Annotated in this window: 47 protein-coding genes, 3 tRNA genes and 1 riboswitch (2 of these 51 cut by a window edge); of the genes, 25 read left to right on the forward strand and 25 right to left on the reverse strand. The window is 40.4% G+C overall.

Features of this window, described 5'->3' with window-relative positions:
- The 3 genes from glnD to P3L44_RS15990 all read left to right on the forward strand — a co-directional run.
- A protein-coding gene (gene glnD / locus P3L44_RS15980) for a bifunctional uridylyltransferase/uridylyl-removing protein GlnD (RefSeq protein WP_144141030.1) crosses the window boundary here: on the forward strand, positions 1 to 293 show its 3' end. It extends 2,344 nt beyond the left edge of the window; the window shows 293 of its 2,637 coding nt (coding positions 2,345-2,637); its start codon lies off the left edge, out of view; it ends in the stop codon at positions 291 to 293.
- A 63-nt stretch (positions 294 to 356) separates the two neighbouring features.
- Entirely contained in the window at positions 357 to 1,184 is an 828-nt protein-coding gene (gene dapD / locus P3L44_RS15985) for a 2,3,4,5-tetrahydropyridine-2,6-dicarboxylate N-succinyltransferase (RefSeq protein ID WP_004257518.1), read from the forward strand.
- 419 nt (positions 1,185 to 1,603) lie between these two features.
- The gene (locus P3L44_RS15990; protein WP_004908747.1) at positions 1,604 to 1,984 is read left to right on the forward strand and encodes a DUF3461 family protein; all 381 of its coding nucleotides are present in this window, start codon (positions 1,604 to 1,606) and stop codon (positions 1,982 to 1,984) included.
- A gap of 83 nt (positions 1,985 to 2,067) precedes the next feature.
- On the opposite strand, the gene P3L44_RS15995 is transcribed toward P3L44_RS15990, so the two are convergent.
- From P3L44_RS15995 to P3L44_RS16005, 3 genes are read right to left on the reverse strand one after another with little or no spacing between them, the layout of a single operon-like run.
- Positions 2,068 to 2,520, reverse strand: coding sequence for a flavodoxin (locus tag P3L44_RS15995; protein WP_004257522.1), 453 nt, complete (start codon positions 2,518 to 2,520; stop codon positions 2,068 to 2,070).
- A 21-nt stretch (positions 2,521 to 2,541) separates the two neighbouring features.
- Complete coding sequence (truC, locus tag P3L44_RS16000; protein WP_140171670.1) at positions 2,542 to 3,300, reverse strand: tRNA pseudouridine(65) synthase TruC; 759 nt, start codon at positions 3,298 to 3,300, stop codon at positions 2,542 to 2,544.
- Between the two features lie 7 nt (positions 3,301 to 3,307).
- A complete protein-coding gene (locus P3L44_RS16005) occupies positions 3,308 to 3,643 on the reverse strand; it encodes a YqcC family protein (protein ID WP_004257526.1) in 336 nt (111 codons plus the stop codon).
- A gap of 255 nt (positions 3,644 to 3,898) precedes the next feature.
- Here P3L44_RS16005 and P3L44_RS16010 point away from each other — a divergent pair, with 255 nt between their 5' ends.
- Positions 3,899 to 4,795: a DUF535 family protein gene (locus tag P3L44_RS16010; protein ID WP_272661629.1), complete on the forward strand. Its 897-nt coding sequence runs from the start codon at positions 3,899 to 3,901 to the stop codon at positions 4,793 to 4,795.
- Between the two features lie 467 nt (positions 4,796 to 5,262).
- Here P3L44_RS16010 and syd read toward each other — a convergent pair whose 3' ends face one another.
- Positions 5,263 to 5,823 carry a SecY-interacting protein gene (gene syd / locus P3L44_RS16015; RefSeq protein ID WP_004257535.1) on the reverse strand — a complete coding sequence of 187 codons (561 nt, stop codon included), beginning with the start codon at positions 5,821 to 5,823 and terminating at the stop codon, positions 5,263 to 5,265.
- A 145-nt stretch (positions 5,824 to 5,968) separates the two neighbouring features.
- Here syd and queF point away from each other — a divergent pair, with 145 nt between their 5' ends.
- The 3 genes from queF (at position 5,969) to xni (ending at position 9,041) form a co-directional block, all read left to right on the forward strand.
- Positions 5,969 to 6,814, forward strand: a complete 846-nt coding sequence (queF, locus tag P3L44_RS16020) for an NADPH-dependent 7-cyano-7-deazaguanine reductase QueF (RefSeq protein ID WP_096864085.1) — start codon at positions 5,969 to 5,971, stop codon at positions 6,812 to 6,814.
- An 85-nt stretch (positions 6,815 to 6,899) separates the two neighbouring features.
- Positions 6,900 to 8,267, forward strand: coding sequence for a nucleotide 5'-monophosphate nucleosidase PpnN (gene ppnN, locus P3L44_RS16025; protein WP_140171603.1), 1,368 nt, complete (start codon positions 6,900 to 6,902; stop codon positions 8,265 to 8,267).
- A gap of 18 nt (positions 8,268 to 8,285) precedes the next feature.
- Positions 8,286 to 9,041, forward strand: coding sequence for a flap endonuclease Xni (gene xni / locus P3L44_RS16030; RefSeq protein WP_140171602.1), 756 nt, complete (start codon positions 8,286 to 8,288; stop codon positions 9,039 to 9,041).
- 59 nt (positions 9,042 to 9,100) lie between these two features.
- Here xni and rlmM read toward each other — a convergent pair whose 3' ends face one another.
- The 3 genes from rlmM to P3L44_RS16045 are packed head-to-tail and all read right to left on the reverse strand — an operon-like array spanning position 9,101 to position 11,561.
- On the reverse strand, positions 9,101 to 10,204 hold the full coding sequence (rlmM, locus tag P3L44_RS16035; protein WP_272661628.1) for a 23S rRNA (cytidine(2498)-2'-O)-methyltransferase RlmM: 1,104 nt from the start codon (positions 10,202 to 10,204) through the stop codon (positions 9,101 to 9,103).
- The gene (locus tag P3L44_RS16040; protein ID WP_004908716.1) at positions 10,197 to 10,592 is read right to left on the reverse strand and encodes a DUF423 domain-containing protein; all 396 of its coding nucleotides are present in this window, start codon (positions 10,590 to 10,592) and stop codon (positions 10,197 to 10,199) included. The genes rlmM and P3L44_RS16040 overlap by 8 nt, the downstream gene beginning before the upstream one ends.
- A gap of 27 nt (positions 10,593 to 10,619) precedes the next feature.
- A complete protein-coding gene (locus P3L44_RS16045) occupies positions 10,620 to 11,561 on the reverse strand; it encodes a transcriptional regulator GcvA (RefSeq protein WP_004257564.1) in 942 nt (313 codons plus the stop codon).
- Between the two features lie 699 nt (positions 11,562 to 12,260).
- On the opposite strand from P3L44_RS16045, the gene csdA reads away from it, so the two are divergent.
- Both csdA and csdE read left to right on the forward strand, forming a co-directional pair.
- On the forward strand, positions 12,261 to 13,466 hold the full coding sequence (csdA, locus tag P3L44_RS16050) for a cysteine desulfurase CsdA (protein ID WP_272661627.1): 1,206 nt from the start codon (positions 12,261 to 12,263) through the stop codon (positions 13,464 to 13,466).
- An 18-nt stretch (positions 13,467 to 13,484) separates the two neighbouring features.
- Positions 13,485 to 13,943, forward strand: coding sequence for a cysteine desulfurase sulfur acceptor subunit CsdE (gene csdE, locus P3L44_RS16055; protein WP_004257574.1), 459 nt, complete (start codon positions 13,485 to 13,487; stop codon positions 13,941 to 13,943).
- Positions 13,944 to 13,984: 41 nt separating this feature from the next.
- On the opposite strand, the gene tcdA is transcribed toward csdE, so the two are convergent.
- Together tcdA and mltA are read right to left on the reverse strand one after the other, a co-directional pair.
- Positions 13,985 to 14,800 (reverse strand): tRNA cyclic N6-threonylcarbamoyladenosine(37) synthase TcdA, encoded by an 816-nt coding sequence (gene tcdA, locus P3L44_RS16060; RefSeq protein WP_004257579.1) that lies wholly within the window; start codon positions 14,798 to 14,800, stop codon positions 13,985 to 13,987.
- A 30-nt stretch (positions 14,801 to 14,830) separates the two neighbouring features.
- Complete coding sequence (gene mltA / locus P3L44_RS16065) at positions 14,831 to 15,952, reverse strand: murein transglycosylase A (RefSeq protein ID WP_140171599.1); 1,122 nt, start codon at positions 15,950 to 15,952, stop codon at positions 14,831 to 14,833.
- A 232-nt stretch (positions 15,953 to 16,184) separates the two neighbouring features.
- Between mltA and P3L44_RS16070 the strand changes: the two genes are divergently transcribed.
- From P3L44_RS16070 to P3L44_RS16080, 3 genes are all read left to right on the forward strand, one after another.
- Positions 16,185 to 16,261: transfer RNA gene (locus P3L44_RS16070), tRNA-Met, on the forward strand.
- A gap of 61 nt (positions 16,262 to 16,322) precedes the next feature.
- Positions 16,323 to 16,399: transfer RNA gene (locus tag P3L44_RS16075), tRNA-Met, on the forward strand.
- 18 nt (positions 16,400 to 16,417) lie between these two features.
- A tRNA-Met gene (locus P3L44_RS16080) sits at positions 16,418 to 16,494 on the forward strand.
- Positions 16,495 to 16,635: 141 nt separating this feature from the next.
- Here P3L44_RS16080 and amiC read toward each other — a convergent pair.
- The gene (amiC, locus tag P3L44_RS16085) at positions 16,636 to 17,886 is read right to left on the reverse strand and encodes an N-acetylmuramoyl-L-alanine amidase AmiC (RefSeq protein ID WP_004257585.1); all 1,251 of its coding nucleotides are present in this window, start codon (positions 17,884 to 17,886) and stop codon (positions 16,636 to 16,638) included.
- A 362-nt stretch (positions 17,887 to 18,248) separates the two neighbouring features.
- Between amiC and argA the strand changes: the two genes are divergently transcribed.
- The gene (gene argA, locus P3L44_RS16090) at positions 18,249 to 19,592 is read left to right on the forward strand and encodes an amino-acid N-acetyltransferase (protein WP_036957996.1); all 1,344 of its coding nucleotides are present in this window, start codon (positions 18,249 to 18,251) and stop codon (positions 19,590 to 19,592) included.
- A 104-nt stretch (positions 19,593 to 19,696) separates the two neighbouring features.
- Here the strand turns inward: argA and P3L44_RS16095 are convergent, their stop codons facing one another.
- The 13 genes from P3L44_RS16095 to rppH form a co-directional block, all read right to left on the reverse strand.
- Positions 19,697 to 20,266 carry a hypothetical protein gene (locus P3L44_RS16095; RefSeq protein WP_140171598.1) on the reverse strand — a complete coding sequence of 190 codons (570 nt, stop codon included), beginning with the start codon at positions 20,264 to 20,266 and terminating at the stop codon, positions 19,697 to 19,699.
- A 53-nt stretch (positions 20,267 to 20,319) separates the two neighbouring features.
- Positions 20,320 to 22,167, reverse strand: a complete 1,848-nt coding sequence (gene recD / locus P3L44_RS16100; protein WP_272661626.1) for an exodeoxyribonuclease V subunit alpha — start codon at positions 22,165 to 22,167, stop codon at positions 20,320 to 20,322.
- Positions 22,167 to 25,775, reverse strand: a complete 3,609-nt coding sequence (gene recB / locus P3L44_RS16105; protein WP_272661625.1) for an exodeoxyribonuclease V subunit beta — start codon at positions 25,773 to 25,775, stop codon at positions 22,167 to 22,169. The genes recD and recB overlap by 1 nt, the downstream gene beginning before the upstream one ends.
- Positions 25,772 to 28,669: a pitrilysin gene (gene ptrA / locus P3L44_RS16110; protein ID WP_272661624.1), complete on the reverse strand. Its 2,898-nt coding sequence runs from the start codon at positions 28,667 to 28,669 to the stop codon at positions 25,772 to 25,774. The genes recB and ptrA overlap by 4 nt, the downstream gene beginning before the upstream one ends.
- 17 nt (positions 28,670 to 28,686) lie before the next feature.
- On the reverse strand, positions 28,687 to 32,061 hold the full coding sequence (gene recC, locus P3L44_RS16115) for an exodeoxyribonuclease V subunit gamma (protein WP_272661623.1): 3,375 nt from the start codon (positions 32,059 to 32,061) through the stop codon (positions 28,687 to 28,689).
- Entirely contained in the window at positions 32,039 to 32,425 is a 387-nt protein-coding gene (locus tag P3L44_RS16120; RefSeq protein ID WP_140171593.1) for a prepilin-type N-terminal cleavage/methylation domain-containing protein, read from the reverse strand. The genes recC and P3L44_RS16120 overlap by 23 nt, the downstream gene beginning before the upstream one ends.
- The gene (locus P3L44_RS16125) at positions 32,425 to 32,865 is read right to left on the reverse strand and encodes a DUF2509 family protein (RefSeq protein ID WP_004257609.1); all 441 of its coding nucleotides are present in this window, start codon (positions 32,863 to 32,865) and stop codon (positions 32,425 to 32,427) included. The genes P3L44_RS16120 and P3L44_RS16125 overlap by 1 nt, the downstream gene beginning before the upstream one ends.
- Positions 32,862 to 33,467, reverse strand: a complete 606-nt coding sequence (locus tag P3L44_RS16130; protein WP_272661622.1) for a prepilin peptidase-dependent protein — start codon at positions 33,465 to 33,467, stop codon at positions 32,862 to 32,864. The genes P3L44_RS16125 and P3L44_RS16130 overlap by 4 nt, the downstream gene beginning before the upstream one ends.
- Positions 33,461 to 33,946 carry a prepilin-type N-terminal cleavage/methylation domain-containing protein gene (locus P3L44_RS16135; RefSeq protein WP_272661621.1) on the reverse strand — a complete coding sequence of 162 codons (486 nt, stop codon included), beginning with the start codon at positions 33,944 to 33,946 and terminating at the stop codon, positions 33,461 to 33,463. The genes P3L44_RS16130 and P3L44_RS16135 overlap by 7 nt, the downstream gene beginning before the upstream one ends.
- Before the next feature lie 317 nt (positions 33,947 to 34,263).
- The gene (locus P3L44_RS16140) at positions 34,264 to 35,115 is read right to left on the reverse strand and encodes a thymidylate synthase (RefSeq protein ID WP_140171590.1); all 852 of its coding nucleotides are present in this window, start codon (positions 35,113 to 35,115) and stop codon (positions 34,264 to 34,266) included.
- A 119-nt stretch (positions 35,116 to 35,234) separates the two neighbouring features.
- A complete protein-coding gene (lgt, locus tag P3L44_RS16145) occupies positions 35,235 to 36,131 on the reverse strand; it encodes a prolipoprotein diacylglyceryl transferase (protein WP_272661620.1) in 897 nt (298 codons plus the stop codon).
- Positions 36,132 to 36,293: 162 nt separating this feature from the next.
- Positions 36,294 to 38,540 carry a phosphoenolpyruvate--protein phosphotransferase gene (gene ptsP / locus P3L44_RS16150; protein ID WP_272661619.1) on the reverse strand — a complete coding sequence of 749 codons (2,247 nt, stop codon included), beginning with the start codon at positions 38,538 to 38,540 and terminating at the stop codon, positions 36,294 to 36,296.
- A 3-nt stretch (positions 38,541 to 38,543) separates the two neighbouring features.
- Complete coding sequence (gene rppH / locus P3L44_RS16155) at positions 38,544 to 39,077, reverse strand: RNA pyrophosphohydrolase (RefSeq protein WP_004257639.1); 534 nt, start codon at positions 39,075 to 39,077, stop codon at positions 38,544 to 38,546.
- A 112-nt stretch (positions 39,078 to 39,189) separates the two neighbouring features.
- Positions 39,190 to 39,287: riboswitch (TPP riboswitch) on the forward strand.
- Between the two features lie 58 nt (positions 39,288 to 39,345).
- Between rppH and thiB the strand changes: the two genes are divergently transcribed.
- The 6 genes from thiB (at position 39,346) to rluA (ending at position 49,129) form a co-directional block, all read left to right on the forward strand.
- A complete protein-coding gene (gene thiB, locus P3L44_RS16160; RefSeq protein ID WP_272661618.1) occupies positions 39,346 to 40,350 on the forward strand; it encodes a thiamine ABC transporter substrate binding subunit in 1,005 nt (334 codons plus the stop codon).
- Positions 40,326 to 41,930: a thiamine/thiamine pyrophosphate ABC transporter permease ThiP gene (gene thiP, locus P3L44_RS16165; protein WP_272661617.1), complete on the forward strand. Its 1,605-nt coding sequence runs from the start codon at positions 40,326 to 40,328 to the stop codon at positions 41,928 to 41,930. The genes thiB and thiP overlap by 25 nt, the downstream gene beginning before the upstream one ends.
- Positions 41,923 to 42,633, forward strand: coding sequence for a thiamine ABC transporter ATP-binding protein ThiQ (gene thiQ / locus P3L44_RS16170; RefSeq protein WP_272661616.1), 711 nt, complete (start codon positions 41,923 to 41,925; stop codon positions 42,631 to 42,633). The genes thiP and thiQ overlap by 8 nt, the downstream gene beginning before the upstream one ends.
- A 62-nt stretch (positions 42,634 to 42,695) precedes the next feature.
- The gene (locus P3L44_RS16175) at positions 42,696 to 45,047 is read left to right on the forward strand and encodes a DNA polymerase II (protein WP_272661615.1); all 2,352 of its coding nucleotides are present in this window, start codon (positions 42,696 to 42,698) and stop codon (positions 45,045 to 45,047) included.
- Positions 45,048 to 45,424: 377 nt separating this feature from the next.
- A complete protein-coding gene (gene rapA, locus P3L44_RS16180) occupies positions 45,425 to 48,331 on the forward strand; it encodes an RNA polymerase-associated protein RapA (protein ID WP_110591267.1) in 2,907 nt (968 codons plus the stop codon).
- 144 nt (positions 48,332 to 48,475) lie between these two features.
- Positions 48,476 to 49,129: a bifunctional tRNA pseudouridine(32) synthase/23S rRNA pseudouridine(746) synthase RluA gene (gene rluA / locus P3L44_RS16185; RefSeq protein WP_272661614.1), complete on the forward strand. Its 654-nt coding sequence runs from the start codon at positions 48,476 to 48,478 to the stop codon at positions 49,127 to 49,129.
- A gap of 312 nt (positions 49,130 to 49,441) precedes the next feature.
- Here rluA and djlA read toward each other — a convergent pair whose 3' ends face one another.
- On the reverse strand, positions 49,442 to 50,257 hold the full coding sequence (djlA, locus tag P3L44_RS16190; protein ID WP_004908636.1) for a co-chaperone DjlA: 816 nt from the start codon (positions 50,255 to 50,257) through the stop codon (positions 49,442 to 49,444).
- A gap of 181 nt (positions 50,258 to 50,438) precedes the next feature.
- On the opposite strand from djlA, the gene lptD reads away from it, so the two are divergent.
- From lptD to apaH, 6 genes are all read left to right on the forward strand, one after another.
- The gene (gene lptD, locus P3L44_RS16195; protein ID WP_272661646.1) at positions 50,439 to 52,811 is read left to right on the forward strand and encodes an LPS assembly protein LptD; all 2,373 of its coding nucleotides are present in this window, start codon (positions 50,439 to 50,441) and stop codon (positions 52,809 to 52,811) included.
- Between the two features lie 192 nt (positions 52,812 to 53,003).
- On the forward strand, positions 53,004 to 54,323 hold the full coding sequence (gene surA, locus P3L44_RS16200; RefSeq protein ID WP_094961104.1) for a peptidylprolyl isomerase SurA: 1,320 nt from the start codon (positions 53,004 to 53,006) through the stop codon (positions 54,321 to 54,323).
- Positions 54,307 to 55,299 carry a 4-hydroxythreonine-4-phosphate dehydrogenase PdxA gene (gene pdxA / locus P3L44_RS16205; protein WP_272661645.1) on the forward strand — a complete coding sequence of 331 codons (993 nt, stop codon included), beginning with the start codon at positions 54,307 to 54,309 and terminating at the stop codon, positions 55,297 to 55,299. The genes surA and pdxA overlap by 17 nt, the downstream gene beginning before the upstream one ends.
- Positions 55,296 to 56,105 carry a 16S rRNA (adenine(1518)-N(6)/adenine(1519)-N(6))-dimethyltransferase RsmA gene (gene rsmA / locus P3L44_RS16210; RefSeq protein WP_140171581.1) on the forward strand — a complete coding sequence of 270 codons (810 nt, stop codon included), beginning with the start codon at positions 55,296 to 55,298 and terminating at the stop codon, positions 56,103 to 56,105. Before pdxA ends, rsmA begins: the two co-directional genes overlap by 4 nt.
- A gap of 18 nt (positions 56,106 to 56,123) precedes the next feature.
- Complete coding sequence (apaG, locus tag P3L44_RS16215) at positions 56,124 to 56,501, forward strand: Co2+/Mg2+ efflux protein ApaG (protein ID WP_004257676.1); 378 nt, start codon at positions 56,124 to 56,126, stop codon at positions 56,499 to 56,501.
- Between the two features lie 2 nt (positions 56,502 to 56,503).
- On the forward strand, positions 56,504 to 57,331 hold the full coding sequence (gene apaH, locus P3L44_RS16220) for a bis(5'-nucleosyl)-tetraphosphatase (symmetrical) ApaH (protein WP_140171580.1): 828 nt from the start codon (positions 56,504 to 56,506) through the stop codon (positions 57,329 to 57,331).
- A 73-nt stretch (positions 57,332 to 57,404) separates the two neighbouring features.
- Here the strand turns inward: apaH and folA are convergent, their stop codons facing one another.
- Positions 57,405 to 57,671 carry the 3' portion of a type 3 dihydrofolate reductase gene (folA, locus tag P3L44_RS16225; RefSeq protein ID WP_140171579.1) on the reverse strand. Its footprint extends 228 nt past the window's final position, so 267 of the gene's 495 nt are visible here — the last part of the coding sequence; its start codon lies off the right edge, out of view; its stop codon occupies positions 57,405 to 57,407.

Below are 57,671 nucleotides of genomic sequence, written 5' to 3' on the forward strand. Positions count from 1 at the left end.
AATTACGTCACTTTACCGTGCCAACAAAAGTCAATTTTCTACATTCCACCAACGACCGTCGCACCTATATGGAACTGTTCGCCTTAGATCAACCAGGTTTATTGGCTCGCATCGGTCATATTTTTGCTCAAATGGAAATTTCTCTATATGGCGCACGCATCACGACAATTGGCGAAAAAGTGGAAGATTTCTTTGTTTTAGCTGATAAGGAACACAAAGCGTTGACTAAAAATATGCAACAAGAGTTATCAGAAAGGTTGACAGAGGCCCTAAAATCGAAGGATAAAATATAGCGTCCATCACATCTTTATGGTGAACGTTCACTTTTTATAACATTCAAGAGGAAAATACAATCAATGCAGCATTTACAAGCGATCATTGAACAAGCGTTCGAAGAGCGAGCCAGTATCACACCAAATACGGTATCAAACTCAGTAAAACAAGCCGTGTTAGATACCATTGCATTACTCGATAGCGGAGAATTACGTGTAGCTGAGAAAATTGCCGGTGTTTGGGTTACCCATCAATGGCTGAAAAAAGCTGTTTTGTTATCATTTCGCATTCAAGATAACCAAGTGATTGACGGTGCAGAAAGCCGTTATTTCGATAAAGTTCCAATGAAATTTGCGGATTATGACCAAGCTCGCTTCGAAAAAGAAGGCTTCCGAGTCGTTCCTCCTGCCGCTGTTCGTAAAGGCGCTTATATCGCTAAAAATAGCGTATTAATGCCGTCATATGTCAATATTGGTGCTTACGTCGATGAAGGCACAATGGTAGATACATGGGCAACCGTTGGTTCATGTGCACAGATTGGTAAAAACGTGCATTTATCTGGTGGTGTAGGGATCGGTGGCGTATTAGAGCCATTGCAAGCTAACCCAACAATTATTGAAGACAACTGCTTTATTGGTGCTCGTTCTGAAGTGGTCGAAGGGGTGATTGTTGAAGAGGGCTCCGTCATTTCAATGGGGGTTTATCTGGGGCAAAGCACAAAAATCTATGACCGTGAAACAGGTGAAATTCATTACGGCCGAGTCCCTGCTGGCTCCGTAGTTGTTTCAGGTAATTTGCCATCTAAAGATGGTCGCTACAGCCTGTATTGCGCCGTCATTGTAAAAAAAGTTGATGAGAAAACTCGCGGTAAAGTGGGTATTAATGAATTATTAAGAACGATTGATGAGTAATTAAACGCCTAAAATCTCACGCCAAACCTGTTACTGGTTTTTATAATAAACTTTTATAGTGAGCCACTGTAATTAGGTTAAAAAACTAAAGCTATCCCGAATCGCATACCTCCGTATGCAACTCGGGTGGCCATATCAGTGTTACTTTTTAATATTAGCGCATTAATTGCAAAGAGAAGTTTGTCAATTTCTACAAATCGCGCATAATATGTCCGTGGCTTTTGCCGTTTACCTCTAATAAAACTGTATTATTTTATTTTTCATTATAATGATGCTGTTTGTGTAATAACATCATTCAATCTATCACCCAAACGAATGGGATAGATAGCTTATTAACGAGAAATAGACCGATATTGTTACGGCCTGCTCACACTATCACTTTGTTCACCGACTCTGTCTCTACAGTAAAGCGAGCTAACATGTACGATAATTTGAAAAGTTTAGGCATCAGTAACCCTCAAGATATTGACCGCTACACCTTACGCCAAGAAGCGAATAATGACATTTTAAAAATTTATTTTCGCAAAGATAAAGGGGAGTTTTTCGCTAAAAGCGTAAAATTTAAATACCCACGCCAGCGTAAAACTATTGCGGATGGTAATAATAATTTCAAAGAAATTAATGAAATTAACACTAACCTACGTTACGCCATTGAAGAACTAGATCAAATTTGCCAAACAGATCAAACTGACATTGATTTAAAACACAAAATTCTCGATGACTTACGCCATCTTGAACATGTGGTTTCAAATAAGATCGCAGAAATTGAAGCAGATCTAGAAAAATTGACCCGTAAATAATTTACAGGTGAAATGATTAATTTACTGCGCCGTAGCACTGCCAATATTTATCATTAATATAGGTAATACTACGGTGCAGACATTTAAAGCAGCTCCGCCCATGCTTCAACCCAAGGCTTAGCAAACTCCTCAGGAACATCCACCTCAATTGCATCAATAAATAAAATATCGCCAATACGGGTCGCTGATTGTTCAGCTAACAGTTCATCGAAACGAATACCTGCGCCACAAAAACTTTCATAACTGCTATCACCTAAAGCAATTATTCCGTAACGTAAATCAGGTTGATAACCGACAACATCTTTGATTTCACTATATAACGGAGCGATGGTGTCAGGTATATCCCCTTGCCCTGTAGACGAAGTCACAATAAGTGCAATTTCATTACCTGAATTATAAAGTTGCCAATCGCTCAAGGTGGGCTCATCAAAAACAACCACTTCATGCCCTTGCTGCTCTAAAATTTCTTGTGCCGTTTCAGCAACAGCTAAAGAGTTACCATAGACAGTTCCAACAAAAATGCCTATTTTTGACATAACATTCCCTCTATTTCATAGTTAACTTGATGAGTTAATAACGTTTATCCCTAATTTTGCAACTGTATCTGACCATCCAAATTGCTCAATTAATGATAACCATTGTGTATCCCATGTGGCAACCAACGATATATTTTCTTTTGTTATTGGATGGTTTAAATTTAATACGCTGGCATGTAACATCAAGCGCGATACTGAAAAATGCGTATTCACGCCTCTATTTTGGCGTAAGTCGCCATGCTTGCTATCTCCAATAATAGGATGGCGAAGGTGAGACATATGCCTTCTCAATTGATGTTTACGACCAGTTTCAGGTTTTAATTCAACCAAACTAAATCTTGATGTTTCATATCGCCCAATCGCAATGGGACATTCAACTGTTGCTATCGGTTTACAGTGGGTAACACACTCCTGCAAAACAGGCTCACGTGATGCATGCTTATCCGCAATTTTATCTAACTCTTCTAACAACGGATAATCGATGGTTTGCTCTTCAGTTAAATAGCCACGAACAATGGCATGATACACTTTTTCTAACTGATGGTTTTCAAATTGAGCCGACAACAGCCTTGCAACCTCACTCGATAATGCAAAAAGTAATATACCTGAGGTTGGCCTATCTAAGCGATGAATGGGGTAAACATACTGGCCAATTTGGTCACGTAGTGTCTGCATCACAAATACGGTTTCTTTACTGTCCAGCCAACTGCGATGCACTAACATACCAGCAGGCTTATTAACCGCTACCATATATTCATCGTGATAAATAATTTCCAGCATCAATAAATTACCCGCAGGTCTTAGTGGAGAAAAAACCATCTAACTCACGCAAATAATTGATAAGTAACGTGTATTGTTCTTCTTCATCATGCTTATACGCTTCTTCAAAATAAGGAGCGACCGCAAAATTAGTTGGCAGCGTAGCCCCTTGTTCAATTAACATTTGTAGACGAGGTATTAAAATCCACTGCAGCCACTCTATAGCCTCCATCGTATCAATACAAAAAGGCTCTACACTGTTAAAAGCCTCGGGTGAAGGTGGCTGTTCATTCCAAAGAGATTTTAATTTCATTTCCTCTTCTAAGTGACGAAGTTTCTCAATAATACGTTGTTCAATATTCATACTTAAACTCATTTAGTGATGGCTGCAGCAAATATACGGTATTTTCTATCATAATTCTGTCGGATACATGGGGTTAAGCCTCAGCAAATACAAGTTTATTTATTTTGCATATCGATAATAATTATTATCGTAGCTATTAATCGAACAATTCATTTAATAAGATTCGTTTATATTTTGTTGCAGATAGCACATGTAAGATTAAATGTTTTATCAATTTAGTACTTACAGAATAATTAACAACAAAATGGTTTATCTATGGGACGACTAAAACAGTGGCGCAAGGAAAATAAAGTCTGGAAAACTTTAAACTCTAACTATATTGAATTAAAAAGAAAAATACGTATTTCAAAGCTGCCTTCGTCACAATATCAGCATTATCAAGTTATGTGCCAAAACTACCGTAGTGCGCAATTTTCTTCAGTTATTGAAGGCGTTCCTCATTTTATCGAACGCCCTATAAATAAGTATCTACATAAAAGCTGGAGCGGAAAACAAAAACTATCAACCGCCAGCTACACGCTCAATTTAATTGAAAGTACATTCAAGCCCGAAGCTATTGAAGCTATGTTTTCTGCTAAGCGAGAAGGGCTTCTCGTGGCAAACATTGAATTAAAATCAGGAGAGTTCGCTCAATTAACATTGATTTACTCTCAATACCCTCGAGAAGGCGACCTCACTTTACACTTGAGAAATGAGACCGGTGACGATATTTATTTAATGAGTTTTTCCTTCGGCCCAGAAGGACAATTGTACGTGTGCTCTTTGCAAGGCCCTTCCACTGAACAAAGTGTCGATCAAGTTAGGTTGATAACTAAGCAAATGCACGGTATGAGGCCCAAAAATTTATTAATGTCAGCGGTTTATGCAGTAGCAGCCTTCTTTGATGTAAAATCAATATTAGGAATTTCAAACCAGTGTCATATTAAGAGCCAGCATTTGAAATCAAGCTATGATACGTTTTGGCAAGAATGCGGTGCCACGAAAACACCTGATGGTTGGTTCCAATTACCTATTCAAGAACCCGTACGAGATATAGAGTCAGTGAAAAGCCAGCGTCGTGCTGAATTTCGCCGCCGAGAAGCGCTCCGAGATTCCATGACCCAAGATATTATTGCTTCGCTAACTAAAAATTCAATTAGATTAGAACATTGATTTAAATAAATTAAAGTATCTTTAATTTTTTCACATCACTCCGCTACAATAGGTATTAACTAAAAAAGCCAGTCAACCGAAGCTGACTGGCTCATACTTTAAAATTTACGCATCCTGCTAATGACTTCCCGTCATTCAACATCCTGTTGATTAAAACAAATTTATAGATTTATCACCTAATCGCGTTCCATCGCCTTGTTTTAAACAATTTTTACACCTCACATGAAGGTATAAAAAGCTAAACGAGTTTACCCTGTCCAGCGCGATAAGAATGCATTAAATCTATTAATGAAACAACCTAGCAAAATAAACAATAACACGGTAAAAATACGCAAAAAGTACAAACCAGATAGTAACGCCATGAAATTAAAAGTTAAATAATTATCATTACAATATAAAGAACATTTTTTAAGAAATTACTTAGCTTAATTGTAGGCATTTACTCACACAAACCCGCTTAAAAACACTTACCCCTGAGGCTCAACAACAACCACTAGCTCATCGAGAAAACTTGTTAAATTCGAAGAAAGTACACGCCTTTCCTGACTACCAAATTTTTCTAATATAATTTCCCCCGTGAGATTACACATTGATATCATTTCAATCTCTGATTCCAACGTTGCAATGAATAGCGTGGGTGATAGTTTTAAACGCTTTTGAGTCACTAAATGACCAATTAAATTTTCTTGCAAACGGATGAAATCATCTTCATTCCACACCTGTACTAAACTCAACGTAATATCACGAAATGTGGCTTTCATATCGCCAGCAAGCTGTGCAGTATAAAAAGCATGGATATCACCTTGTAAATTAATCTCCAATGCTGTCGCAACTTTATCTAAGCTCGCATCCTTTATTGGAAATGGTTGAGGTTCCCAGTAAACCCAGTTTTCACCTGTGCGGACAATACATGGCGATGGAATACCATATAAGTCTGTTGAGGCGGGAGGTAACCCCGTTTGTTGGTGCCATTGTGAAACATATTTCTGAGTAAAATTATGTAGTGCGGCAGAATGTGAAGTATTCATAATTATGTGTTTTTTGTCGTCAATTTAAAGAGAAAGGCGTCAATGTTGTCGATAAATGGTATTATGACAGAAGTTCACAGACGAAGAAAATATCCCAATTTTACCTATTAGCCTCATTTTCAGTTTATGAAGTATAAGGACCTATATGTCACACTACCAGAATAATCCCGCACTTAATAATTTAACTCTTGGAAAGAAAACGGATTATCATGATCAGTATGATGCCACATTATTACAAGCTGTCCCTCGTAGCTTAAATCGTGATCCTTTAGCCATTCACGCTAAAGCACTTCCATTTCACGGTGCTGACATTTGGACAATGTATGAGCTTTCATGGCTAAATCAGCGCGGTGTTCCCCAAGTAGCAATCGGCTCGATTAGTGTTGATGCAAATAGCGAAAACTTAATTGAATCTAAGAGCTTTAAGCTTTACCTAAATAGTTTTAACCAAACACGTTTTGAAACTTGGGAAAATGTGCGAAGCGCTTTGCAAAATGATTTATGCCGCTGTGCTAATGGCCAAGTAAGCGTTACACTTCATAAATTAGAGCACTTTGCTCATCAACCTATCCAGCCATTACTTGGCGAATGTATTGATGAACAAGAGATTGATATTGATAATTATGAGTTTAATCGAGATTATTTGGCGAATAGCACCCAACAACAGGTTGTTGACGAAACGTTGGTGAGCCATTTATTAAAATCAAACTGTTTAATTACCAACCAACCTGACTGGGGCTCTGTGCAGATCCACTATTGTGGACCCAAAATTGATCGTGAAGCCTTATTACGCTACTTGGTCTCATTTCGCCATCATAATGAGTTTCACGAACAATGCGTTGAACGCATTTTCACTGATATTATGCAATTGTGTAAACCTGAAAAATTAAGTGTTTATGCACGCTATACTCGCCGTGGAGGGCTTGATATAAACCCATGGCGTAGTAATGAAGAATTTACGCCAGAACTAGGTCGTTTATCACGACAATAAGTATATATAGTTGAAAAGTAAGTGTAATTAATACATTTGCAGTACAATTCACATATCAAGAACCCATGGGGTAAAGGAGTACTACTTGATTACTCATATCAGTCCATTAGGATCTATGGATCTACTCTCTCAACTTGAAGTTGATATGCTAAAACGCACGGCCAGTAGCGATTTGTACCAATTATTTCGAAATTGTTCTTTAGCCGTTTTGCATTCAGGCAGCTTAACTGATAGCAGTAAAGAGCTATTAGAAAAAAGTAAAGATTTTGATATCAATGTATTACGCCGTGAGCGTGGCGTTAAGCTTGAACTTATCGACCCACCAGAAAAAGCTTTTGTTGATGGTAAAATTATTCGCACCTTACAAGCAAACCTATTTGCCGTATTGCGTGACATTCTATTCGTCCATGCGCAAATTACGCATGCCAAAGAACAATTTAATTTAGACCTCGAAAATGGCACACATATTACCAATATGATTTTCTCTATCTTGCGTAATGCCCGTGCCCTGCATATCGATGAAGACCCGAGTATGATTGTTTGCTGGGGGGGCCACTCAATTAATGAAATTGAATACCAATATGGCCGTAAGGTAGGTAATGAGCTTGGCTTGCGTGAACTCAATATCTGTACTGGTTGTGGCCCGGGAGCGATGGAAGCACCAATGAAAGGTGCCGCTGTTGGTCATGCCCAACAACAATACAAAAATAGCCGTTTTATCGGTTTAACTGAACCTTCAATTATCGCTGCTGAGCCACCAAACCCATTAGTGAACGAGCTCATCATTATGCCTGATATCGAAAAACGTTTAGAGGCATTCGTTCGATTAGGTCATGGGATTATTATCTTCCCTGGTGGTGTTGGTACCGCTGAAGAGTTGCTTTATTTACTTGGTATCTTGATGGACCCAGCCAACAGTGAACAAGTTCTACCATTGATTTTAACGGGTCCAAAAGAAAGTGCAGAATACTTTGAAGTGTTAGACGATTTTATTCGTCACACTTTAGGTGATGAAGCCAGTAAGCATTACCAAATTATTATTGACGATGCACCAGAAGTCGCTCGTGTAATGAAACGTAGCATGCCACAAGTTAAAGAAAATCGCCGTAGCACAGGTGATGCCTATAGCTTCAACTGGTCAATTAAAATTGCTCACGATTTACAACATCCATTCGAACCAACGCATGAAAATATGGCATCACTGAACCTCCACCCAGGGCAAGCACCTGAGAAACTGGCTTCAGATTTACGCCGCGCTTTCTCCGGTATTGTGGCTGGTAACGTGAAGGAATTTGGTATGAAAGCCATCGAAAAACATGGGCCATTCAAAATTCACGGCGATAGTGAGCTAATGAAGCGTATGGATGTGTTATTACAAGGCTTCGTTGAGCAACATCGTATGAAATTACCGGGTGGTACGGCATACGAACCTTGCTATGAAATCGTGAAATAAGTAAATGTTGACGTATTTATGATCCACTTATTAATTATTGATGCATTAAACTTAATACGCCGTATCCATGCGGTGCAAGGAAGCCCGTGTGGAGAAACTTGTTTATCTGCAATATCGCAGTTGATCGCTCATACTGATGCCACGCACATTGTTGCAGTGTTTGATGAAGAAGGACGTCACCAAAGCTGGCGCCATGAAAAACTCCCCGATTATAAAGCGGGCCGACAACCTATGCCTGAAGATTTGCATGCTGAACTCCCCACTCTAATAGCCTTATTTAAAGAAAAAGGGGTTCACTGCTGGCAGTCTGAAGGGGATGAAGCCGATGATTTAGCCGCTACCTTAGCAACACGCATTGCGGGATCGGGGCACACAGTTACCATCGTATCCACAGACAAAGGTTACTGCCAACTACTTTCCCCTAACTTAAGAATTCGCGATTATTTTCAAAAGCGCTGGCTAGATATCCCTTTTATCGAAAAGGAATTTGGCGTTTCTCCTAATCAACTTCCTGATTATTGGGGGCTTGTAGGGATCAGTAGTAGTAAAGTTCCCGGTGTTGCAGGGATTGGTCCTAAAAGTGCCACGACACTATTGCAACAATATCACTCTATTGAAAATATATTTGCCAATTTAGATAACCTTGAAGAGAAATGGCAGAAAAAGCTCATCAATCAGCAGGGAATTGCATTGATTTGCCGAGATATTGCGACTTTAAGAACCGATATCCCGATACGAGGGAATCTGAATCAGTTGCGTTATGCACCCAACTAATAGAAAACAGAAAAGCCACTTAATGATGAAGTGGCTTTTTTATTAACTGATTCTATAAATTAATAATACTCACGTGCCATTGGATTTGCCGACCATATCCTCATCACATGTACAGTTACTTCTTCGCGGTCATGATAAAGCTGTTTAGCTTGAATCAACACATTAACACCTTGCTCTTTAAGCTGTGTTTTCATCTTTTCTAAGATATGTGAAACTTCTTCATAGCGCTTTTTCATCGGCAATTTTAAGTTAAAAATGGCCTCTCGGCACCAACCTTGAGCAAGCCAATCAGTCATTAGCGCAGCAACTTTAGCTGGTTTTTCAACCATATCGCAGACTAACCAAGTAATATTATGGGAAGTAGGCTTAAATTTAAAACCATCTTCACGGTGATGCTTAACTTGCCCTGTATCCATAAGGCTTTCCGCCATTGGGCCGTTATCTACAGCATCCACCATCATACTGCGTTTCACTAATTGATAAGTCCATCCCCCTGGGCATGCACCAAGATCGACAGCTTTCATCCCACTAGCTAGACGTTCTTCCCATTCTTCATAAGGAATGAAGACGTGGAAAGCTTCCTCAAGTTTTAAGGTTGAACGGCTCGGTGCATCTGATGGGAATTTTAACCTTGGGATTCCCATATAGAAATTTGAACTATTATTGGTATACGAATACCCGGTATAGCAGCAACCAGGGGCAATAAAGAATACATGAATAACGGGCCGCTTAAAGTTTTCGAGTGGCAATAAGATTTTTTCTTTACGTAATGCATTACGCAAAGGTACCGTAAACTTGCGGCAAAACTTCAAGAGTTCTTTCGATTCATTGGTATCAGCAACTTCAACACGGAGATCTCCTGCCCGCACAACTTGCTGACTCAATGCATTTACAATCGGGGTAATACGGTCTTCAGACGGTAAATCCTTAAGTAAATCCCCTATTACAATCATTTGACGAGCAAAAATTAATTCTCGAAAAGGCAACGTTCGTGCGAGTTTGTCCGCATCTTCTGCTTGGTAGCACTCAAAAATAACATAACCACTGTTTTCTTTTACGCGGGCAAAACCATAAATTTCTTTTTGCCCTGCTTTATCTGTAATTTCTGCTGCACATTCTTTTTCAAAGCCTGGACGGCAATATAGTGCAATTTTATTACTCATTGCGTGACGCCGATTTCCTTAGACGCATAGCGCCAATAACCACTAACAGCCAACCAATTAGGAAACATACACCACCTATTGGCGTAAAATAAGAGAAGTATTTTACCTGCAATAGTGCCATACAATAAAGGCTACCGCTAAAAAGAAGTATCCCAACAGAGAAAAACACACCTGACCAATAGAACCACAGAATTATTTTACGTAATAAAATTGCCCCTAGCACCATTAGTGCAACAGTATGCAACATTTGATAACGTAGCCCTATTTCAATCCAGTCCATTTGATGGACACTCATAATTGACGATAACGCATGTGAACCAATAGCTCCAAAAGCAACAGTAAAGAAGCCACTAATTCCTGCAAAAATTAACATCAAACGACTATTCACAGTAACACCTTTTATTTAAATACTTGATTACTGAATAAGCGCCACATCTTGGTCACCCGTAATAAAACCTAATTTCTCTTGTTCACTTGCCGCCTGCCCAAGAATCCATTGGCGAAATGCAGCTATTTTGCCTAAATCTGCCTGATTTTCTTGGCAAACTAAGTAGAATGCATTTTTACTAACTAACACCTCACTAAAGGGACAAACTAAGCGCCCTGCGTCAATTTCATTTTTAGCCATAACATTATTCGTCAGTGCAACTCCCTGACCATGAACAGCAGCTTGAATAACCATCGCACTATGACTAAAAATGGGACCTTGCTGTACATTAACGACATTTTGTAACTCTAGTTGCTTAACATACGCTTGCCAGTCTCTTCGTGAAGAATCGTGAAGTAACGTATGTTTTGCTAAATCTTCAGGAATTTTTAGTTGGCTATCTCCAGTTAATAAAGATGGTGAACATACCGGCATTAAATATTCAGCATAAAGCCTATCTGTTCTTAGCCCTGGCCAATTACCTTTACCGTAGAAAATAGCGACATCAACGTCATCTGCCAATTTATCTTCTTCTCTATCTACAGCTTGGATCCGCACATCAATTCCTGGATAGGCCTGGTTAAAGCCTGAAAGCCTTGGCACCAGCCACTGAATCGCAAAACTTGGGGATAAACTAACCGTTAATGCCCCTTTTGCACTTCTGGCTTGCAACTTACGCGTCGCCTCGTTTAAAGAAGAGAAAATCTCTTTAATATCAAGGTAATAACTTTGACCTTCTTCTGTCAATAACAATGATCGGTTGCGCCGACGGAATAATTTCAGCCCAAGGAAATCTTCCAAACTTTTCATTTGGTGGCTAACGGCTGCTTGAGTTACAAATAATTCTTCTGCTGCCTTAGTAAAACTTAAATGACGAGCAGCAGCATCAAAGACTCTCAGTGCATTTAGGGGCGGTAATCTTTTAGACATAATCACTTCTACTTGGCATCTTATTATGCATTAGTTTTTTTCATCCGAAGCATTATAATTTGTCCCTTGAGGATACGCTAGTAAATACCTATAGTATGCACACTTCCTAAGCCGGAACGAAAAGTTACAGAGTTTAGTTACTTTGAAACTTTTGGCTTTGTGGTTGTGATGTTGTGTTTGCAAGTTGTCTGGTTGAACCAGACCTTTGTAGCTTTAGCTACTGTTTTTTCACTTCCTGTACATTTACCCTGTCTGTCCATAGTGATTTTATATAGTGCACCGCCAACGCGCGGTGCTTTTTTTTACTCTTTTTTTAATGCTATTTCGGTATTTACTTAAGCAATTTAACTTAATAAATACAAATAACTATAGATAATTGTAAGTGTACCGAAAAAACTTTCAGTAAGATATTTAAGATAAATCTTGAAAATTATTTACTAAGTACTTAAAAAAATAAATTTATAAACAAAAGGCATTGCATTGCAACGCAAAACACTGAATCATCTTGAAACCACATCTAGAAGAATTGCTAACAATTAATACCAAACGTAACAAAATATTTCAATGGCTAGATTAAAAAATGATAAGTTTAAATTAATCAGAAAGTAACTATAAATGTACTAATAAATGTACAATCAACTAATACCGCACTCAGTAAAATCAAAACACATTGAAATTTTGACTAAAAAGAAAATACTCATGGATCATTTTAACGCCACCACATTTCGCCTCGCCTTCCCAGCGATAGACTCATCAACACTATTTTTTGATAGTGCGGCAACGGCATTAAAGCCTATCGCCATGATCAATGTATCTAATGACTATTATCGCTTGTCGGGCAGTTCGGTATATCGAGGGCAGTCATCTGAATCATTGAAATTAACACGTGATTATGAGCAGGGGCGAATCCGTGCTGCAAAATATATTCATGCTTCCAGTGAAAAAAATATTATTTGGACACGCGGAACAACTGAGTCAATTAATTTAATTACACAAGGTTATTTTCGCTCAACATTAAAACCTGACGATGAAATTATTGTCAGTGAAATAGAACACCATTCAAATTTATTACCTTGGATTATGCTTTCACAGCAAACTGGCGCAAAAATTATAAAATGGCCGGTTGAAAAGAACCTGACATTGAGTCTTGATGTACTCCAATCTAAATTATCTGAAAAAACGAAAGTCATCGCTATCACTCAAATGTCCAATGTAACTGGCTATCAACCCGATATACAAACGGTGACTCAGCTCGCTCACCAAGTAGGAGCTTTAGTCGTTGTTGATGGCGCACAAGGTGTCGTTCATAGCCCGATTAATGTCAGTGAGCTGAATATTGATTTCTATGCATTTTCAGCACATAAGTTATATGGGCCAACTGGGCTTGGAGTTTGCTACGCCAAAACAGAACTTTTAGAGCAAATGACCCCTTGGCATGGTGGAGGGAAAATGTTGACCCACGTCACATTTGACGATTTCACTCTTGCACCTATTCCACAACGATTCGAAGCCGGAACACCGAATATTGCAGGGGTAATTGCCTTTTCTGCTACCCTAGAGTGGCTGGAAGGAATAAATTTAACACTAGCAGAAACATATACTTGCTCACTAATCGAATATGCCACTAAAAAACTATCGGCACTTCCCGGCTTTATTCGCTATAGTGTGCCTGATTCTCCTTTGCTATCATTTAACTTCAAAGATATTCACCATAGTGATCTAGGTGCCCTCTTGACCGAACAAAATATTGCATTACGCTATGGTCAACATTGCACCCAACCATTAATGGATGCATTAAATATCAGTGGCTGCTTGCGTATCTCAATGATGCCGTACAACAACCGGGAAGACGTCGATAAATTTATCGATGCAGTCACCGTTTCACTTTCTATACTCAATGAATAAATCAATAAAGGAAGCCTAATGACTTCGACTAACCATGAACTTGCTCCGCACCCATTCGGTACAGAGATTAAAATTCAAGAAATAGTTGAACAGTTTTCCACACATAAAGCATGGGAAGATAAATACCGTTTATTAATTCAATTTGCGAGAAAATTGCCGGCGCTGTCTGATGATGAAAAGCTGCAAACTCAAGAGGTTAAAGGCTGTGAAAACCGAGTTTGGATTGGAGCACTTCTCAATGATGATGAAACATTTCATTTTTATGGGGATAGTGAAGGCCGAGTGGTGAAAGGGTTATTTACCATTTTGTTAGCGGCAATAGAGCAAAAAACAGCGAAAGAAATCATGGAAATTGATTTTAATAACTTATTAGCTCAAACCGGCTTACCTAGCCAGCTCAGCGAATCCCGCCAAAATGGTATTCAATCACTCATTACGGCAATTCAAAATATTGCCAATGAAATGACACCTGCGTAATTCATTGAATGAGGCTATCTATCGCAATAGCCTCATTCACTTTACTGCTGTTCCATTTCCCGTTGTGATTTTGCTATCATCTTTTTAAGTGCATGTGAGACAGCAATAAACCCAAAACTGGCTGTAACCATAGTCACCGCACCAAAGCCTGAAGCGCAGTCCATACGCTTAGAGCCATCCGCAGTGCTTTTTGCCGCACACACAGTGCCATCACTTTGCGGATAAACAAGCTGTTCAGTAGAAAAAACACAGTCAATCCCGAGCTTTCCTTTGCCATTTTTAACAACGTTAAAATCGGATTTTAAGCGTTCGCGCAACTTAGCGGCTAAAGGGTCTTGAACCGTTTTAGCTAGGTCTGTCACTTGAATCTGTGTTGGATCGATTTGTCCACCAGCCCCACCTGTGGTGATAATGGGTATTTTAAAGCGTCTACAATACGCTAACAACGCTGCTTTAGGCCTTACACTATCAATGGCATCAATGACATAATCAAACCCCGTGCTAAGGTAGTGAGCGACATTATCAACAGTAATAAAATCATCAATAACATTCACTACACATTCGGGGTTAATTTCTAAAATACGATTTTTCATCACATCAACTTTTGGTTGCCCAACTGTCGACTTGATGGCATGTAATTGGCGATTGGTATTAGTCACACAAATATCATCCATATCAATTAATGTGATATGCCCAATACCTGAACGAGCAAGCGCCTCCGCGGCCCACACGCCTACCCCACCAATGCCAATGACACAAATGTGGGAACGTGCAAAAAGATGAAGAGCATGTTGCCCATATAAACGCCCGATCCCAGCAAAACGCTGCATCCAAGCATCAGAAAGCTTAGCTTGCATAATAACGAACAACCTCAGTTAAAACTGTAACTACATTGAACCAAATAGCGGCTGGCTTTTTTTCAGCACCCAAACTCGCCCGTAATGGTTATAAAAACCGGCCATTTTTCCGGCTTCATGGCCTATACCGTGGTAAATATCAAAATGATGCCCTTTAATCGCACCACCAACATCCAAGGCTATCATCATACGCATTTCGTACTGCCCCGTAAATTTCCCATTATTATCTAACACAGGGATCTCCGCGAGTAAGGCTGTTCCCGGTGGAATGAGGGTTTTATCTGATGCAACAGATGCTTTAGCAATTAAAGGAACCGCACTTGCGCCTCTAACGGGGACAAATGATTGCGGTTTAAAAAATACAAATGACGGATTTTCTTCTAATAGCTGGCGAACTTCTTGCTCGCTATGCTGATTCGTCCAATCATGGATAGCTTGTAATGACATTTGGCTCAAAGGAACTTCACCGCGGTCTACCAGCACTTTTCCGATACTTTTATAGGCGTGACCATTTTTACCTGCATAACCAAAGAAATTCAGTGGGCTGCCATCCCCAAAATCAACATAACCACTTCCCTGAACTTCCATCATAAAATTTTCAACCGGCGAATTACTATAAGCTAAAATTAAATGATCACTCAGGGCACCATTATAAATTGCCGCTCGGCTAGGTAAGCGTGTTTTTCCTTTTGGCGGCATACCGTACAACGGATAACGAAATTCACCTTGAGCCATACGGCGCGCCTCGATCACAGGCGTGTAATACCCTGTAAATTGTACGTTTCCATAATTATCAGCGCCTTCCATTTGGAAAGCGGTTAAATTGAAATTTGCCAATTGAGCCGGGTTCCCCCCCGCCATCAACCAGTTTTCTATAGCATGATAGGTATCGTTGTTATTTTTAAACAATCGCGGTGATGCATTTTTAATTTCATTAACTTGTTGATTAAAATCTGGCGCATTTATTGGTCGCCCCTGTACATTCACTTGATTTACTTTCTGTAAATCTTGCACTAAGCGACCATCTTTATATTGTTGGCCTTTATCCGTTGGATGGGTTTGGCATCCAGCTAATAAGGAAAGAAATACGCTGGTTACTAACCATTTTTTTACTATTTGTTTATTGACGATTTTTGTTAGCCCTATATTCATGCTCTACCACCCAAATAAATCCAACAATCCAATATGAAGCGCACAATAGCAAACCCAATTAGGGAATGAAACGTGTAAATATATTTAGTTAGGTTATTTTCCTCTCTCTACTCACTAAAGAGCAAAAAACAGCCAGACAGAACAGATTTTGTTCTGTAAATGCTAAATTTTGAAAAAAAAACACGAAAAAACTTGCATCAGATCTCATCCCGAGTATAGTGCCCGCATCGGACGCGGGGTGGAGCAGCTTGGTAGCTCGTCGGGCTCATAACCCGAAGGTCGTTGGTTCAAATCCAGCCCCCGCAACCAATTACTGATTAAATCAGTAAATTAACAAAAAATCTGCAGTATAAAGTCGTAAAAATTCAGTCGCGGGATGGAGCAGCATGGTAGCTCGTCGGGCTCATAACCCGAAGGTCGTTGGTTCAAATCCAGCTCCCGCAACCAATTTTTTACCTCTTCAGTCGCGGGGTGGAGCAGCATGGTAGCTCGTCGGGCTCATAACCCGAAGGTCGTTGGTTCAAATCCAGCCCCCGCAACCAATTCTTTCAAATACCCTTTCTAATTCAATTACCTTTTTAGTACCACTATAATAAATTCTATTTTTACCCATCGATAAAAACAAAAAAAGGCGACTCACACACGTTTATCACCTTTCTTTATTTTAATCTGATTTAAATTAATTAGTTGCGAATTGCTAATGCACCGCCATTACGGAAATAAGCTTTTACCCCTTCAAAAATGGATTCTGCCATTTGTTGTTGGAATTTAGCTGTTTTCAATTTCCGCTCTTCTTCTAAATTACTAATAAAAGCCGTTTCAACGAGAATTGATGGGATCTCTGGAGCCTTCAACACCGCGAACCCGGCTTGATCAACTCTGTTTTTATGCAACTTGTTAACTTTTCCCATCCGTTTTAGTACTTCGTCACCAAATTTCAAACTGTCGTTAATCGTCGCTGTTTGCACGAGATCAAACATCGTATGGTCGAGATACACATCTCCACTTTTACTCACACCGCCCACTAAGTCCGCTTCGTTTTGTGTTTGTGCTAGGTAGCGAGCCGTATTACTGGTCGCACCTTTCGTTGATAACGCAAAAACAGAAGAACCGCGGGCTGAACGGTTAGTAAACGCATCTGCATGAATTGAAACGAATAAATCAGCCTGCATTTTACGTGCTTTCGCCACTCGGACTTTTAACGGAATAAAGACATCTTCATTACGAGTCATATAGGAACGCATTTTAGGGTCTTTATCTATCAAAGCTTTTAAGCGCCGTGCGATCTGTAAAACCACATCTTTTTCACGTGTCTTATATTTGCCTATCGCACCAGGGTCTTCACCACCATGCCCTGGGTCGATCATAATAATAATGGGGCGATCCGTTCCTGCTTTTCCAGGCTTCTTCGCTTGAGCAGGCATGCTTTCCTCAAGATCACCTTTATTATAATCCTCAAGTAATGCCAATAGAGGATCATCATTGGTGTCAACACCTTTACCTGGATAAAAATCAAGAACTAAGCGGTGCTTAAATTCCGCAACAGGGGCCATCGAGAAGAATTGAGGACTAACTTTATTTTTAACTTCAAATACCAAGCGAACCGTTTTCGGATCAAATTGCCCAACTCTAACCAGTTTAAGGTAAGGATCACGTGTTTGAATTTGGGTTCCCATATCCTTTAATACATTATTTAACTGCACCCCTTCAAGATCGACCACAATACGCTCAGGGTTATTAAGCACAAACTGGCGGTACTTCAATGGAGTACTAGATTCCAATGTTACCCGGGTATAGCTGGATGCAGGCCAAATGCGCACAGCCACCACGCTGCTACTCGCAGAAAAACCGAATGGGCTAATGCTCAGTAACATAACTGCAGCTGCGCCCTGAATAAAACGACGCTTCGATGGGTTGTGATCTTGGTGACTCATCAATAATTCCGAACCTAGAACTGAAAAATAAAGTGATTTTAGGATAATTGCTAATAATTAGACTTGAAATACGCACTCTAACTAATCATTTGCACTCTGTCATTAAGAATATATCAAAGCATCTATAGAGTTACATTAATGAGTATAACCTAATCATACCGAGAGAAAATATTTGTGAGTGACTTTCTGTGTCAATTTTATGCAATTTAATTTTCGTAGAGTATATCTAGTTAAATTTAGAGATATGTAAACGATAAAAATAAAAATGTTACTTTTTTTATCCCATCTTTTACTTGATATTTCCCAACAAAAAGAATAAAAATACATTATTAACGAATAAAAATTCAATTAAGAGGATTGTTATGAAAGAGCGCAGCACCGAGTTGGTTGATGAGTTTCGCCATTCGGTCCCTTATATAAACGCCCACCGCGGCAAAACATTCATTATTATGCTTGGTGGTGAAGCGATTGCGCATGAAAATTTTCCTAGTATTGTCAATGATATAGGATTATTGCATAGTTTAGGCATCCGAATTATTGTCGTTTATGGTGCTAGGCCTCAAATTGAGGATATCTTAGCTGAACACAAATATGATGCGGTTTATCATAAACATACTCGCGTAACAGATGCGAATACACTTGAATATGTAAAACAAGCTTCTGGAGCTTTACAATTAGATATCACGGCTCGGTTATCTATGAGCTTAGGTAATACCCCGCTTCAAGGCGCACATATTAATGTGGTTAGTGGTAATTTCGTTATTGCTCAACCTCTAGGGGTTGATGATGGCATTGATTATTGCCACAGCGGAAGAATCCGCCGTATTAATGAAGAAGCCATTAATAATCAGTTAGATAATGGTTCCATTGTGTTGATTGGGCCGGTTGCAGTCTCAGTCACAGGAGAAAGTTTTAATCTGACCTCTGAAGAAATTGCAACTCAATTAGCAGTAAAAATGAAAGCGGAAAAACTGATCGGTTTTTGCTCCTCACAAGGTGTAGTAGATAAAGAAGGCAATATTTTGTCCGAATTATTCCCAAATGAAGCAGAAAACCGTATTCAAGAGCTGGAATCTGAGGGCGATTACTACTCAGGAACCGTGCGTTTTCTACGTGGAGCCGCAAAAGCTTGTCGCCGGGGTGTCCGCCGTAGCCACCTATTGAGCTACCAAGAAAATGGTTCTTTAATTCAAGAATTATTCTCTCGCGATGGTATTGGTACCCAAATAGTCATGGAAAGCGCGGAACAAATCCGCCGTGCAAACATTAATGATATTGGTGGAATATTAGAACTTATTCGCCCATTAGAGCAGCAAGGGATTTTAGTTAGACGTTCACGTGAGCAATTAGAAATGGAAATTGATAAATTTACCATTATTGAACGTGATAACTTAGTCATCGCTTGCGCAGCGCTTTACCCTTACCCAGAAGAAAAATTAGGTGAAATGGCATGTGTCGCTGTTCATCCTGATTACCGTAGTTCATCTAGGGGAGAGGAGTTACTGCACCGTATTGCCGTACAAGCAAAACAATTTGGTTTAGACAAGCTATTTGTACTAACAACTCGTAGCATCCATTGGTTTCAAGAGCGTGGCTTTACCCCCGCGGAGATTGAGATGTTACCAATGAAAAAACAGGCTTTATATAATTACCAGCGCCGCTCTAAAATATTGATTTTAGATTTAAAAAACCAAGCTGATAAGTAAATATTAGAACATTCAAAATGATCACTATTTAGTCAATTACTTTAACCCCAAACTATACAAGGATGCATAGTTTGGGCTATGGCTTTAACACAAATGAATAGCCACTAAGCTATCTGAATAACCCTTGCTTTTTCACACAAAGGAATGGAGTCTAAATGCGGTTGTATTGCAGCTTTCATCTCAGCGAAAGAAGTACCATAAAAATAAAATGCCGTTTCTGTCGGGCCATCCCAGACCCCGTGAATACTCCCAATATCTTCCACTGCTTCATCTAGAGTATCGAATACTTCATTGATATCCCCATTTTCATAAACGTCATCAGCGAGCTCTGTCCCGTTGAAATAAATAGCCATGCCTTCATCTGCCCCAAAATCGATTCGAACATCTTCGCCATGAATGAATAAACGAGAGCCCTTTGGAGCTAACATTGAAGAAAAAAGCTGAATAATTAAACTGATATTTTCGTCACTAGCTTCTTCAAGTGCTATTTCTATATCGCATTCTTGCGCTTCGCCATTATCACTTAATAATGTTCCACCACCTGTAACATGGATATTTTTACCCATGCTTTTCATGACTTCATTAAATGCATCTTCTAAATCACCACGCCTAATCGGTTCAAGTCTTGCATTTAATGTTACTGTAATTGCCGTCATTGCTTGCTGGTTATCCATCTCATTACCTTTACTTTTGGGTTAAATATTCACGTAACTTACATATAAACTAGTCACATTAATTGGGTCGCTAAACCACTTCGCCGCTTGGTTGGTGTTTCAACTGCTCGACGTAATACCTTTGGGCTGCCATAAAGAGATAGCTCTTTTTTAGCTCGAGTTATCGCCGTATACACAAGCTCACGGGTCATTACGGGAGAATATACATTTGGTAAAACTAATGCGGTATGAGCAAACTCCGAACCTTGTGATTTATGAACGGTCATTGCATAAGCTGTTTCATGTTGTGGAAGTCGGTTAGGTTGTACCCCACGAATAGTCCCATCTGAAAATTGAAAATAGGCTCTCAGTGCATTTTCTTCATCCGGTAAAATGATGCCTATATCCCCATTAAAGAGTCCTAATGGGCTGTCATTACGGCTAATCATAATTGGTCGGCCTGCATAGTGTTTATTCAATAAATTATATGGACGGTTTATTATCCCTTGCCTATGAAATAATTTTTCCAATTTATCGTTAAGGCCAATGACGCCAAAAGGGCCTTCTCGCAGAGCTGTTAGTACCCGATATTGGTTAAATTTTTTCAAAACTTGCTCAGGATCTTCTTTATTTTTAACCGCTAGTAGATATTCCTTATAATTTTCAGCGGCATCTAATAAAATTTTCGCGTAATCATCTGCGGTTTCTTGAATATAACTATGTACATCTGGCCGCTGCTGATTTAGTAACTGTTGAACTCTAGAAACATTACCTTCATTTACAGCAAAAGCGAGTTGGCCAATCCCTGAATCTGCCGAAAAACGGTAGCTTTTACGTAGCAAACATAGGCTATCACGAATAACTGGGCCGCTTGGTGATGCATAAGATTCAACTGAATGCCCTGTTAACTCCGAAAGTTGGGACGCTCTTTCTGCACTATAACCGTTATCAGCAAACTGACAGATATCCCCTAATACTGCCCCTGCCTCGACTGAGGCTAATTGGTCTTTATCACCTAGAAATATTAACTTTGCATTTTCAGGTAATGACTCAAGTAATTTGCTCATCATGGGTAAATCTACCATTGAGGCTTCATCAACAATCAGTACATCAAGAGATAAACGATTATCTCGGTTATAGCGAAACTGCTGGCTCTCAGGTTGAGCCCCTAGTAAACGGTGCAATGTTTTTGCATGATTAGGCAAAACAGCGCGTTCTTCATCGGTTAAAGGCATTTTTTTCATCGCCTCGCCGAGGGACTCCGTCAACCTAGCTGCCGCCTTACCGGTTGGAGCCGCCAACTCTATTCTAATTTTATGGTGATACTTAGTTTCAAGTTTAATTAATGCAGCAAGGATACGCGCAACTGTTGTGGTTTTTCCTGTTCCTGGCCCCCCTGATATAATTGACACCTTACTCGTTACAGCAACTGCTGCTGCAACTTTTTGCCAATCTATATCATCAGTAATGGGAAATAAGCTGTCTAGTACATTCTTAATTTGAACATTATTTTGCTTATCTATTAATGTATTAGAGAAAAATTTCGCAACATACTGCTCATATTGCCACATCCGTTGAAAATATAAGTATTCCCCTGAAAGCACCAAAGGAGAGATTTTGTTTTCTGTTGATAATGACACTGCATTTGCTTGTCTGAGCGTTTGATAGAGCTCTTGCTCACTCGGCTCTCCCATTTTTTGCCAAAACGCAGTTGCTAACTCTGGGTGCCTTCCCGCAAACAATTTTTCGGGGTCAACATCCTCCAGTGCTAGGCAAACGTGCCCAACCATAGTTTCTGCGCTAAGGAGTGCGGCAATCATAAGTACTATAGGACACTTATCATCAGAAATGCTGTAAGCAAATTGCACATCTAGAGGTGTAAAGATATGCTTCTCAATAGCTTGATTAAATAGGGATTTCATTAAGTTGCTTCCCCTTGCTGAACATTTTTAAATAAGCTATCTAACGCTTCAATAAAAGGCTCTATAGGGCGATAAAAGAAAATGCCGTTACTTGAGTGAATATTATCTATGCCTCGTAAAAATAAATAATAAACGCCACCAAAATGAGTTTCATAATCATAATTAGGCATTCTTTGCTTGAGGTAACGATGTAACGCTAACGAATATAGTTGATATTGCAAATCATAGCGGTGGTCTATCATCGCTTCAGCCATGGCTTCTTGGGTATAAAAACTGGCATCTTTCCCTAAATAATTTGATTTATAATCAAGAAGATAAAATTTGCCTTTCCAGTAAAAGGTGAGGTCAATAAACCCCTTTAAAATACCCTGAACTTTCTCAAAGTTTAGTGGAGGACAACGTTGTGATAATGGGTCATATTGGTGCGTTATCTTATCTAAATGACTGGCACTCAATAGAGAATCAATAGGGAGATAAAACTGCATTTCATCCAATTGGTCTTGAGCCTGTAACGCAGATAAGCATAACCCGTCTTCTGATAGTGGTGCCTGTACAATTACATTCAGCCATTCTTGCAGCATTGGTGCCCACTGCAAGTCAAACCCTGAGGACTCAAGTTTTTCAGACAACCATTCTTGAGAAACATGCCCACTAAAATCAATCTCCTCCATCAAGCTATGCAAAAATGTTCCCGGTGATGCACCTTTAGGAAATTGATGAGGAGTTAGGATAAGAGACTCGTCATCCTGTTGCTCCACATCAACACTAGCCTCAATATCCATATTAGGGGCTAATGAATTAGCAAATTGCAATGCTGAAACTGATTCTTCTGATTCAGTATGGCTTGAACCGTAACTTAACCCAGAATAGCTGGTAACACGCCAATGGTCATTAAAATGACGAGTCACTGCTCTTGCCGATAAGTTTACGCTATCATTTTGTTCTAACAATACGCGTTCCGATTTAGGCTGATTAATCACTGCAACATCAATAACGTCATTGCTAATTTCAGCCAGTATATCATTCAGTAGTAGGCTATCTCCTGCTTGCCCTTTTTGGATGACGTAACCCAGCGCAGATAAGTGTAAATCGGTTTCACCACTTTTTTTTCTGTTACCTTTAATTAATGGTGCAATACCGACACTACAGTGATAGATAGCCCTTGTGAGTGCTACATATAATAAGCGTAGGTCTTCTGCTAAACGCTCTTCATCAGCTAGAGCAACATTTTCTTCACTATCGTTTAAATCTAGCCGTACTGCATAATCCGTTCTATCGTGATATAAACCTTTAGATTGGGGTAGAAAATTGCTCGCAAAAGGCAACCAAACAATCTTATATTCAAGGCCCTTAGATTTATGTATGGTACTGATCTGCACCAAATGTTTATCACTTTCAAGACGCATTTGTTGTACGTCAGATTGATGATCAGGATGGGCAATTTGTTGCGCTAGCCAACGTGTTAGTGTGTGCTCACCTTCAAGCTGTAATGACATTTCTTGTAACAGCTCACCAATATGCATCACATCCATTAAGCGACGCTCTCCATCAGCACCTGATAACAACGTTTCTGCAATTTGCCTCTGCGCCATGACCATTCTAAGCATGGGGAGCACGCCTCGTTTTTGCCACACCATGCCATAACGAGCAAATTCATCTACAATTTTTTCCCACGATTTTTCATCATGGTTTAGGTCATCAATTTGTTTAGCGGTTAAACCCAATATTCCTGTCGCTAATGCACTGCGTAAAACACGTTCTTTTTCTGGTGTTAAAACTGCCTGTAGTAACCACAGTAAATCTCTCGCTTCTGGTGTTGAAAATACACTTTCCCGATTAGATTGAAACACAGAAGGGATATTTAACCGATTTAAAGCATCACGAATCAATACTGCTTCACGTCGGCTACGAACCAACACAGTAATATCAGAAGCCTCTACAGGAGTATGTGTTCCTCTATTATCAAAATAGCTACTACCCTGAAACCCGCCTTGTAAATATTGTGCGATTTGCACCGCACATTGTGAAGCTGTTGCCTGTTCATATTCAGCAACTGAGACACCTTCTGCCTCCACTTGCCAAAATGTAAGTGCTTTGACCACTTCGCCATCATGAATAAGTTTTTTACCGCTATTTTGCTTAGCGAAATTAACGGGTTGAAAAGGAATTTGCTCAAAAATAAATGGTGACTGACAGCGGCCAAATAAGTGATTAATAGCTTCAACCATATTTTGCGATGAACGATAGTTAGTCTCTAATGTGTAGTGAGCACTAACTTCATTTTTTGCTTCGATATAGGTGAAAATATCTGCGCCCCGAAAAGCATATATAGCTTGTTTAGGGTCGCCGATGAAAAGTAATGCGCTGTCATTAACTTCCCGATAAATTCTTTGAAAAATACGGTATTGCTGTGCATCTGTATCTTGAAACTCATCTATCATCGCAACAGGAAAGCGTCGACTAATAGCTTGAGCTAAAAATTTCCCACTTTCTTGAACAAGAGCACCGTCTAAACGGGTCAATAAATCATCAAACCCCATTTCACCACGATTATGTTTTTCATTAGTAATCGCTTCCCTCACCTCTGAAATGGCCAGTGGAATAACCAGATCTTTTAGAGTTAATGATTGAGAAAGTAGCTCATCTATACTTTGGAAAACAATATGTTCTGGCCCTAAGCCACTTTTTGATTTTTTATGTAATACCGTTTGTGAGAAACGTTCAAGATCTTTAGGAAGCTGATAATCTTCTGTTTTTTCTTGAGCCCATTCGCCTATTTTTATCAGCCATGTAGGTAGAAAACGAGTACTATAACTTCGTTTATCCACATCTGAATCAGCGATAAGTTTCTCAAAATCCGCTGAGTTTTCTAACCAGGCCGTTTTAACTGACTCAATTAACAAGATTAGCCGCTGATGCCGTTCTTCTAGAGTTTCTACTTGTTTCGGTTGGTTAATAATTAAAGGAATGTCACCCTGCAAGAAAGGTTTAATCTCCGAAAGTAATGCTTCAGGACTAGTCCACAGTGACTGAATGACTTTCGTCATGGAGTAATTCAGAGGATAAAAATGGCGGCGCCAAAAGTCTGCACAAGCTTGTTTTTGAATCGGAAATTCATCTTGAATCATTGTTTGTTCGAACAATACTCCCGACTCAAATGCATTATGAACTAGCATTCTTTGGCAAAAACCATGGATAGTATATATCGCGGCTTCATCCATTTGCCTTTCCGCTGCCTGCAACCATTGCGCAGCGAATTTTCTTTGGGATTCCCCCGAAAGCTCAGCTAATAATTCAAGATACTCAGGCTGCGACTCGAAACCAACGCCATTTCTTAAGCAAACTAAGCGCATATCATGAATACGTTGACGAATACGTCCCCGTAACTCATTCGTCGCAGCCTCAGTAAATGTTACAACTAAAATTTCTTCAACACTTAACGGCCTAGGAAACGCATTAACGCCTCCCAGACCTAATAAAAGCCGCAGATAAAGTATACCAATTGTATATGTTTTACCCGTTCCTGCAGATGCTTCGATTAACCGCTGCCCACGCAGAGGTAAGGAAAAAACATTCAGTAATTGGGACTCTACCTGCACTTTATTCACTCAGCATCTTCCTTTATTGGTAAAATCTTTTGCAACTGAGAAGCTGTTGGGTAAAGCACCCAATCTTTCAGATGAGCATACCCTACTTTAGTATCAACTCCTTGGCCTATAACTTGGGAGCTTACTGCTAACCCCTTGTGCTTTATAACTGCATTTTCATAATACTCAATGACTTGTTCTTTCGTTGCTGTCCCTAAAGTTGCAATAACTTTTTCACGAGTATCAAAACTGAAAATATTTCTCGAAAAATCAGATGAATAACGGCCTACCTCCTCATAGAATGTTTGAGGTGGTTGATTCATCTCCGTGATAATGGATTGTTTATATTGATTAAATTCATCTATCGGCAGCTTTTTCAGTTTCTCTAATGCTTGAAGATAAAATTGTTGGTAACGAGTATTCAAGTAACTCGGTGTTTTGGCATTACTTTGAATTAAAAAGCCCATTCCCCACTGATCCCCCAGCCCTGCTTTAAAAGCAAATACTGCGTAACCCAGTTGCTCATTGGTTCTTAATTGGTCATAAAACCAAGGCTGAATTACCTTAGAAAGAATACCTGATAATACTGCGCCATCAATGCGGCTATAACCGTCTGGAATAAAGATTTCAGCAAGTGCATTATCTGAGCTATTCCCCTGTTTATGGAAATCTGCTAGGTAATTTTTGTCGATAACTACAATATCACCACGCCACCAGTTGGTACCTTCGCTCTTTAATAATTGCTGTGCATCTTTAATAGTTTTAATGCTTTGCGACTCAGTCATATTACCAAAGACCAGCGCTTGTAATGCTGCACTTTTAACTATCATTTCACGGTAGTTAGTGATGTCTTGCAATGAAATTTTATCTAGCTCGGCTAAACGTTGTTCTTGTTCAAAATAAGGTACACTATTAATACGCTGAAGCGGCTGCATGGCTAGCTCATAAGCTTTCGCATTATTAGCAACTTCAATTTGCTCTTTATACCAAGATTTCGCTTGAACTAATTCTTGTTCCGTTGGCTCAAAATTCAGGTATAGCTTTATCATGGATAAAAAGAGTTCAGGTAAATGTTGGGTGTAACCACTGGCATTTAATTGCAGACCGATTCCCTGAGAAACAGAGACAGACATGCCAGCTACAGATGCCTGATATTGCAGTTCATCCATTTTCAATGAAGCGATATATTGTAATAAAGAGCCCGTTACTTGTTGCTTAGCATCTTTATCACCTTGGTTAGAACGTAATGATAAAGTGATACTCGCCTTTGGCTCATCTGCAAAATATTGACTTGGCATATATAACACTCGTGTATTGCCATCTTGATAGATGAATTCTGGGTGTTTATAAACCTTATCAGCTTTAATTAGTGATAAATTATCAGCAATATACGGGTTTAAAGCAGGTAATTTAAAATTCATTTTAGATTCTAAACTTGCCCAGGTTTTAAATTGTTTTGCTGTGATTTTATTGACCTGATACGGTGCATCGACAAAATAGGCTTTTTTGTTATTCGGTTCATTTGGACTAATAAACCAAATCCTCGCCTCTTGCGCAGTGAGCTCTGATAAACGCTGTTTAATCGCTTCAGGGTCATACTTATCTGCAATGTAATCTGAATCAAGAACATGATTAACAGGAACATCAATCATTTGGTCTGATAACCATTCAATGTAGTTCATATCCCTGACAATTGAACCATAACGGAATGATAAATTGAGAACTTTTGCTATTTCATCAAAGTAACTTTTATTGACCCCATCATTTTTAATTAACTCAAGATAAGAAAAGATAGCTGCAATAATTTCGTCTCTTTCTTGTAACCCTTTATCAGTCAATGTCACATAAATAGAGAATGAACCATAGTTTCTATCTAAATTTGGAGTGGCAGAGGCACTGATACCTTCAGCAAGCCCTTGCGATATTAACCAATCAGCCAATGTTCCGGGGCTTCTATTACCAATTAAGTAACTAATATAGTTGTCACTTTTACTGCGAAAATCTGCCATATTATTTTTAATACTGAATTCAATTTGTATGGCTTTTTGCGGTTGCGCTGGCACATAATGAATAATAATGCCTTTTTCATTATCCGTTACTGCTGGGATATTAACAGCGGGAACACTTGCGTTAAAATTAGGTATACGCCCAAATGTTTCCTGTGCAATATTCGCTAATGATTCGATAGATTGGTCGCCGTAAAGCACTGCATTCATTAGGTTTGCAGAATAATACTGCTTGTAAAAACCCACAAGCTCATCTTGTAGTTTGCTATTAGGTTTATCTTTCAGAGTCTCTAAATTCCCTCCCGAAAAACGTGAGTTCGGGTGTAATGGGTTCAATGTTTCAGAACGTACTTGCCATATACGCATCCCGTCACGAGAACGTGCCATTGTAAGTTCTGCATTAACTGCATTACGTTCTCTGTCTGCATTAATCGGGTCTAAAAGTGGCTCAGCTAATGCATCTGCAAGCCTATCCGTCGCTTCTTTTAATGCACCATTTTCAACTTCAAAGTAATAAGCAGTACGATGAGAAGCGGTACTTGCATTATGGCTACCACCGTGTTTTTGCAAAAATTCAGAGAAACTACTTGGCTCTGGGTACTTTTTGGAACCCATTAAAACCATATGCTCTAAATAATGAGCCAGCCCTAATTGGCTATTCGGGTTTTCAATACTACCAACAGGTATCGATACCGCAGCCAATGATTTTGTTGCTTTGGCATCTGATACCAATAAAACCGTCATATCATTACTAAGTTTGATGGCTTTATATTCCCTAGGGTCTCTTTCACTTTTATTTACTGTTTCAGGCAAAACTTGCCAAAGTGGTTGCTCTGCTATTGCTTGACCACCGAAAAAAATTATCAGTAATAAAAATAGATGAGCGATATTTTTGGATAAATATTGCATCCTTTGTTGCTCTCCTGTCATTTCAAGTATTTTGTCATCGGTAATAAAAACCGTTGAGTGTTTGATAACAAAGATTTAATCATCGCATCATCAATGCTTCTACAAGTTCTTGACACATAATCGTCTTCCATCTCACCTTTTTGCATCTGACTTCCTTGTAAGCTTTGGAGCAAAGCAGATAATGCTTTTTGTTGAATTTCTTCACTCGAAAAATCGTACTGTTTTGTCTTTTTATCAAAGCAAGCTTTAACCCAACTCCAACCACTTTGAGAAAGAAGAATTAACGGGGAATTAAACCCTTCACAATAGCCTACGACTAAATCTTGTAGATAAGCCAATGCATCTTCTTTGCTAATAGCAGAAAACTGCCAAATACTATTATCTCTTCCTAGTGCAAGGCTTTCCCCTTCACCAATTTGCGAGTTAAATAGCAAATGTTCCACCCATAGCTGTACCCCATCATTAGCAGTTAAGTAAGCCGGGCGATATCGTACCATTCCTGTTTCATGAATATTTTTCAATAAACCAGTAATTTTTATCCCATTTAACTGAAAATCTAATGGATAATCAAATAGCTGCATATCATATTCTTTAACTTTTTCAGCTAATGGCGATATCTCGTTCAACTGCTGTTCCCAAAAAAGTTGACCAAATTGCCTAGCAGGCAGCTGACCCGATGCTTTTAAAGCAGAATAAAAAGGCTCAATGTTCTTATCTTTGACAAGTAAATCTAAAATTTGATCATTAATTTTATATCGTTGTAATCTACCTAAGTTAAATGGCTCTTCTTCTGGCAGTTCGGTTTCTTCAATAGAAAAATGGACTTTCAAACGCTGTTGAAAAAATGCCCTGATAGGGTGACGATAAAATCGTAATAATTGTTCTAAAGAAATTTCAGTAATGGGCTCTCGAGTTTCAAGTATTGAACAAAATGGTTCATCAACTTTATTTGTTGTTTTTGCGGCAGGTAACCACTCACTCGCAAAACTCTGATAAGGCGTTTCAGGCAAGAAATTTTCTTTTGCGAATGGGACTCTATTATGCTGGATGACCAGATGCTCACTTAATCGTTTAGCGCTTTCATCAATAGTCAAAGTTTCATCACCAACTAAACAAAAGCTTTGGCAAATATAATCAATTAATTCAGTAACTAATACCGATGGATTACAAGGCTGATTATCACGAATAGAAAGCCCAATATAACTAACATAAAGTTGTTTAGATGCTGAATTCAATGCTTCTAAAAACAGATATCTATCATCATCCCGGCGTTTTCGGTCTCCACGCATAGGCTTTTCAGCCATCAAATCAAATCCTAATGGTGGTATATTTCGTGGATAAGCACCATCATTCATCCCCAGTAAGCAGACAACTTTAAATGGTACTGAACGCATTGGCATCAAAGTGCAAAAATTAACGGCTCCAGCCAAGAAACGTTGACTAATTTTTTCATCATCAAAGCGAACTGAAAGTTCATCACGAATTAAACGCAATGGAACTTGTTCTTCATATCCTGAAGTTATCGTATTATCAATGATTTGATGCCACTGTTCTGTTAATAGTGCGAGAACAAGTTCAGTTTCCCCATCAACCATAAAGTAGCTATCAAGTAGTTGCTGACAAAGTTCTTTCCACTCTTCAAGTAGGCGTTCTTGTGCTAATAAAGAGCGCCATTCTCTTAGTGTATTAATTAATAGCGCTAATTTCCCGGCAAGCTGGGCGGCTAAGCCACTACACTCATCATAAGGTAAAATACCATTCCACGGGCCATTTCTGCTATCCATTGCATAGCCAAGCAACATTCTACTTAAGCCAAATTCCCATGTATTTTGCCCTATCACTGGTAAAGCAAAAGAACGTACATTATCGTCATCAAGCCCCCAGCGGATCCCTGATTCATTAACCCAGCGGCGTAATAAACTTAACTCGCTTTCATCAATACCAAAACGTTGAGAAAAAGCAGAAACTTCAAGTAGGCTAAGAACTTGCTCCGTTGAAAAACGACTCTGAGGTAAGTCGAGTAGCATAATAAATGCTTGTAAAATTGGGTGAGCTTGCAGTGCTTTTCTATCTGAAATTGAAAATGGGATATAACGAGTTGATGCCGTATTACCAAAAACAGCCTGAATATAGGGTGCATAGCTGTCAATATCGGCCACCATGACTATCACATCACGCGGTGTTAGCGATGAATCTTGCTCAAAGAGAGAAAGCAAATGATCTTGTAATACTTCAACTTCCCGCTGTGCGCTATGACATAAATGGAATGTTATCGAATCATCTAGCTCATTGATTGGTCGTTTACCAATACTCGTTTCATAATTTTCTAATGTTGTCCCTAATTGAGCATGGTTTTCGAGATCTAAAATATCCTGCTGAACATTCTCTAATAAATTGGCTCGTTCAGTATCAACATAGGCCGAAATTTCATTCGCATTATCGATTTGAGAAATAAAGTATAGGTTGTCTCTACCTAACCTTCCCCACGAGGCGAGTAGTGGATTTGCGATATCCTGTTCGCCATTTTCATTAAATAAATTAGGAATATGCTCTTCGAGTTTAAAGCGTGAAATTTCATGTTTATCAAGATAATGACGAAGTTTCCTTTGCTGCAACCTAGCTAAAAACGACGCGCTTTGAATGTCCCCCCAATAATAGCGACATGGGTTAGTGAACATTAAATGAACATCTGTATGTTCTGCTATTGCATTGATAGCTTGTAGATAAACAGGTGGAAGAGATGAGATACCGCAAATAAAAATACGCTTTGGCAGCAATTTTCCTAAATCAGGGTTCAATGATAATGTATCAATAAAATGTTGATATAAATTAGCTCGATGCCAAGGTGGCTGTTTTAGTTCATTTGAATATTCAACAAGGCACTGCCATAGACGTTTTTGCCATAGTTGATTTTCACTTAGCCCCTCTATTAGTTCATTTTTTTGCCATACTCCAACCCATTGTGGGCGATAAACCAAATATTGGTCAAATAAATCAGCAATCCTACCAGCAAGCTGATGAAGTTTACGTTTATCTGTATCTTCTTGAAGATAATGCTTTAAAGGTTCAAATTCTTCCTCATTAATGACAGTTGGCAATATTGTCATTAGTTTCCATGTCATAGCTTGCTTGGTATAAGCGCTTTCTTTTGGAATATCCGGTAAGACTCGCCTAAACATGTCCCAAATGAACGTTGCTGGTAAGGGATAGCTAATATTTGCAGCAATACCAAACTGCTTAGCAAGTTCGATTTGCAGCCATTGTGACATTCCAGGGCTTTGTACTAAAATTATTTCTTGCTCAAAAGGGTGAGAAAGTGGTTCATTTTTCATTAAATGAGTCATTAGATCTTTTAATAAATCTAATTGATTAGAATGATACACTTGAAACATAGTACTCTCCTGTTGAGCAATACCAACGGCTTAATGAAAATGGCTGTTTTTTTATCGTTAACGATACCATTAACTCAGTACAGTTATCGGCTCGCGGTAAGCGAGTTGTTTGTATTTTCCACTCAGGGTAACGCAAATTTGGATCTATGGAAGAATTTTTCTCCCCTGATATTGGTTCCCCTAACATTGAGCTTTTCTCTAATGTACTATGTAACACTCTAATGGCCGAAGAATTCATATACAATTTATTAAAATTCAATATGATATATTGCGAATAGTTTACCAAAGCTACCAGTGAAATAGCAAAAATAACCACGCCAATCATTGCCTCTACTAATGCAAATCCTTGCTGCTTTGTTTTCATTAGCAAAATCCTTTTTTTATCACTGGGCAATAATCTAACCACCCTTTTTTACGAGAGAAAAACTGTTGCTTATTTGCATCCCATACTACCCATCGATAAACTTTAATATCATTCCCTAAGAGATAATGACTTTGCCCCGACAGCACGAAATCCGCCCCTTTGTAATGTTTTAAGCAACTTTTCCATTGTTGATTTTCCTCTTTCTGGCAAACCCAACGCTTTAATCCTCTATATTGACTATCCCAATGTAATGTTCCCCCCCAAGCAAGAGCTGACTCTGCTTTATTAAAAGCATCGAAATATTTAATTTCCTTATGCAACTCATCCCGAGCTCGTTCTTGGAAAAAATGCACCGATTTAATCAATAATGTGCCTATTGTGATAAAAATAATAACCATAAGCAGAGAAACGTTTCCCTGTTGTTGCTCTATATTCTTCATAGATTTCTAACTAAGACCGCTATTCGGTAATTAAATGTTTGATTAGGTAATAACTCTGTTTTAAGGCTTATTTCCATTTCAAGTAATTGGGTATTTTCCCGCCAATCAAATGCTAATTTTTTAACTTTGATTAGCTTCTCATCAAATAATGATTGCCAACGAGTCCCATCACAATTTCGGACATTTCGATTGGACTCTAATTTTTCATTATTTAACCGATAACCAAAATAATCAGAATCTTTAGATTTGGATTTAATATCTTCCCACCTACCCGATAAATCTTGGTCATAAGCAAAAATAATGCACGAGTTATTCCCTTTGCTTAAAAATTTTGATGTGATTTTTAAAGGTTCTTCACCACAATTTAGGCTACTACAGTAACCTATCCTTCTAAAATCTTTTTCCATATTTATCAATGTTTGCCTTATATCCTTGTCTATTTGGTATTGAATGTAAGTTCGATAGGTTTGCTTAAATAATGTAGGAATAGCACTCATCGCTGATACACAAACAATGCTACTGATAGCCATTGCCATTAATATTTCAATGAGTGTAAATCCCTGCTGTTTTTTTAATTTATCGCTATTTAAGGGATTCAACATTTAGGTACCCCTGTCATTTTTTTATGACTACAGCTTCTAATACGGCCTAATGAAGAAATATAAATTGTGATTTGCTGATCCTGATTTTTTAGCTCTATGCTAAAAGCACGGATTATTCCCTGCTTACCATACAGCTGAATTGAAGTACGGCTTGCTTTACTAAGTTCTATTCCTTGGTGCCTTTTTGCTGTTAACTTGCCAACCTCTTGCTTGCTGTTCGCATCTTTAACATCAAGCTGCCAATCATTTCTACCAGCCTTAACGGATAATATTTGATACCTATTTAAATAGACACCTTCTGTCATTTGGCTATAAATAAACTCAGATACTTGCCTAGCCGCATCGATTAACCGCTGCCTTTCTACTTGCTGTTGCCATTGATATAAACCAGAAAAAATAACAAAAGAACAAATAAATAAAACAATCATAATCTCAATTAAGGTGAAACCACGCTGCGTTGTATTTAATTCAACTTTCATTTTGTTGTGACTCCACTTTTTATATGCAAGACAGAGATTGCCAAAAAAAATCTGTCTAGCGAGGTTTGTCATTACAAACTGCATAACGCTTCGCAACAAAATAAATAAATGCATAACAATACAAGTCAATTTGCGAGCTGCTTCGCAAAGAAATAGTTAATTCAAAATAAATGCAAGAAAGTAAATTAATTATGAACCAAGATAAAATTCATTAAGAAAGATGGGATAGATAAAGGAGGGAGGTTGATGAAATGTAAAAACACAATACTAAGATGGCTTTTCGATAAAACCATCTTAGTAAACAATTTATTCGCTAATCAAACAGTAAACGGATATTTGATAGCCTCATGGCACTGGTACCCTTCGAGAGCAAAATCATCCGAAGTCACCCATGTTTCGAGGTCTTCTAATGACTGAATTTTGGGGTTAATAAACAATGAAGGGGAAGCAAACGGCTCACGTTTTAGTTGGACATCACGCATTAAAGTCAGTTGGTTTTCATAAATATGTGCATTCACAATTTTATGGTAAGCCTTACCTGCTTTATGCCCTGTAATACGAGCCATTAGAGCGAGTAAAACAAAGCATTGTACTTGGTTGAAATTTAAACCGAGCGGTACATCACAGCTACGTTGGTAAGATGTTAAATGTAAGGTATCACCTAACAATGAAAAAGTATGAGTATGCATGCAGGGACGCAAGCAACCCATTTCAAATTCACCAGGGTTATAGAAAGTGATAATTTCTGCGCGGTCATCAATTCCATTTTTTAAGTTATTGACGACTTTTTTCAGCTGATCTAAATGTGTTCCATCTGGGCGTTGCCATGAGCGCCCTTGAACACCATATACGCGGCCCATATCATCCTCACCTTTGCGATAAGGGTTATTCAGCCATGCTTGGTTCTCATTTGCATTGGCATTCCATGTATTACAACCAATTTCACGAAATTGAGCCGCATTGTCGTAGCCACGTAGATAACCAAGAAGCTCAGCTATCGCCGCTTTATAAAAGCTTTTACGAGTCGTAATCAAGGGGAATTGATTATTGCCCACATCATATTCAAGGTCAGCGTTAATAACGGTTAAACAACGAACACCTGTTCGTTTATTCTCAACCCATTGCCCTTCATCAATAATACGTTGGCATAAATCAAGATACGGCTTCATAGAGACTCTCTTTTAAAAAAATAACTTAAGTGGCTAACCTTTGTCTTGTTGTACTTCATTGCTTTATTTACAAAATAGTTATATTCAACAGACTAAGTTAGCCCCAATAATTGTACTTATTAACTCTTTTTTGGCTCTTTTAGTGGCTTCTGGGCTGGCACATTTTTGCCATATTTGTAAGCCCAAACAATCATCAGAACTCCAATAATAATCATCGGAATTGATAGAATTTGTCCCATACTAATACCACCAAATAAACCAAGCTGTGCGTCTGGTTGCCTAAAGAATTCAACAATAATCCTAAATGCACCATAACCAATCAAGAATAACCCAGAAACACTCCCCATTGGACGAGGTTTACGCACAAATAAGTTCAAAATAAGGAACAGAACAATTCCCTCTAAGAACATTTCATAAAGCTGTGATGGGTGTCTTGGTAGCACACCATACTGCTCTAATATGGGTAATAACGAAGGGTCCTGTGCGGCAAGTTGAATATCTTCACTGCGTGAATGTGGGAATAAAAATGCCCATGGCGTATCGAGTGTTACTCGTCCCCATAGCTCCCCATTAATAAAGTTCCCAATACGGCCCATGCCTAAGCCAAATGGGATCAATGGTGCAACAAAGTCAGATACTTGCAGGAAACGACGGCGAGTACGGTGAGCAAACCACATCATGGCACATATCACACCGATTAGGCCGCCATGGAAGGACATGCCACCATCCCAAACCTTAAATAGATATAAAGGATCATCAAGAAAAACAGGGAGATTATAAAAGAAAACGTAACCTAACCGACCACCGACAAATACGCCAACAAAGCCAACATACAGCAAGTTTTCTACTTCGTTTTTTGTCCAGCCACTATTGGGTTTTGCAGCGCGACGCCCTGCTAGCCAAAGGGCAAAAACAAAGCCAACAAGGTACATAAAGCCATACCAGTGTAACGATACTGGCCCAATCGAGAACATAACAGGATCTATTTCCGGAAATGCTAAGTAGTTGTTACTCATTGTTCCCCACTTTTTAATCATTAAGCCAACTACTCGTCGACTATTACGTATTCAACAGGCTTCAATTTGTGAAGCCCCTGAAGCATACAACAAAAAGTATAGTCATTTATACTTGATATTTTTCAAACTAAACCAAATTAAATACTTACATCTTGTTGTAAGTTAAATCCCACCACGTACAAAACCGCCTAAATGGTGTTGTTCCATAAATTCACTCGCCTCTAGCCTGACACTATCACTCGTTTCCGCAGCCAATAACTTAGGTACTAACTGCGACATCAAGGCAGGGTCAAGCTGGCGGATTAAATATTTCATGCGAGGAACACTACGCCCACTCATACTTAAGGAGCGATATCCTAGAGCAATTAATACCATTGCGCTGAGTGGCTGCCCTGCCATTTCCCCACAAACACTTACAGGGAGTTGAAGGCGTTGGCACTCTTCACTTACTTTTGCTAAAAAGCGCACAATTGAGGGATGAAGATTATCATATAGCGCCGCTACATGGGTGTTATTACGGTCAACAGCAAGTAAATATTGTGTAAAGTCATTAGTCCCGATAGAGATAAAATCAACGCGTTTTTTTATTTCCGGTAATAGAAATAGCAAAGAAGGAACTTCAAGCATAATACCAATTTGGGGCATCTCAACTGGCATTTTTAATAAAAAACTCACTTCGTTCCTTGCTCTTTTTATCAGCAAAATTGCTTCGTCTATCTCATTAACACTGGTCACCATCGGTAATAAAATACGTAAATTACCTGAAAACATATTCGCCCGTAACATAGCCCTTAGCTGGATTAAAAAAATCTCGGGCTGGTCCAGCATGATGCGAATACCGCGCCAGCCTAAGCTTGGGTTTTCTTCGCTAATTGGCATGTATGGCAACTGTTTGTCCGCCCCTATATCAAGGGTTCTTAACACTACAGGCTTGGTAGGGAAAAGTTGTAAAACTTCTTTATAGAGTTGTTTTTGCTCATCTTCCGAGGGAAAACCATTGTGCAACATAAAAGGCAGTTCAGTACGATACAGGCCAACGCCGTCAATCCCTGTGTTAATCTGTTGCTCGTAGCGCGGACTTAAACCTGCATTAAGGTAAATATGAACGTGTTCGCCGCCTTTAAGTGTTGCATCTTGTTCAAGAGTTCCTTCCGCTAAGCGACTAATAACATTTTCTTCTTCAATGATTTGCTGGTATTCCTGAACAATTAAATTTTCAGGTTCAATAAAGAGCTCACCACGGTAACCATCCAATATTAAATGGCGGTTATGTAATAACGAAGGCTCAATATCCGCGCCCATAATTGCAGGAATTCCCATAGCTCTGATTAAGATAGCGGAATGAGAATGCGTTGCTCCGTCACGCACGACCACACCAGCAAGTTGCTCAATAGGTAACTCCGCCAATACACTAGCACTTAATTCATCAGCAACTAAAATAAAACGTTCTGGCCATTGCTCATTTGCGGTAAGTGAATCATCAAGATGAAATAATAAGCGTTGACCTAATGCTTTTAAATCTGCCCCTCTTTCCCTTAAATAAAGGTCACGCAGGCGAGAAAACTGCTCTACATAATTTTCAATAACTGTTTTAACTGCCCATTCAGCAGTTGCGTTATCATTGATGGCGGCAAACAGATGTTTTTTTAGCTGCGGGTCACTCAGTAAATGATTATAGAGATCAAATATCGCCGCACTTTCTTTTGCCGAGCTCGCCATAAAACGTTTACTAATACGACGACATTCCGCTGTAGCACTTTCGAGGGCGGCGACAAGGCGTTGTTTTTCTTTGTCGATATCAATAGCGCTTGCTTGAAAAATACTATCTAAAGAAGGTTGGGAACTATCTTGCCATCCATAAGCCATTGCAATTCCTTGTGATACAGGAATCGCTTTAATTCTATTTTGCCTATATTGCCCAAAAATACCTTTTGCTTGTGCTTGCGACAAAATCACGGCGAGTTGCATCGACAGCGTTACCATGAAAGATTCTTCGGTTTCATTAAATAGCCGTTTTTCCCGTTGCTGTACGACCAGCACGCCTAATAATTGGCGACGGTATACCACGGGAACACCTAAGAAAGCTTTTAATTGTTCTTCTTTAAGCTGAGGCAGGAATTTATATTGAGGGTGTTCACGAATATCGGCTAGATTGAGCATCTCAGACTGGCGCCCTACGGCCCCTACGACACCTTCATCAAAACCTAGACGAATAGCAATCCCGCTAGGTTTTTTTAACCCGCGGGTTGCCATTAAGTAATAGCATTGGCGAGGGTGATCAGCTAAATAAATGGAACAAACGTCTGTTCTCATTGCTTTGCAGGTCTCATTCACCAACACTTCTAGCGCATCAGTCAAACTTGTCGCCATTGCAACTTTTTCGACAATTTCACGTAAACGCGTCAACATAGGCTACTTTGCTCCACGCCTACGGTTATTAAAAGAGGGCCGTTGTGGTAATTTTTGTTCCTGTAAAGGCATAACTACGGGAGCGAATTCTTTCATGACACGCCGATAAACTTCACGTTTGAAAGAAACCACCTGCCTAACAGGATACCAATAACTGACCCATCGCCAGCCATCAAATTCTGGCGATTTACTGCGCTGCACGTTTATATCGGCATCATTGCATTGAAGTTGAAGTAAAAACCAACGCTGTTTCTGCCCAATACAAACAGGTTTTGTATCCCAACGCACCAAACGCTTGGGTAATTTGTAACGTAACCAATTACGGGTAGATGCTAATAACCTGACATCCTTACGCTGTAGCCCGACTTCTTCGTATAGCTCACGATACATCGCCTGTTCCGGCGATTCCCCAGGATTGATGCCTCCTTGAGGAAACTGCCATGAGTGTTGACCATAGCGGCGGGCCCATAAAACTTGCCCTTGCCGATTACAAATTACAATTCCTACATTCGGGCGGTAGCCATCATCATCAATCACAGACTACCTCAATAACCAAATTTGAAAGATGCCTAATTGTTTCACACATACCTAAACTGGTAAACCTATATCAATACAGTTTGCAGATATGCCTGAAGTCACTACAATAGTGAACATCTCAACGGGGTGCCGAATTTATTTAGGCTGAGAAATAACCCGTAGAACCTGATCCGGTTAATACCGGCGTAGGGATTTGAGCCACCGCCTGCATATCTGCACCGGTTCCTCCTCAAATCCTGTGTCACTATCTTTTAGCGCAGGAAAAAGCATGTTTAAAAACAAAATTATAGCATCGTTCTTTACCTTTGGTGCACTCAGTTTAAGTCAATTAGCATGGGCGGATAAACCAACGCTTACTGTTTATACCTACGATTCCTTTGCCGCAGAGTGGGGTCCAGGACCACAAATTAAAAAAAATTTCGAAGCGCAGTGCGATTGTGAATTAAAAATAGTGGCGCTGGGGGATGGTGTAGCCCTGCTAAACAGACTCAGAATGGAAGGAAAAAAAAGCAAAGCAGATGTGATTTTAGGGTTAGATAATAATTTATTAGATTCTGCTGAAAAAACAGGCCTGTTTGCTCCTGCCGACATTAATACCAGTGCATTGAAGCTGCCTATTTCGTGGGATAGCTCAACCTTCATTCCTTATGACTATGGTTACTTCGCATTTATATATGACACTAATAAAATTAAACAACCACCAACAAGTATGGATGCATTATTAAATAGTGAAAATAATTGGAAAATTATTTACCAAGATCCTCGAACCAGTACGCCCGGACTTGGCTTAATGCTATGGATTGAAAAACTGTATGGCGACAAGTCTGCGGATGCATGGCAAAAAATGGCAGGCAAAACACTTACCGTAACTAAAGGTTGGAGTGAAGCTTATGGCCTGTTCTTAAAAGGAGAAGGTGATTTTGTACTCAGTTATACCTCATCGCCGGGTTATCAAATGCTTAATGACCAAAAAGATAACTATGCTGCGGCATTATTTAATGAGGGTCACTATATGCAAGTTGAGGTGGCAGCAAGGCTGAAAAATAGCCCACAGCCGGAGCTTGCCAAACAGTTCTTGCAGTTTGTCTTAACGCCTGAATTCCAAAATACCTTGCCAACAACAAACTGGATGTATCCGGTCATTGATATTCCCTTACCTGAGGTATACAACCAGTTACCTCTACCTGAAAAAGCCTTACAATTTAGTTCTCAAAAAGTGGCCAAAGAACGCCAAAATTGGACTCGTTTATGGCAAACCGCCGTCAGTCGCTAATTAATTTGTCTCTACTACCGGGGGCGTTGGCCTCCGGATTACTGATTACGGTTGCACTTATTAGTTTTGGTGCACTGTGGTTTTTTGCACCTGAAATTTCAATGACTGACATTATTAGCGATAGCTATTTGTGGCATGTGATTGGCTTTACTTTCTGGCAGGCTTTTTTATCCGCTATTTTTTCTGTAATCCCTGCTATTTTTCTTGCAAGAGCACTACACCGCCGTCGTTTTTTTGGGCGAACCCTATTTTTACGCTTATGTGCAATGACGTTGGTTCTTCCGGTGTTAGTTGCCGTATTTGGTATTTTATCAGTTTACGGGCAAACGGGTTGGCTGGCTAAACTTTGTCAATTACTGGGATTTAATTACAGCTTTTCACCTTATGGCCTAAAAGGCATTTTGCTAGCACATGTTTTCTTTAATATGCCACTAGCGACTCGTATGCTATTACAGTCTTTAGAAAATATCGCTATTGAGCAGAGACAAATTGCAGCACAACTGAGGTTCAATGAGTGGCAGCAATTTACTATTTTAGAATGGCCTTATTTACGGCGGCAAATATTACCTACTGCTGCGTTAATTTTTATGCTGTGCTTTGCCAGCTTTGCGACTGTGCTCGCTCTGGGAGGCGGTCCTGCAGCAACCACTATCGAATTGGCTATTTACCAAGCTCTTAACTATGATTTTGATTTAGGGCGAGCCACTATTTTAGCATTAATTCAGCTGTTCTTCTGTGTCGGTTTAATGTTTATCTGCCACAAAGTAAATAGTGTATTTTCAGTAGGTTTTAGCCACCAAGCACAATGGGTTGACCCCGCTGATAACGCATTTCGTCGTATTCGTGACCTGCTGCTCATTATCGCTGCCATGTTATTGCTACTTCCCCCACTATTCGCGGTTATTTTCGATGGGTTAAATGGGCAACTTTGGGCGGTATTGCAGCAACCCGCCTTATGGCAAGCCACGGCAACCTCAGTGTTTATTGCACTGTGTGCTGGCGCTGTCTGTGTGGTACTAACCTTAATGTTGTTATGGAGCAGCCGCGAATTGCGCTTACGCCAAGCAGCTCGTTTAGGGCAAGCCATAGAGCTTAGCGGGTTAATTATTTTAGCCATGCCGGGTATCGTCCTCGCGACAGGTTTTTTTATCTTTTTTAATGAAACGGTAGGCTTACCTGAATCCCCTTACCCATTAGTTATCATGACTAACGCTTTGTTAGCTATCCCCTATGCGTTAAAAGTATTAGAAAACCCAATGCGAGACAGCGCTGAGCGCTATAACCCATTGTGCCAATCACTCGATATTTCGGGTTTTAATCGCTTTCGAATTATTGAACTTAAAGCACTGCGTAAACCAATCGCCCAAGCGCTCGCATTTGCCTGTGTTATCTCAATTGGTGATTTTGGTGTCGTCGCGTTATTTGGCAATGATAACTTCCGCACGCTCCCTTATTATCTTTATCAGCAAATAGGGGCTTATCGGTCGAACGATGGGGCTGTTACGGCCATGCTATTGTTATTACTTTGCTTTTGCTTATTCAGCTTGATTGAACGTATTTCAGGAAAACATCATGATTAAATTGACTCAGCTAGATTACCAATACGACAACCTGACAATGTCATTTGATTTTTCTGTTCAGTCCGGTGAGTCTGTGGCCGTTATGGGGCCTAGTGGTGCAGGGAAAAGTACGCTATTAAGTTTGATTAGCGGCTTTCAATTCCCCAATAATGGTACGATTGAGCTTAATGGCGAAGACCATACCTTTAGCCCACCCGCTAAGCGCCCTGTTTCTATGCTATTTCAAGAAAATAATTTATTTTCACACCTGACGATCCGGCAAAATATTGGCCTTGGGTTACAACCCAATTTGCGCCTCAATAAAACGCAAATTCAGCAAGTTGAGCAAATGGCGAGTCGTGTCAGCCTGAGTGAATGTTTAGATAGGTTACCGGCGCAACTGTCGGGGGGGCAACGGCAACGTGCGGCATTAGCACGCTGCATGATCCGTAATCAACCGATTTTACTGCTCGATGAACCCTTTTCTGCTCTCGACCCTGCATTACGCCGAGAAATGCTACTATTACTCAGGGAAATTTGTGCAGAAAAATCAATCACATTGTTAATGATTTCGCATAATGTTGATGATGCTTTACAAATTGCCCCGCGGACACTGGTTATTGCAGAAGGGAATATTGCCTACGATGGTGATACTCACTACCTATTACAGGGACAAAGCGCTGCGTCTGCTTTACTGAGTATCACAAGCGTTTCCAATAATTAGCACTGTATAAATTCACACTATTCGCGTATATTTATCCTAACTATTTTTATGCGAGTAGCCTAATGACCCAACTCATCGCCCCAGCGGAAAGAGGCTTTATTCTTAGCCGGCACTGGAGAGACACCCGTCACGGTGTCGAGGTCTCTTATTGGCTACTCACTGATAACCAACCACAAAAGGTCACTGTTCCATATCAAAAAGCGATTGGTTTTTTAGCTGAATCTCAATTTCCTCGAGTAAAACACCTATTAGATGAACAACCCAATATTACCTATCGGCTTCTTGAATTAATTGATTTTAAACGTGAAAAGGTCTATGCGATTTATTGCCAGCAATATCGACAATTACAGAATCTTGAAAAAAGCTGCAACGAATTGGGTGTCGAATTATTAGAAACAGATATTCGCCCAAGTGAACGGTATCTAATGGAACGCTTTATCGCGGCCTCTGTCTGGTTTTCTCAAAATCAGCAAGGAGAATTTCAACTAAAACCTTGTGAAGGCTACCGTCCCCTAGTCAAAGCTGTTTCCCTTGATATCGAAACCAGCCAACATGGTGAACTCTATTCTATAGGGCTGTCTGGTTGTGGTGACAATGTGGTATTTATGTTAGGGTCAGAACAAGGGCCTGCATTGAGCTCTGAACATCGCTTAATCTATGTGAATAGCCGCCCGCAATTACTTCATAAGCTCAATGAATGGCTTCACCAATACGACCCTGATGCCATCATTGGTTGGAACCTAATCCAATTCGACTTACAAGTATTACAAAAGCATGCTGAGCGTTATGGCATCCCATTATTGTTTGGTCGACAAAACAAAAAATTGGAGTGGCGAGAGCATGGCTTTAAGCAAGGGGTATTTTTTGCCGCTGCTGAAGGCCGGTTAATTATTGATGGTATTGATGCATTAAAAGCAGCAACATGGAGTTTTTCATCATTTAGTTTAGAGTTTGTCGCTCAAGAACTCCTTGGCGAAGGTAAAGCGATTGATACCCCTTATGACCGAATGGATGAAATCAACCGCCGCTTTGCTCACGATAAACCCGCGTTGGCACATTACAATATTCAAGACTGTATTTTAGTTCATCGGATCTTTGAAAAAACTGATTTAATGGCGTTTTTGCAGGAGCGTTCAACGGTGACAGGGTTGCCTGTCGATCGAATGGGGGGCTCAGTTGCCGCATTTTCTCATTTATATATCCCACGATTGCACCGCCTTGGTTTCGTTGCGCCAAACCTCACAGAGCAAAAAATGCAACTCAACCCCGGTGGCTTTGTCATGGACTCTCAACCCGGGCTATATGACTCCGTATTAGTTTTGGATTACAAAAGCCTATATCCTTCAATTATTAGAACTTTTCTCATCGATCCGGCGGGTATGATTGAAGGATTAGCGCATCCAGACCTTGAACATTCTGTTCCCGGTTTTCGCCAAGCTTGGTTTTCTCGCACAACCCACTGTTTACCCGATATTGTCAGCCATATCTGGCAAGAGCGGGATAAAGCCAAAAAAGAGCATAATGCACCACTATCCCAAGCGCTAAAAATTATTATGAACGCATTTGCTGGAGTATTAGGAGCTGAAGGATGCCGTTTTTTTGACCCAAGACTGACCGCATCAATCACCATGCGTGGCCATGAAATTATGCGTACAACCAAACGCTTGATTGAGTCACAGGGTTACCAAGTTATTTATGGAGATACCGACTCCACGTTTGTATGGTTACGTGATGCCCACAATGAAGAACAAGCACAAAAAATTGGCTTTGCTTTACGTGATTACGTAAATAGTTGGTGGAAAAAACATTTAGCAGAAGAATGGCAATTAGAAGGTGTTTTAGAGCTCGAGTATGAAACCCATTACCGCCGATTTTTGATGCCCACCGTACGTGGTGCCGAAATGGGGAGCAAAAAGCGCTATGCAGGATTGAGTAAAGACACCATGGTATTTAGAGGGCTGGAAACCATTCGTTCAGACTGGACACCATTAGCTCAAATATTCCAAAAAGAGCTCTATACTCGTATTTTTTATCACCAACCTTACCGTGAATATATTCGTGAGTATGTCCAAAATATTCGTTCGGGCCAATATGATGACCGTTTAGTTTATCGTAAGCGTCTGCGCCGAAAATTGACTGATTACCAAAAAAATGTTCCTCCGCATGTTCGAGCTGCTCGTACCGCTGATGGCTATAATTTAAAATTACAGCGCCCTTTGCAATATCAAAATGGTGGTTGGATAAACTATATTATCACTCAGGCAGGGCCTGAACCGCTGGAAATCATCACGGCAAAACCGGATTACGAACATTATATTTCCAAGCAAATCAAACCAATAGCAGATGCTATCTTGCCTTTCTTACAAGATGACTTTGATACCCTGCTAACTGGGCAAATTACCCTGTTGTTTTAAAATTTATTCTACCTTTGATGTTTTTTTAACAGGTGACGATAGCCTTCGGTTGAATTAATATATCGCCCCTTTGGTATCTCGCACGTCTGGCTACACAAATTATGCGTGATAATCAACAATACTCATTATAATTCAAATAGACTGACTCATTGTCTCGGCCACAAGCCCAGCAAACGCCTTAGTGCTCACTTTGCTGCAATTTGAATAATTAAATGTGTATAATTAATCATCAGGTAACGACTATTTTTAAAATAATTCGAACTCTTCCTTGTGTAACTATTAATGAGCTACACCAACACTGGGCGAAGACACTGATAAAAATTGTCTTAAAAAATCTAAAAAATAAACTCTCAATTTTATGGAATTAAGTTAAATCTATGCCATTTACTCTTGGTCAACGCTGGATCAGCGATACAGAAAGCGAACTTGGATTAGGTGCCGTCGTGGCAATTGATGCCCGAATGGTAACGTTGCTTTTTCCTGCTAGTGGCGAAAACCGCCTTTACTCTAGCAGTGATGCCCCTATTACCCGAGTGATGTTTAATGAAGGTGATACCATTACCAGCCACGAAGGCTGGCAACTTCAAGTTGAAAGCATTGAAGAAGATAAAGGATTATTGACTTACATCGGCACACGTTTAGATACGCAAGAAACCGGTGTGAGCCTTAGAGAAGTGTTCCTCGACAGCAAGCTCACATTCAATAAGCCGCAAGATCGTCTATTTGCTGGGCAAATTGACCGTATGGACCGTTTCGCTTTACGCTTCCGTGCGCGCAAATTCCAAAGCGAGCAAGTCAAACATCAAGCGACAGGCCTACGCGGTATTCGTGCAAGCCTGATCCCACACCAATTACATATTGCCAATGAAGTGGGAAAACGCCACCATCCGCGCGTATTACTCGCTGACGAAGTCGGCTTAGGTAAAACCATTGAAGCGGGGATGATTATCCACCAGCAATTAATGGCAGGCCGTGCAGAGCGCGTCTTAGTTATTGTTCCTGATAGCTTACAGCACCAATGGCTGGTTGAGATGCTACGCCGCTTTAATCTGCGTTTTTCTTTGTTTGATGATAGCCGTTACAGTGAAGCACAGCATGATAGTGATAACCCATTTGAAACAGAACAACTCGTTCTGTGTTCACTGGATTTCGTCCGTCGTAACAAGCAGCGTTTTGACCAATTAGTTGAAGCGGGCTGGGATATGATGGTCGTCGACGAAGCTCATCACTTACAGTGGAGTGAGACCGCCCCGAGCCGTGAATATCAAGTTATTGAAACATTAGCTGAAAATATTCCTTCTATTTTGCTATTAACGGCAACACCAGAGCAACTTGGCCAAGAAAGCCACTTCGCTCGCCTGCGTTTACTTGACCCTAGCCGTTTTCATGATTACCAAGACTTTATTGCTGAGCAAGAAAACTACCGTCCTGTTGCTGATGCGGTTTCACTGTTGCTGTCGGGTGACAAACTGACTAATGACCAGCAAAATTTACTTAACGAATTAATCAAAGAACAAGATATCGAACCACTGCTAAAGGCTGCAAACCTTGAAGGTGAAGATGGCAATGCCGCGCGTCAAGAGCTGATCAACATGTTAATGGACCGCCATGGTACTAGCCGCCTGTTGTTCAGAAATACCCGAAATGGCGTCAAAGGCTTCCCTCGTCGTGAATTGCATTCGTTAAAAATGCCATTGCCCACCCAATACCAAACCGCAATTAAAGTGGCTGGTATTATGGGCAGTAAAAAAGACGTTGAAACACGTGCAAAAGAAATGCTCTACCCTGAGCAAATTTACCAAGAGTTCGAAGGTGAAAACGCCACGTGGTGGAACTTTGACCCGCGGGTTGAGTGGTTAATGGGCTTTTTGACCGCAAACCGCCATGAAAAAGTGTTAGTGATCTGCGCGAAAGCCGCAACTGCACTACAATTGGAGCAAGTGTTACGTGAACGCGAAGCGATTCGTGCTGCCGTGTTCCACGAAGGGTTATCGTTATTAGAACGTGACCGAGCTGCTGCCTATTTCGCCTCTCAAGAAGAAGGCGCGCAGGTTCTATTATGTTCTGAAATCGGTTCTGAAGGGCGCAACTTCCAATTTGCTAACCAGTTGGTGATGTTCGACCTGCCGTTTAATCCAGACTTACTCGAGCAACGTATCGGCCGTTTAGACCGTATTGGACAAAGCCGTGATATCAGCATTCATGTGCCTTATTTAGAAAATACCGCACAATCTGTGTTGATCCGCTGGTATCACGAAGGCTTAGATGCCTTTGAACATACCTGCCCAACAGGCCGAGCTATCTACGATAAATACTACCAACCATTACTGCAATTTATGGCTGAACCGACAGTCACAGAAGGTTTTGATGATTTTATTAAAACCTGCCGTGCAGAGCATGACAGCTTGAAATTACAATTGGAACAAGGCCGTGACCGTTTGCTTGAAATGCATTCAAACGGTGGCGAGTCTGGCAATCTGTTGGCTGAAGAAATTGGTGAAGGTGATAACGATACCGAATTGGTTAACTTTGCACTCAATCTTTTTGATATCGTGGGTATTAATCAAGAAGATAAAAGTGATAACTTGATTATCCTAACGCCTTCAGACCATATGTTAGTCCCTGATTTCCCAGGGCTTCCTCAAGATGGTTGCACCATCACGTTTGATAGAGAGCAAGCACTTTCTCGTGAAGATACGCAGTTTATCAGCTGGGAGCACCCTATTATTCGTAATGGTTTAGATTTAGTGCTATCTGGCGATACCGGCAGCTGTGCGGTTTCTTTATTGAAAAACAAAGCGCTGCCTGTTGGCACCTTATTGACTGAACTGATTTACGTTGTGGAAGCTCAAGCACCTAAGAACCTGCAAATTAGCCGTTTCTTACCCGCAACTCCGGTACGCTTATTAATTGATTTAAAAGGTAATAACTTATCATCTCAAGTTGAGTTTGAAAGTTTTAACCGCCAATTAAATGCCATTAACCGCCATATGGCAAGCAAACTGGTCAATGCAGTACAAAATGAGGTTCATTCGGTATTACGCTTATCTGAGCCAATGATCGAAAAAGAAGCCAAAGCATTGATAGAGAATGCAAAAGAAGCGGCTGATAAGGCGCTAACGTTGGAGCTTTCTCGTTTAGAAGCACTAAAAGCGGTCAACCCAAATATCCGTGATGAAGAACTTGATATTATTGAGGAAGAACGCCAACAACTGATGACTAATATCGACCAAGCTACATGGCGACTAGATGCGATTCGTTTAGTTGTGGTAACTCATCAGTAGCCGACTTGCTGTGAGTACGCTGTCGCTCATTCAAATAGCTTATTATTAGTAATTTGAATTATAGTAAGCGTAAACTAAAATAGTCACTTATTTCTCCCTCATCTGAGGGAGAAATTATTTAAAAGCTTCGGAGTTACACACGTTATGATGGAACCCTACCAACCTGCTATTGAACCTTGGTTGCATATACTTTACCAAGATGATCACATCATTGTGGTGAATAAACCTAGCGGGTTACTCTCTGTTCCCGGAAAAGCGCCAGAGCATCATGACAGCATTATGAGCCGTGTTCAGCGTGATTTTCCCGCCGCTGAATCCGTACATCGGTTAGATATGGCGACAAGTGGCGTCATGGTTGTGGCACTGCACAAAAAAGCTGAACGCGAACTTAAACGCCAATTTAGGGAGCGTGAGCCTAAAAAAGTCTATATTGCTCGTGTTTGGGGTCATTTAGAAAAAGAAGAAGGTTTGATTGATTTACCGCTGATTTGTGATTGGCCAAACCGCCCTAAGCAAAAGGTGTGCTTTGAAACGGGTAAATCGGCACAAACCGAGTACCACGTTTTACAATATGAAAAACAAGCCACTCGCGTAAAGCTTTCCCCTATTACGGGTCGTTCGCACCAACTTAGAGTCCATATGTTAGCTTTAGGCCACCCTATCCTTGGTGATCGCTTCTATGCTCACGATGAAGCCAAAGCGCTCGCCCCTCGCTTACAATTACATGCTCAGGAGTTATATATCACCCATCCTGAATATGGCACACCAATGCATTTTACCTGCCCACCGGATTTTTAACGGTCTCTAATCGATTGATTAGATTTCAATATTACCAGTGCAGAAATTAACTCACTCTGTTTTTGCGCTGATTATTTTTCCGTTTGTTTTTATCCTAAGAACATACATAACTATGTAACTAGGGTTCGCGAGCGCAGCCAACAAAAAACGGGAGCGAAATAATCCATTTTAATTATTCCCCTGATTTCCCCTAAATAGTTCGTGATGCAGCTAGGCGGCAAGAGAGCGAATTCCTAGGAGCATACAGTAGTATGTGACTAGGGTTCGCGAGCGCAGCCAACAACGCTGCGGCGCGAAATATGACGGGGAAATTTATTTGAAGCCGAGCTCCTTCTTAACTAAGTCATAAGCTGCTTGGATTGATTGCGCTTTCTGCTTCGCTATTTCCATCATTTCTGGCGGCAAACCTTTCGCAACCAATTTATCTGGATGATGTTCGCTCATTAATTTACGATAGGCACGCTTAATTTTTGTTGGATCATCACTCGGGGACACGCCAAGCACTTTACAAGCATCTTCAAGGGTTGGGCCATTTGATTGCTGATAATACCCTCCTGATTGCTGCTGAGAGTAACCTTGGCCAAATTGGCGACCACTTTGAATCATATCCAAGAACTGTTCAAACTGAACCTTAGAAATACCGAGCTCTTCGGCAATAATAAACAACACTTTTCGTTCGTTCGGGTGTAATTGCCCATCAGCAAAAGCAGCTTGTAATTGAATTTCCAGAAACATCTGAATCAAGTCAAAACGGCCATAACAGGCCATACGTAATTGCTTTAATACATCACGCAATGGAAAGTTAGGGGATTTGCCTTCTCTAAACGCTTGTTGAGCCGCTTTTCGTGTTTCTCCATGTAATTGCATTCTGTCCATTAAATTAGTCGCAAGCTGAATATCTGTCTCGGTTACACGGCCTTTGGACTTCGTTAAATGCCCCAAAATTTGGAAGGTGCTCGCAAAGAAAATGATTTGGCGATCTCGCTTATTCATTCTTCCTGCAAATTTACGTTGAATCGATGCTTTATCAAAACCATGCCCAATAATTAACCCAACTAGCGCCCCCCAAAAACCCAATCCAGAGACGATTGCGAGTATAACGCCAATAATTTTGCCCCAATAGTGCATATATCCCTCAATTCTTCAATGCTCAAAATGCAATTTTGCATTATCATACTATTCATTCAGCTCTATGCATAACTACCCGCGCGTAAAGTTTCTTACATTATACTGGCGCAAAGTGGTTGGCTAAGTTAGTCTTTGAGCGTTTGCTGGCGATGCCAATGATGACGGAACCCCATATTTAATGATGAAAAAAAGCTATCCAACACTACTCGCCACCATGGTATGGGCGGCAATTTATAGTCAGCAAGCGCATGCTGACCTTGCACAGCAGTGTATGCTGGGTGTCCCTGTTTACACCAAACCGATTGTAAAAGGTGACCCTAACGACCTGCCGATTCTCATTACCGCTGAAGATGTCCGTGGTGAATACCCTAATTTTGTTGAATATGAAGGTAATGTCGATATTCAACAAGGGAACCAAACATTAACCGCTGATAACGTTAAACTCACCCAAACAGAAACAGCGGGTGAACTCCCTGTGCGTGAAGTAACAGCCACTGGTAATGTGCACTACGATGACCCACAAATTATCTTAAAAGGCCCTTCTGCGTGGTCTAACTTAGATAATAAAAACACTGATGTGAATGACGGTAACTACATGATGGTAGGCCGTCAGGGACGTGGTGATGCGACGAAAATGAAAATGCGTGGTGAAAACCGTTACTCTATTATGGAAAACGGTACATTCACAACCTGTTTACCCGGTAATAATAGCTGGAGCGTCGCGGGCTCTGAAGTCATTATCGACCGCGAAGAAGAAGTGGCTGAAATTTGGCATGCGCGCTTTAAAGTGGGTGACGTGCCTATTTTCTATAGCCCATATATGCAATTACCGATTGGCAATAAGCGCCGTTCAGGTTTTTTAATTCCGACGGGAAGTTATTCAAGTAACGATGGGCTAGAGTTCTCATTACCCTATTATTGGAATATTGCACCAAACTACGATGCCACAATTACACCGCAATTTATGACCCACCGTGGTGTAAAATTAAATAATGAATTCCGCTACCTTATTGCTCCAGGTACAGGCACCGTGGCCTTTGATTTTCTAAATCATGACCGTGCTTATATCAAAGACAAAGAACGTGGTAAGCGTGAAGATCGTGATAGCGATGACCGTTGGTTATTCTACTGGCGCCATTCTGGGACTTACGCGGGGCATTGGAACTTCAGCTCTGACTATACCAAAGTGAGCGACCCTAGCTATTTTACTGACTTTAGTTCCCAGTACGGTAGCACCACTGATGGCTACGCTACGCAAAAATTCAGTGCAGGTTATTCAGATACAAACTGGAATGCGAAAGTCACTCACAAGCAATTCCAAATTTTTGCGGATAACCCCAACAAGCGCGCTTATAAAGCAGAGCCACAAGTGGACTTCAATTATTATAAAAATAATTTAGGTGCCTTTGATGTGCATACTTACGCACAAGCTGCTCGTTTTACGAGTGTGGGTAAAAATAACCCAGACGCAACTCGCTTACACATTGAGCCAGAAGTAAACCTGCCATTGTCTAATGGTTGGGCAAATATGAATAACAGCATCAAATTGTATGCGACTCATTACGACCAAGATATTCCTCGCTCGAATACGGATACTAGCTTAGAAAAAAATGTTACGCGTGTTCTACCCATGTTTAAAAGCGATGCAAAAGTTGTCTTCGAACGAGACCTTTTCCAAGGCAGCGATTTCGTTCAAACATTAGAACCACGTGTCCAATATTTGTATATTCCGTATAAAGATCAAGATAATATCAATAACTTTGACTCTTCATTGCTGCAGTCAGACTATAGCGGTTTATTCCGTGACCGGATTTACAGTGGCCTTGACCGTATCGCCTCTGCAAACCAGTTCACCACAGGTGTCACAACACGTGTTTATGACGATACTTTAGCTGAGCGCTTTAACTTCTCTGTGGGGCAAATTTATTACTTTGAACGCCCACGTGCTGGTGATTCAAATCGCCCAATAGATGATAAAAGCAACACAGGTTCATTATTGTGGGCCACTGACTCTATGTGGCGAATTGATGATAACTGGGGCTTGCGTGGTGGGTTACAATATGACCGCCGTCTCGGTAATGTCACAATGGGGAATGCGGTTGCAGAATACCGTTTAGATGCCGATCGTTTAGTTCAGTTGAACTACCGTTTCGTTGACCGCGATTATATTCAAGCAACCTTCCGTCGTGAAGATACTGCGAATGGTGGCTATACCTATACACTGCCTGAATACCAACGCGGTATTTCACAAGTGGGTGCTGTCATGAGTTGGCCATTAAGCGAGCGCTGGGGTTTTGTGGGCTCATATTATTATGATACCAAACAACAGCAACCTGCGAGCCAACTGGTTGGTTTACAATACAATACTTGTTGCTGGGCAGTCAATCTTGGCTATGAACGTAAGATAGTTGGTTGGCAAAAAGAGAAGTTTAGCAGTGAATATGACAATAAATGGTCAATCAATGTGGAACTTAGAGGCCTAAATAACAATCATAGTTTAGGTAGTCAGAAGATGTTAGAAAGTGGCATTATGCCTTATCAACGTGCTTTCTGATAAAAATAACATAGAGTTACTGTCAATAACTCAGGGGCAGTTAGGCGACAAGTGACTGAGTCGCTAGGAGCATACACAAGTATGTGACTAGTGCGAATGAGCGCAGTCAACAACACTGCAACTTGAAGTATGACGAGTAAAAAGAGATTAGCCCGCTTTTGCGGAATCAAAGTCAATATTTATAGGACCATTATGAAGAATTGGAGAACGCTTATTCTGGGACTGATGTTCGCAAGCTCCACTGCTTTGGCTGCGCCTCAGCAAATGGATAAAGTGGCTGCGGTCGTCAATAACGGTGTTGTGCTGGAAAGTGACGTCCAGAATATGATCAACACAGTAAAACTGAATGCTCAGAACGCACGTCAACAGGTGCCTGATGATCAAACTCTGCGTCATCAGATCCTTGAGCGTCTCGTTATGGATAACATCATTTTGCAAATGGCTAGCCAAATGCAAATCAATATTCCAGATGAAGCCGTGGATGCAACTATTACTGATATCGCTCGTCAAAACGGTTTAACACTACAGCAAATGCAACAACGTTTAACCGCTGATGGCATCAATATGAATCAGTATCGTAGCGAAATTCGTAAAGAGATGCTGATCGCTGAAGTGCGTAACAATGAAGTTCGCCGCCGTGTTACCATTTTACCTCAAGAGGTTGATTCTCTTGCTGAACAAATGAGCTCACAAGCAAATTATGAGATGGGCGTTAATTTAAGCCATATCTTGATTCCATTAGCAGAAAATCCAACACAGGAACAACTAAAAACCGCTGAAGCATTAGTGGATAAAATTTTAGCTGAACTGAAAAAAGGCGGAGATTTCGGTAAGTTAGCTATCGCTTATTCAGCAGATCCTCAAGCACTGAAAGGCGGTAATATGGGTTGGTCACGCCTGCAAGAATTACCCGTTGTGTTTGCTGAACAACTGAAAAATGCGAAAAAAGGTGATGTTGTCGGCCCTATTCGCTCTGGTGTCGGCTACCATATTTTACGTGTTAACGATGTCAGTGGTGGCAGCCAACCTATTTCTGTCACAGAAGTGAAAGCACGCCACATCTTGATTAAGTCATCACCAATTATGGATGATGCACAGGCAAGACAAAAATTAACCAAAATTGCTCAGGAGATTCGTTCAGGCAAAATCTCATTTGAAGATGCAGCAAAAGAAAACTCTGAAGACCCAGGTAGTGCGTTAAAAGGGGGTGAATTAGGTTGGAATATGCCTGATATCTATGACCCAGCTTTCCGCGATGCGCTAATGAGACTGAATAAAGGCGAATTAAGCCAACCTGTTCAATCAAACTTTGGATGGCACCTAATTCAATTAGAAGACACACGCAACGTTGATAAAACAGACGCGGCGCAAAAAGATCAAGCTTACCGTTTACTGTTTAATCGTAAATTTAACGAAGAAGCACAAAGCTGGATGCAAGAACAACGCGCTTCTGCTTACGTGAAAATGGTTGATGGTCGTGACAGCCAATCTACAGATGAAAAAACAAATTAATCCTATTGTTATCACCCCCGGCGAGCCAGCCGGGGTTGGTCCAGACCTACTTATTCAGCTAGCTCAACAGCAATGGCCTGTTGAGTTGGTTGCTTGTGCCGATCCTGATTTATTACTCCAGCGTGCCAAAGCGCTAAATTTGCCTCTGACATTAACTGAATATTCCCCCAATTCAATTAATGAAGAACAGCCTGCAGGTCACTTATCCGTTCTACCTGTTCATTTAGTAACGCCTGCAAAGGCAGGTGTACTTAATGTTGATAATGGCCAATATGTTGTGGAGAGCTTAGCAAAAGCATGTGACGGCTGTTTAAATGGCGAATTTTCAGCGCTTGTAACAGGTCCCGTACATAAAGGGATTATTAATGATGCAGGCATGTCATTTAGTGGTCACACGGAATTCTTTGCACAACGAAGTGACTGTGAACGCGTTGTTATGATGCTAGCTACCGAAGAACTGCGTGTTGCATTAGCCACAACGCATCTGCCACTCAAGGACGTGTCGGCCGCTATTACCCAACAAAGCCTTCATGAAGTCATCACCATTTTACACCATGATTTACAAACCAAATTTGGTATTGAAAAACCGGCCATCTATGTTTGTGGTTTAAATCCACATGCAGGAGAAGGCGGCCATATGGGTACCGAAGAAATTGATACTATAGAGCCTGCACTTGAAAGCCTACGTACAAAAGGGATTAATTTGATTGGGCCATTGCCTGCAGATACCCTATTTCAAGCTAAGTATTTAGACCATGCAGACGCAGTGTTAGCAATGTATCACGATCAGGGCCTTCCTGTGTTAAAATACCAAGGTTTTGGCAGAGCAGTAAATATCACTCTCGGCCTGCCTTTTATCCGTACCTCTGTCGACCATGGGACAGCCCTTGAGCTTGCGGGGACGGGTCATGCTGATGCGGGAAGTTTTATCACCGCATTAAAGTTAGCTATCCAAATGACATCTAAGAATACATGAATAATCGAGTCCATCAGGGGCACTTTGCCCGCAAACGTTTCGGGCAGAACTTTTTAACTGACCAATTTATTATCGACAGCATCGTGGATGCCATGAACCCGCAGCCAGGTCAGTCCATTGTAGAAATTGGTCCCGGCTTAGGTGCCTTAACCGAACCTGTCGGTAGCCGAATCGATAAAATGACCGTAGTTGAACTTGACCGTGACCTTGCTGCACGTTTACACGTTCATCCTCAACTAAAAGATAAATTGACTATCATTCAGCAAGATGCAATGACAGTGGATTTTGGTGAATTAGCCAAACAAGCAGGTCAACCCCTGCGCGTTTTTGGTAACTTGCCTTACAACATCTCCACACCGTTAATGTTTCACTTATTCACATTCACCAATTCTATTTCTGACATGAATTTCATGTTACAAAAAGAAGTGGTGAATCGTCTGGTTGCAGGACCAGGTAGCAAAGCCTTTGGGCGCTTGAGTGTTATGGCGCAATATTATTGCAACGTGGTGCCTGTGTTGGAAGTACCACCAACCGCATTTACACCAGCGCCAAAAGTAGATTCAGCCATTGTTAGGTTGATTCCTCATCGTGAAAACCCGTATCCGGTAAAAGATATTAAATTTTTAAGCCGTATTACCACACAAGCTTTCAACCAACGCCGTAAAACGATTCGTAATAGTTTAGGGGATTTATTCAGCGTTGAAGAGTTAACAGAACTGGGTATTGATTTAAGCACACGAGCAGAAAATATTTCTGTTGAACAATATTGTAAAATGGCAAACTATCTCTCTAACCGTTCAGAATAGTCTGTTGAAGGAGGCACTATGCTTAATGAGCCGAATGTAAGCATCCAAGTTCAGAGTGTCTATATAGAAAGCCAATCTCAACCCGATATTGCGAGATATGTGTTTGCTTACACTATCTGCATTCGTAATTTAGGACGAGAGCCTATTCAATTAATGAGCCGTTATTGGCTCATTACTAACAGTGATGGCCATAAGACCGAAGTTCAAGGTGAAGGCGTGGTTGGTGAACAACCGCTTATCCCACCAGGAAAAGAATACCGTTATACCAGTGGCGCAATCCTTGAAACACCAATGGGTACAATGGAAGGTTATTATGTGATGATAAGCACACAAGGGGACAGTTTCCACGTTGATATCCCTGCTTTTCGTCTTGCTATCCCAACACTGATTAATTAATTATGTCGACATATTTAGTAGGTGATATTCACGGTTGTTATCGTGAGCTCCGTGACTTGATGGAAAGTGTCCATTTTGATCCAACCAAAGACACATTGTGGTTAACAGGCGATCTCATTGCCCGCGGAACTGAATCACTGCAAGTTTTACGCTATGTAAAAAGCCTTGGTTCTGCCGCACGTTTAGTACTTGGTAACCACGATCTCCATCTGTTGGGTATTTACTGTAAAATTAGTCGTAACAAGCCGAAAGATCACCTCGATGAGTTATTACATGCACCTGATCTTGACGAACTGATCAATTGGTTACGTCGCCAACCTTTATTACAAATTGATGAAGAAAAAAAGATCTTGATGACCCATGCAGGTATAACACCACAATGGGATATCGAAACAGCACGAATGTGTGCAAGGGAAGTTGAAGCCGTGCTGTCTAGTGATGCATATCCATTATTCATCGACTCCATGTATGGTGACATGCCAAATAACTGGTCTGAAAGCTTAATGGGGCTAGCTCGTTTGCGTTTTAGTACCAATGCCTTAACACGCCTGCGCTACTGTTTTCCAAACGGACAGCTAGATATGATTTGCAAGGAAAACCCTAAAAAAGCGCCCGCTCCGCTAAAACCCTGGTTCGATCTACCCAGTAAAATTCCTGAGGATTACTCAGTGTTTTTTGGTCACTGGGCATCCCTTGAAGGGAAATGCACACCTGATGACGTTTATGCTTTAGATACGGGTTGCTGCTGGGGAGGGGAATTAACGCTATTCCATTGGGAAACTAAGCAGTACCATCGGCAAAAGTCATATCAAAAAAGCCGTAAAGAGTAATTTTTTGCCTAGTTAATTGCAAGTTATGGCAAAATGGCGCAATTAAGCGCCATTTTTGCATTCTAACTAAAAATTAGTCTCTTTTAGTTAAGATCTCAAAACAATAACCATGGGTATTGTTTTCGTCAGCCTCATGGTATTCGGTAAAAATAGAATCCCATTCATCAGGCTCATAAGCCGGAAAATGAGTATCTCCGATAACTTCAGCATCAACGTGAGTCAAATATAATTTATTCGCTAGCGGTAAAAATTGTTGATAAACTTTACCACCGCCAATTACCATCACTTCTTCAACATTTTCAATTGCTTGTGCTGCAGCTAATGCTTCTTCAACTGACGT

The sequence above is a fragment of the Providencia sp. PROV175 genome (assembly GCF_032707045.1).
Classification (GTDB): domain Bacteria; phylum Pseudomonadota; class Gammaproteobacteria; order Enterobacterales; family Enterobacteriaceae; genus Providencia; species Providencia hangzhouensis.

Coding starts and splice junctions, on each gene's coding strand:
- dapD (WP_004257518.1), top strand. CDS start 357: ATGCAGCATTTACAAGCGATCATTGAACAAGCGTTCGAAGAGCGAGCC.
- P3L44_RS15990 (WP_004908747.1), top strand. CDS start 1,604: ATGTACGATAATTTGAAAAGTTTAGGCATCAGTAACCCTCAAGATATT.
- P3L44_RS15995 (WP_004257522.1), bottom strand. CDS start 2,520: ATGTCAAAAATAGGCATTTTTGTTGGAACTGTCTATGGTAACTCTTTA.
- truC (WP_140171670.1), bottom strand. CDS start 3,300: ATGCTGGAAATTATTTATCACGATGAATATATGGTAGCGGTTAATAAG.
- P3L44_RS16005 (WP_004257526.1), bottom strand. CDS start 3,643: ATGAATATTGAACAACGTATTATTGAGAAACTTCGTCACTTAGAAGAG.
- P3L44_RS16010 (WP_272661629.1), top strand. CDS start 3,899: ATGGGACGACTAAAACAGTGGCGCAAGGAAAATAAAGTCTGGAAAACT.
- syd (WP_004257535.1), bottom strand. CDS start 5,823: ATGAATACTTCACATTCTGCCGCACTACATAATTTTACTCAGAAATAT.
- queF (WP_096864085.1), top strand. CDS start 5,969: ATGTCACACTACCAGAATAATCCCGCACTTAATAATTTAACTCTTGGA.
- xni (WP_140171602.1), top strand. CDS start 8,286: ATGATCCACTTATTAATTATTGATGCATTAAACTTAATACGCCGTATC.
- rlmM (WP_272661628.1), bottom strand. CDS start 10,204: ATGAGTAATAAAATTGCACTATATTGCCGTCCAGGCTTTGAAAAAGAA.
- P3L44_RS16045 (WP_004257564.1), bottom strand. CDS start 11,561: ATGTCTAAAAGATTACCGCCCCTAAATGCACTGAGAGTCTTTGATGCT.
- csdA (WP_272661627.1), top strand. CDS start 12,261: ATGGATCATTTTAACGCCACCACATTTCGCCTCGCCTTCCCAGCGATA.
- csdE (WP_004257574.1), top strand. CDS start 13,485: ATGACTTCGACTAACCATGAACTTGCTCCGCACCCATTCGGTACAGAG.
- tcdA (WP_004257579.1), bottom strand. CDS start 14,800: ATGCAAGCTAAGCTTTCTGATGCTTGGATGCAGCGTTTTGCTGGGATC.
- mltA (WP_140171599.1), bottom strand. CDS start 15,952: ATGAATATAGGGCTAACAAAAATCGTCAATAAACAAATAGTAAAAAAA.
- amiC (WP_004257585.1), bottom strand. CDS start 17,886: ATGAGTCACCAAGATCACAACCCATCGAAGCGTCGTTTTATTCAGGGC.
- argA (WP_036957996.1), top strand. CDS start 18,249: ATGAAAGAGCGCAGCACCGAGTTGGTTGATGAGTTTCGCCATTCGGTC.
- P3L44_RS16095 (WP_140171598.1), bottom strand. CDS start 20,266: ATGGATAACCAGCAAGCAATGACGGCAATTACAGTAACATTAAATGCA.
- recD (WP_272661626.1), bottom strand. CDS start 22,167: ATGAAATCCCTATTTAATCAAGCTATTGAGAAGCATATCTTTACACCT.
- ptrA (WP_272661624.1), bottom strand. CDS start 28,669: ATGCAATATTTATCCAAAAATATCGCTCATCTATTTTTATTACTGATA.
- recC (WP_272661623.1), bottom strand. CDS start 32,061: ATGTTTCAAGTGTATCATTCTAATCAATTAGATTTATTAAAAGATCTA.
- P3L44_RS16120 (WP_140171593.1), bottom strand. CDS start 32,425: ATGAAAACAAAGCAGCAAGGATTTGCATTAGTAGAGGCAATGATTGGC.
- P3L44_RS16125 (WP_004257609.1), bottom strand. CDS start 32,865: ATGAAGAATATAGAGCAACAACAGGGAAACGTTTCTCTGCTTATGGTT.
- P3L44_RS16130 (WP_272661622.1), bottom strand. CDS start 33,467: ATGTTGAATCCCTTAAATAGCGATAAATTAAAAAAACAGCAGGGATTT.
- P3L44_RS16135 (WP_272661621.1), bottom strand. CDS start 33,946: ATGAAAGTTGAATTAAATACAACGCAGCGTGGTTTCACCTTAATTGAG.
- P3L44_RS16140 (WP_140171590.1), bottom strand. CDS start 35,115: ATGAAGCCGTATCTTGATTTATGCCAACGTATTATTGATGAAGGGCAA.
- lgt (WP_272661620.1), bottom strand. CDS start 36,131: ATGAGTAACAACTACTTAGCATTTCCGGAAATAGATCCTGTTATGTTC.
- ptsP (WP_272661619.1), bottom strand. CDS start 38,540: ATGTTGACGCGTTTACGTGAAATTGTCGAAAAAGTTGCAATGGCGACA.
- thiB (WP_272661618.1), top strand. CDS start 39,346: ATGTTTAAAAACAAAATTATAGCATCGTTCTTTACCTTTGGTGCACTC.
- thiP (WP_272661617.1), top strand. CDS start 40,326: ATGGCAAACCGCCGTCAGTCGCTAATTAATTTGTCTCTACTACCGGGG.
- thiQ (WP_272661616.1), top strand. CDS start 41,923: ATGATTAAATTGACTCAGCTAGATTACCAATACGACAACCTGACAATG.
- P3L44_RS16175 (WP_272661615.1), top strand. CDS start 42,696: ATGACCCAACTCATCGCCCCAGCGGAAAGAGGCTTTATTCTTAGCCGG.
- rapA (WP_110591267.1), top strand. CDS start 45,425: ATGCCATTTACTCTTGGTCAACGCTGGATCAGCGATACAGAAAGCGAA.
- rluA (WP_272661614.1), top strand. CDS start 48,476: ATGATGGAACCCTACCAACCTGCTATTGAACCTTGGTTGCATATACTT.
- djlA (WP_004908636.1), bottom strand. CDS start 50,257: ATGCACTATTGGGGCAAAATTATTGGCGTTATACTCGCAATCGTCTCT.
- lptD (WP_272661646.1), top strand. CDS start 50,439: ATGAAAAAAAGCTATCCAACACTACTCGCCACCATGGTATGGGCGGCA.
- surA (WP_094961104.1), top strand. CDS start 53,004: ATGAAGAATTGGAGAACGCTTATTCTGGGACTGATGTTCGCAAGCTCC.
- pdxA (WP_272661645.1), top strand. CDS start 54,307: ATGAAAAAACAAATTAATCCTATTGTTATCACCCCCGGCGAGCCAGCC.
- rsmA (WP_140171581.1), top strand. CDS start 55,296: ATGAATAATCGAGTCCATCAGGGGCACTTTGCCCGCAAACGTTTCGGG.
- apaG (WP_004257676.1), top strand. CDS start 56,124: ATGCTTAATGAGCCGAATGTAAGCATCCAAGTTCAGAGTGTCTATATA.
- apaH (WP_140171580.1), top strand. CDS start 56,504: ATGTCGACATATTTAGTAGGTGATATTCACGGTTGTTATCGTGAGCTC.